This window comes from Enterobacter sp. R-25 (assembly GCF_049913205.1).
Taxonomy (GTDB): Bacteria; Pseudomonadota; Gammaproteobacteria; order Enterobacterales; family Enterobacteriaceae; genus Enterobacter; species Enterobacter ludwigii.
The window spans coordinates 2,695,191-2,752,861 of record NZ_CP183982.1 but is presented as its reverse complement, the minus strand read 5'-3'; the positions used below and the strand labels follow the sequence as shown (position 1 = coordinate 2,752,861).

At 48.4% G+C, this 57,671-nt stretch carries 53 protein-coding genes and 14 pseudogenes (2 of these 67 cut by a window edge); 63 read left to right on the top strand and 4 right to left on the bottom strand.

The window, feature by feature from the left end:
• From tssB to ACN9MQ_RS13080, 27 genes and pseudogenes are all read left to right on the top strand, one after another.
• Window positions 1–71: the end of a type VI secretion system contractile sheath small subunit gene (gene tssB / locus ACN9MQ_RS13210; RefSeq protein WP_008502644.1), read on the top strand. It extends 454 nt beyond the left edge of the window; the window shows 71 of its 525 coding nt (coding positions 455–525); the start codon falls outside the window, past its left edge; the stop codon is at window positions 69–71.
• A 3-nt stretch (window positions 72–74) separates the two neighbouring features.
• Entirely contained in the window at window positions 75–1,574 is a 1,500-nt protein-coding gene (gene tssC, locus ACN9MQ_RS13205) for a type VI secretion system contractile sheath large subunit (RefSeq protein ID WP_014170549.1), read from the top strand.
• 65 nt (window positions 1,575–1,639) lie between these two features.
• Window positions 1,640–2,146, top strand: a complete 507-nt coding sequence (locus ACN9MQ_RS13200) for a type VI secretion system amidase effector protein Tae4 (RefSeq protein ID WP_020883459.1) — start codon at window positions 1,640–1,642, stop codon at window positions 2,144–2,146.
• Window positions 2,143–2,568 (top strand): T6SS amidase immunity protein Tai4 family protein, encoded by a 426-nt coding sequence (locus ACN9MQ_RS13195; RefSeq protein WP_047955751.1) that lies wholly within the window; start codon window positions 2,143–2,145, stop codon window positions 2,566–2,568. Before ACN9MQ_RS13200 ends, ACN9MQ_RS13195 begins: the two co-directional genes overlap by 4 nt.
• Before the next feature lie 180 nt (window positions 2,569–2,748).
• Window positions 2,749–3,231, top strand: coding sequence for an Hcp family type VI secretion system effector (locus tag ACN9MQ_RS13190; protein WP_014884229.1), 483 nt, complete (start codon window positions 2,749–2,751; stop codon window positions 3,229–3,231).
• Between the two features lie 59 nt (window positions 3,232–3,290).
• Window positions 3,291–3,782 (top strand): type VI secretion system amidase effector protein Tae4, encoded by a 492-nt coding sequence (locus ACN9MQ_RS13185; protein WP_020883461.1) that lies wholly within the window; start codon window positions 3,291–3,293, stop codon window positions 3,780–3,782.
• Window positions 3,779–4,132, top strand: a complete 354-nt coding sequence (locus tag ACN9MQ_RS13180; RefSeq protein ID WP_151712400.1) for a T6SS amidase immunity protein Tai4 family protein — start codon at window positions 3,779–3,781, stop codon at window positions 4,130–4,132. Before ACN9MQ_RS13185 ends, ACN9MQ_RS13180 begins: the two co-directional genes overlap by 4 nt.
• A gap of 424 nt (window positions 4,133–4,556) precedes the next feature.
• Window positions 4,557–6,341 (top strand): type VI secretion system-associated FHA domain protein TagH, encoded by a 1,785-nt coding sequence (gene tagH, locus ACN9MQ_RS13175; protein ID WP_214579324.1) that lies wholly within the window; start codon window positions 4,557–4,559, stop codon window positions 6,339–6,341.
• Complete coding sequence (locus ACN9MQ_RS13170) at window positions 6,338–7,135, top strand: PP2C family protein-serine/threonine phosphatase (protein ID WP_014170545.1); 798 nt, start codon at window positions 6,338–6,340, stop codon at window positions 7,133–7,135. Before tagH ends, ACN9MQ_RS13170 begins: the two co-directional genes overlap by 4 nt.
• A 16-nt stretch (window positions 7,136–7,151) precedes the next feature.
• The gene (locus ACN9MQ_RS13165) at window positions 7,152–8,138 is read left to right on the top strand and encodes a hypothetical protein (protein ID WP_020883465.1); all 987 of its coding nucleotides are present in this window, start codon (window positions 7,152–7,154) and stop codon (window positions 8,136–8,138) included.
• A 9-nt stretch (window positions 8,139–8,147) separates the two neighbouring features.
• Entirely contained in the window at window positions 8,148–8,960 is an 813-nt protein-coding gene (locus ACN9MQ_RS13160) for a type VI secretion system accessory protein TagJ (RefSeq protein ID WP_032680804.1), read from the top strand.
• Window positions 8,953–9,516, top strand: coding sequence for a type VI secretion system baseplate subunit TssE (gene tssE / locus ACN9MQ_RS13155; RefSeq protein ID WP_010432861.1), 564 nt, complete (start codon window positions 8,953–8,955; stop codon window positions 9,514–9,516). Before ACN9MQ_RS13160 ends, tssE begins: the two co-directional genes overlap by 8 nt.
• Before the next feature lie 2 nt (window positions 9,517–9,518).
• Window positions 9,519–11,390, top strand: a complete 1,872-nt coding sequence (gene tssF, locus ACN9MQ_RS13150; RefSeq protein ID WP_426020983.1) for a type VI secretion system baseplate subunit TssF — start codon at window positions 9,519–9,521, stop codon at window positions 11,388–11,390.
• Window positions 11,387–12,430: a type VI secretion system baseplate subunit TssG gene (gene tssG / locus ACN9MQ_RS13145; RefSeq protein ID WP_020883468.1), complete on the top strand. Its 1,044-nt coding sequence runs from the start codon at window positions 11,387–11,389 to the stop codon at window positions 12,428–12,430. The genes tssF and tssG overlap by 4 nt, the downstream gene beginning before the upstream one ends.
• Before the next feature lie 34 nt (window positions 12,431–12,464).
• Entirely contained in the window at window positions 12,465–15,080 is a 2,616-nt protein-coding gene (tssH, locus tag ACN9MQ_RS13140) for a type VI secretion system ATPase TssH (protein WP_032678394.1), read from the top strand.
• Window positions 15,081–15,104: 24 nt separating this feature from the next.
• The gene (locus tag ACN9MQ_RS13135) at window positions 15,105–16,541 is read left to right on the top strand and encodes a serine/threonine protein kinase (protein WP_426020984.1); all 1,437 of its coding nucleotides are present in this window, start codon (window positions 15,105–15,107) and stop codon (window positions 16,539–16,541) included.
• A 36-nt stretch (window positions 16,542–16,577) separates the two neighbouring features.
• Entirely contained in the window at window positions 16,578–17,996 is a 1,419-nt protein-coding gene (locus ACN9MQ_RS13130; RefSeq protein WP_020883471.1) for a hypothetical protein, read from the top strand.
• Between the two features lie 35 nt (window positions 17,997–18,031).
• Entirely contained in the window at window positions 18,032–18,754 is a 723-nt protein-coding gene (locus ACN9MQ_RS13125) for an ankyrin repeat domain-containing protein (protein ID WP_198921950.1), read from the top strand.
• Window positions 18,730–19,215: a hypothetical protein gene (locus ACN9MQ_RS13120; RefSeq protein WP_426024721.1), complete on the top strand. Its 486-nt coding sequence runs from the start codon at window positions 18,730–18,732 to the stop codon at window positions 19,213–19,215. The genes ACN9MQ_RS13125 and ACN9MQ_RS13120 overlap by 25 nt, the downstream gene beginning before the upstream one ends.
• A gap of 82 nt (window positions 19,216–19,297) precedes the next feature.
• Window positions 19,298–21,226 (top strand): type VI secretion system Vgr family protein, encoded by a 1,929-nt coding sequence (locus ACN9MQ_RS13115; protein WP_426024720.1) that lies wholly within the window; start codon window positions 19,298–19,300, stop codon window positions 21,224–21,226.
• Between the two features lie 11 nt (window positions 21,227–21,237).
• On the top strand, window positions 21,238–21,708 hold the full coding sequence (locus ACN9MQ_RS13110) for a DcrB-related protein (protein WP_020883475.1): 471 nt from the start codon (window positions 21,238–21,240) through the stop codon (window positions 21,706–21,708).
• A 25-nt stretch (window positions 21,709–21,733) separates the two neighbouring features.
• The gene (gene tri1, locus ACN9MQ_RS13105) at window positions 21,734–22,804 is read left to right on the top strand and encodes an ADP-ribosylarginine hydrolase Tri1 (RefSeq protein WP_232946924.1); all 1,071 of its coding nucleotides are present in this window, start codon (window positions 21,734–21,736) and stop codon (window positions 22,802–22,804) included.
• 260 nt (window positions 22,805–23,064) lie between these two features.
• Window positions 23,065–23,412 carry an immunity protein Tsi6 family protein gene (locus ACN9MQ_RS13100; RefSeq protein WP_020883477.1) on the top strand — a complete coding sequence of 116 codons (348 nt, stop codon included), beginning with the start codon at window positions 23,065–23,067 and terminating at the stop codon, window positions 23,410–23,412.
• A 16-nt stretch (window positions 23,413–23,428) separates the two neighbouring features.
• A pseudogene (locus ACN9MQ_RS13095) lies at window positions 23,429–23,614 on the top strand (ADP-ribosylglycohydrolase family protein); the annotation flags it as partial.
• Between the two features lie 300 nt (window positions 23,615–23,914).
• A complete protein-coding gene (locus ACN9MQ_RS13090; protein WP_232946923.1) occupies window positions 23,915–24,295 on the top strand; it encodes an immunity protein Tsi6 family protein in 381 nt (126 codons plus the stop codon).
• Window positions 24,296–24,330: 35 nt separating this feature from the next.
• Window positions 24,331–25,431 (top strand): ADP-ribosylarginine hydrolase Tri1, encoded by a 1,101-nt coding sequence (gene tri1, locus ACN9MQ_RS13085; RefSeq protein ID WP_426021115.1) that lies wholly within the window; start codon window positions 24,331–24,333, stop codon window positions 25,429–25,431.
• A 120-nt stretch (window positions 25,432–25,551) separates the two neighbouring features.
• Window positions 25,552–26,001 (top strand): hypothetical protein, encoded by a 450-nt coding sequence (locus ACN9MQ_RS13080; RefSeq protein ID WP_050816912.1) that lies wholly within the window; start codon window positions 25,552–25,554, stop codon window positions 25,999–26,001.
• 229 nt (window positions 26,002–26,230) lie between these two features.
• On the opposite strand, the gene ACN9MQ_RS13075 is transcribed toward ACN9MQ_RS13080, so the two are convergent.
• Window positions 26,231–26,494 carry a hypothetical protein gene (locus tag ACN9MQ_RS13075; protein WP_426020987.1) on the bottom strand — a complete coding sequence of 88 codons (264 nt, stop codon included), beginning with the start codon at window positions 26,492–26,494 and terminating at the stop codon, window positions 26,231–26,233.
• Window positions 26,495–27,186: 692 nt separating this feature from the next.
• Between ACN9MQ_RS13075 and ACN9MQ_RS13070 the strand changes: the two genes are divergently transcribed.
• The 22 genes and pseudogenes from ACN9MQ_RS13070 (at window position 27,187) to ACN9MQ_RS12965 (ending at window position 49,027) form a co-directional block, all read left to right on the top strand.
• Window positions 27,187–29,109 (top strand): type VI secretion system Vgr family protein, encoded by a 1,923-nt coding sequence (locus ACN9MQ_RS13070; protein WP_180251538.1) that lies wholly within the window; start codon window positions 27,187–27,189, stop codon window positions 29,107–29,109.
• Window positions 29,102–29,596 (top strand): hypothetical protein, encoded by a 495-nt coding sequence (locus ACN9MQ_RS13065; protein ID WP_426020989.1) that lies wholly within the window; start codon window positions 29,102–29,104, stop codon window positions 29,594–29,596. Before ACN9MQ_RS13070 ends, ACN9MQ_RS13065 begins: the two co-directional genes overlap by 8 nt.
• Before the next feature lie 75 nt (window positions 29,597–29,671).
• Entirely contained in the window at window positions 29,672–30,226 is a 555-nt protein-coding gene (locus ACN9MQ_RS13060) for a hypothetical protein (RefSeq protein WP_229216804.1), read from the top strand.
• 3 nt (window positions 30,227–30,229) lie between these two features.
• Window positions 30,230–31,306: a hypothetical protein gene (locus tag ACN9MQ_RS13055; protein ID WP_426020990.1), complete on the top strand. Its 1,077-nt coding sequence runs from the start codon at window positions 30,230–30,232 to the stop codon at window positions 31,304–31,306.
• A gap of 76 nt (window positions 31,307–31,382) precedes the next feature.
• On the top strand, window positions 31,383–31,823 hold the full coding sequence (locus ACN9MQ_RS13050) for a DcrB-related protein (RefSeq protein WP_041162718.1): 441 nt from the start codon (window positions 31,383–31,385) through the stop codon (window positions 31,821–31,823).
• 3 nt (window positions 31,824–31,826) lie between these two features.
• The gene (locus ACN9MQ_RS13045; protein WP_426020991.1) at window positions 31,827–36,215 is read left to right on the top strand and encodes an RHS repeat-associated core domain-containing protein; all 4,389 of its coding nucleotides are present in this window, start codon (window positions 31,827–31,829) and stop codon (window positions 36,213–36,215) included.
• Window positions 36,215–37,213, top strand: a complete 999-nt coding sequence (locus ACN9MQ_RS13040) for a hypothetical protein (protein ID WP_426020992.1) — start codon at window positions 36,215–36,217, stop codon at window positions 37,211–37,213. The genes ACN9MQ_RS13045 and ACN9MQ_RS13040 overlap by 1 nt, the downstream gene beginning before the upstream one ends.
• Window positions 37,214–37,973: 760 nt before the next feature.
• A complete protein-coding gene (locus ACN9MQ_RS13035) occupies window positions 37,974–38,456 on the top strand; it encodes a hypothetical protein (protein ID WP_044867402.1) in 483 nt (160 codons plus the stop codon).
• A gap of 456 nt (window positions 38,457–38,912) precedes the next feature.
• Window positions 38,913–40,133 (top strand): annotated as a pseudogene (locus ACN9MQ_RS13030) (RHS repeat domain-containing protein); the annotation flags it as partial.
• A gap of 157 nt (window positions 40,134–40,290) precedes the next feature.
• The gene (locus tag ACN9MQ_RS13025; protein ID WP_073397441.1) at window positions 40,291–40,782 is read left to right on the top strand and encodes a hypothetical protein; all 492 of its coding nucleotides are present in this window, start codon (window positions 40,291–40,293) and stop codon (window positions 40,780–40,782) included.
• Window positions 40,783–41,006: 224 nt separating this feature from the next.
• Window positions 41,007–41,589 (top strand): annotated as a pseudogene (locus ACN9MQ_RS13020) (RHS repeat-associated core domain-containing protein); the annotation flags it as partial.
• Window positions 41,558–41,890, top strand: a complete 333-nt coding sequence (locus tag ACN9MQ_RS13015; RefSeq protein WP_049021902.1) for a hypothetical protein — start codon at window positions 41,558–41,560, stop codon at window positions 41,888–41,890. The pseudogene ACN9MQ_RS13020 and the gene ACN9MQ_RS13015, both read left to right, overlap by 32 nt.
• A 103-nt stretch (window positions 41,891–41,993) precedes the next feature.
• A complete protein-coding gene (locus ACN9MQ_RS13010) occupies window positions 41,994–42,653 on the top strand; it encodes an Imm43 family immunity protein (protein ID WP_073397437.1) in 660 nt (219 codons plus the stop codon).
• A 174-nt stretch (window positions 42,654–42,827) separates the two neighbouring features.
• Window positions 42,828–43,394, top strand: coding sequence for a hypothetical protein (locus tag ACN9MQ_RS13005; RefSeq protein ID WP_231106605.1), 567 nt, complete (start codon window positions 42,828–42,830; stop codon window positions 43,392–43,394).
• Between the two features lie 124 nt (window positions 43,395–43,518).
• Entirely contained in the window at window positions 43,519–43,944 is a 426-nt protein-coding gene (locus ACN9MQ_RS13000; protein ID WP_032669715.1) for a hypothetical protein, read from the top strand.
• Between the two features lie 88 nt (window positions 43,945–44,032).
• On the top strand, window positions 44,033–44,515 hold the full coding sequence (locus tag ACN9MQ_RS12995; RefSeq protein WP_138614188.1) for an SMI1/KNR4 family protein: 483 nt from the start codon (window positions 44,033–44,035) through the stop codon (window positions 44,513–44,515).
• An 844-nt stretch (window positions 44,516–45,359) separates the two neighbouring features.
• A complete protein-coding gene (locus ACN9MQ_RS12990; RefSeq protein ID WP_071820438.1) occupies window positions 45,360–45,725 on the top strand; it encodes a hypothetical protein in 366 nt (121 codons plus the stop codon).
• 259 nt (window positions 45,726–45,984) lie between these two features.
• Window positions 45,985–46,428, top strand: coding sequence for a DUF6386 family protein (locus ACN9MQ_RS12985; RefSeq protein ID WP_049021894.1), 444 nt, complete (start codon window positions 45,985–45,987; stop codon window positions 46,426–46,428).
• A 162-nt stretch (window positions 46,429–46,590) separates the two neighbouring features.
• A pseudogene (locus ACN9MQ_RS12980) lies at window positions 46,591–48,112 on the top strand (glycohydrolase toxin TNT-related protein); the annotation flags it as partial.
• Window positions 48,093–48,470 carry a hypothetical protein gene (locus ACN9MQ_RS12975; protein WP_073397423.1) on the top strand — a complete coding sequence of 126 codons (378 nt, stop codon included), beginning with the start codon at window positions 48,093–48,095 and terminating at the stop codon, window positions 48,468–48,470. The pseudogene ACN9MQ_RS12980 and the gene ACN9MQ_RS12975, both read left to right, overlap by 20 nt.
• Window positions 48,471–48,519: 49 nt before the next feature.
• Window positions 48,520–48,821: pseudogene (locus tag ACN9MQ_RS12970) on the top strand (HNH endonuclease).
• Between the two features lie 8 nt (window positions 48,822–48,829).
• Window positions 48,830–49,027 carry a bacteriocin immunity protein gene (locus ACN9MQ_RS12965; protein WP_063215743.1) on the top strand — a complete coding sequence of 66 codons (198 nt, stop codon included), beginning with the start codon at window positions 48,830–48,832 and terminating at the stop codon, window positions 49,025–49,027.
• 70 nt (window positions 49,028–49,097) lie between these two features.
• On the opposite strand, the pseudogene ACN9MQ_RS12960 reads toward ACN9MQ_RS12965, so the two are convergent.
• Window positions 49,098–49,218 (bottom strand): annotated as a pseudogene (locus ACN9MQ_RS12960) (DUF933 domain-containing protein); the annotation flags it as partial.
• 3 nt (window positions 49,219–49,221) lie between these two features.
• On the opposite strand from ACN9MQ_RS12960, the pseudogene ACN9MQ_RS12955 reads away from it, so the two are divergent.
• From ACN9MQ_RS12955 to ACN9MQ_RS12940, 4 genes and pseudogenes are all read left to right on the top strand, one after another.
• A pseudogene (locus tag ACN9MQ_RS12955) lies at window positions 49,222–50,001 on the top strand (RHS repeat domain-containing protein); the annotation flags it as partial.
• 139 nt (window positions 50,002–50,140) lie between these two features.
• Complete coding sequence (locus ACN9MQ_RS12950) at window positions 50,141–50,446, top strand: hypothetical protein (RefSeq protein WP_126488231.1); 306 nt, start codon at window positions 50,141–50,143, stop codon at window positions 50,444–50,446.
• Window positions 50,447–50,454: 8 nt separating this feature from the next.
• On the top strand, window positions 50,455–50,973 hold the full coding sequence (locus ACN9MQ_RS12945; RefSeq protein WP_073397415.1) for a hypothetical protein: 519 nt from the start codon (window positions 50,455–50,457) through the stop codon (window positions 50,971–50,973).
• 394 nt (window positions 50,974–51,367) lie between these two features.
• Window positions 51,368–51,659 (top strand): annotated as a pseudogene (locus ACN9MQ_RS12940) (YciI family protein).
• 13 nt (window positions 51,660–51,672) lie between these two features.
• Here the strand turns inward: ACN9MQ_RS12940 and ACN9MQ_RS12935 are convergent.
• Window positions 51,673–51,772, bottom strand: a pseudogene (locus ACN9MQ_RS12935) (DUF933 domain-containing protein); the annotation flags it as partial.
• Window positions 51,773–52,040: 268 nt separating this feature from the next.
• On the opposite strand from ACN9MQ_RS12935, the gene ACN9MQ_RS12930 reads away from it, so the two are divergent.
• From ACN9MQ_RS12930 to ACN9MQ_RS12890, 9 genes and pseudogenes are all read left to right on the top strand, one after another.
• Window positions 52,041–52,331: a hypothetical protein gene (locus ACN9MQ_RS12930; protein WP_073397411.1), complete on the top strand. Its 291-nt coding sequence runs from the start codon at window positions 52,041–52,043 to the stop codon at window positions 52,329–52,331.
• Window positions 52,332–52,404: 73 nt separating this feature from the next.
• Complete coding sequence (locus ACN9MQ_RS12925; protein ID WP_369827181.1) at window positions 52,405–52,527, top strand: RHS domain-containing protein; 123 nt, start codon at window positions 52,405–52,407, stop codon at window positions 52,525–52,527.
• Window positions 52,528–52,611, top strand: coding sequence for an RHS repeat-associated core domain-containing protein (locus ACN9MQ_RS12920; protein ID WP_376740034.1), 84 nt, complete (start codon window positions 52,528–52,530; stop codon window positions 52,609–52,611). It abuts the gene before it with no gap.
• 430 nt (window positions 52,612–53,041) lie between these two features.
• Window positions 53,042–53,788, top strand: a complete 747-nt coding sequence (locus tag ACN9MQ_RS12915) for a macro domain-containing protein (RefSeq protein WP_426020994.1) — start codon at window positions 53,042–53,044, stop codon at window positions 53,786–53,788.
• Between the two features lie 728 nt (window positions 53,789–54,516).
• Window positions 54,517–54,986: pseudogene (locus tag ACN9MQ_RS12910) on the top strand (RHS repeat-associated core domain-containing protein); the annotation flags it as partial.
• A 369-nt stretch (window positions 54,987–55,355) separates the two neighbouring features.
• On the top strand, window positions 55,356–55,826 hold the full coding sequence (locus ACN9MQ_RS12905) for an Imm26 family immunity protein (protein WP_049023181.1): 471 nt from the start codon (window positions 55,356–55,358) through the stop codon (window positions 55,824–55,826).
• A 205-nt stretch (window positions 55,827–56,031) separates the two neighbouring features.
• A pseudogene (locus tag ACN9MQ_RS12900) lies at window positions 56,032–56,409 on the top strand (DUF6386 family protein).
• A 276-nt stretch (window positions 56,410–56,685) separates the two neighbouring features.
• Window positions 56,686–57,051, top strand: coding sequence for a hypothetical protein (locus ACN9MQ_RS12895; protein WP_426020995.1), 366 nt, complete (start codon window positions 56,686–56,688; stop codon window positions 57,049–57,051).
• Window positions 57,052–57,264: 213 nt separating this feature from the next.
• Window positions 57,265–57,558 (top strand): annotated as a pseudogene (locus ACN9MQ_RS12890) (YciI family protein).
• Window positions 57,559–57,577: 19 nt separating this feature from the next.
• On the opposite strand, the pseudogene ACN9MQ_RS12885 reads toward ACN9MQ_RS12890, so the two are convergent.
• A pseudogene (locus ACN9MQ_RS12885) lies at window positions 57,578–57,661 on the bottom strand (DUF933 domain-containing protein); the annotation flags it as partial.
• On the opposite strand from ACN9MQ_RS12885, the pseudogene ACN9MQ_RS12880 reads away from it, so the two are divergent.
• Window positions 57,657–57,671, top strand: a pseudogene (locus ACN9MQ_RS12880) (RHS repeat-associated core domain-containing protein); its annotated part runs 513 nt beyond the window's last position; the annotation flags it as partial. The pseudogenes ACN9MQ_RS12885 and ACN9MQ_RS12880 overlap by 5 nt on opposite strands.

The following is a 57,671-nucleotide window of genomic DNA, read 5'->3' as shown; positions in this document are numbered from 1 at the left end:
ATCCGACGCTGCTCAAATCTCTGAGCCAGTTGCCGAAAAATGACGAAAGTGCGAAAGGTAGCGAGGAATAATCGATGAGCAACCAGACTCAACAACACGAGCAGCAGAGTGGTCAGGCGTTCAGCCAGGATGAATTCAGCGCGCTGCTGAACAAAGAGTTCCGCCCGAAAACCGATCAGGCGCGCTCCGCGGTGGAAAGTGCGGTAAAAACGCTGGCGCAGCAGGCGCTGGAAAATACCGTTACCTTCTCCAGTGACACCTACCGCACCATTCAGAACCTGATTGCCGGTATCGACGAGCAGCTGTCTCAGCAGGTGAACCAGATTATTCACCATGAAGAGTTCCAGAAGCTGGAGAGCGCCTGGCGCGGTCTGAGCTACCTGGTGAACAACACTGAAACCGACGAGATGCTGAAGATCCGCTTTATGAGCATCTCCAAGCAGGAGCTGGGTCGTACCCTGAAACGCTTTAAGGGCGTGGGCTGGGACCAGAGCCCAATCTTCAAGAAAATCTACGAGCAGGAGTACGGTCAGTTTGGTGGCGAACCGTTTGGCTGCATCGTCGGCGACTACTACTTCGACCACAGTCCGCAGGACGTTGAACTGCTGGGCGAGATGGCGCGTATCGGCTCGGCGGCCCACTGTCCGTTTATCACCGGTACCGCACCGGGCGTGATGCAGATGGAGTCCTGGCAGGAACTCGCGAACCCGCGCGACCTGACCAAAATCTTCCAGAACACCGAGTATGCCGCGTGGCGTTCACTGCGTGAATCCGAAGATGCACGCTACCTTGGCCTGGTGATGCCGCGCTTCCTGTCGCGCCTGCCGTACGGTATTCGCACTAACCCGGTCGACAGCTTCGATTTCGAAGAGCAGACCGATGGCGCGAACCACAACAGCTACTCCTGGGCGAACGCCGCGTATGCCATGGCTGCCAACATCAACCGCTCCTTTAAAGAGTACGGTTGGTGCACTTCAATCCGCGGCGTGGAGTCCGGCGGGGCGGTTGAAAACCTGCCATGTCACACCTTCCCGAGCGACGACGGCGGCGTGGACATGAAATGCCCGACCGAGATCGCCATCAGCGATCGTCGTGAAGCCGAGCTGGCGAAGAACGGCTTTATGCCGCTGGTTCACCGCAAAAACTCTGACTTTGCCGCTTTCATCGGCGCGCAGTCTCTGCAGAAACCGGCTGAGTACCACGACCCAGATGCGACCGCTAACGCGCGTCTGGCATCCCGTCTGCCGTACCTGTTCGCCTGCTGCCGCTTTGCCCACTACCTGAAGTGCATCGTGCGCGACAAAATTGGCTCCTTCCGTGAACGTGAAGAGATGGAACGCTGGCTGAACGACTGGGTGATGAACTATGTGGACGGCGACCCGGCTAACTCCTCACAGGAGACCAAGTCCCGTAAACCGCTGGCGGCTGCCGAAGTGCAGGTGCAGGAAATTGAAGATAACCCGGGCTACTACGCCGCGAAATTCTTCCTGCGTCCACACTACCAGCTGGAAGGTCTGACCGTTTCTCTGCGTCTGGTTTCTAAACTGCCGTCACTGAAGACGAAAGACGCGTGATGATGATTGCCGCCGGGAGGCCTTACCCGGCGCCTGCTTTATAGCATGGAAATGTGAGAGGAAATATGACCGCGAGACCTTCGTTTGTTGCTGCCTGGGCGGCGGCAACACGTATTTACGATGCAAATGATTCTATCGGCAAAGTTAAGCAAATTATCGGCGGCAAGGTTAAGCACAACTTCGAAATACCGCAAGATCAGGGTGGGTGGTCAAATAGTTGTGCCGTACGCATGAGTTATGTTCTGAACTATACCGGGCATCCCGTCCCGCGTATTGCAAATCTCACGGTATCCGGTGCTGATAATAAATGGTACTTCTATCGGGTAAAGGATGTTATTGCCTGGTTGACGCGTCAGTGGGGTAAACCTGACATGGTCGTGAGTTATCCTTCCTTACCCGTTCAACAATTAGCCAACAAAAAGGGCGTAATTCTGTTTGAGGTACAGGGCTGGAGTGACGCCGCAGGTCATGCCACATTCTGGAATGGTTTAACCTGTTCGGATCATTGTTATTTCAATGCACCGGAGACGAATTACACGACGACCAAAGCCAATTTTTGGGAGTTACCATGAAAAAAATAATTGCCAGTCTACTGTTGCTCACCAGTTCCGCCTCTGTTTATGCAACTGACGATCCGGTGATGTTTGTCAAAAAAATGCCTTATAAGCAAGTTGTTAAAGACGTTGTTTTTTCTCGCTGTCTGGCACAAGTTTCAGATGATAAAAGCCAGTTTTCTCTGGATGCAGCGCGTAGCAGTAGTGCATTACTGGAATGGGTGCCTTTCGATATTGAAAATGGCAATGACAAAATTAATGCCCTTATTGATAAATATAAAGGCGCAACCAATGCCTTTCATTCTGAGATAAAACCCGATGTCAAAGGCGTAACGTTAAACTGTCTACGTCTTTATCATAGTGACGAACTTAATAAACTTGTACCTCAATTAATTATCGGCAATCCTGACCGCACCTGGATTCAGGATAATCCGCAGTAGTAAAGACTTCACATTCTTTCCTTTCATTCAGGGGGAATGTCAAGACTGTCAAATGACACGGGTCATTTGATATGAGGCAGAGGTAAAATATGGACGGTTTTATTCAGCCCCATGCTTTCCTGTTTGCCATATAAGTGCTTTTTCGAAAGCAATATTGTTCATCCACGAAGAGTAGATATTATGGCTATTGATATGTTTCTGAAGGTCGAGGGTGTTACGGGCGAATCTAAAGATTCTAACCACACCGGCTGGACTGATATTACCTCCTTCTCCTGGGGCGCTTCCCAGCCAGGTAATATGAGTGTTGGTGGCGGCGGCGGTGCCGGTAAAGTTAACTTTAACGATCTGCACGTTAACGCTCTGATCGACAAATCCACTACAGCAATTCTCAAACACTGCGCAAGCGGTAAGCACCTGACTAAAGTTGAACTGTCCGTGTGCAAAGCGGGTGGTCAGCAAGTTGAATATACCCGCATCACGCTGGAAGATGTGCTGGTAACTTCTGTTCAGTACACCGGTGCGGACAACGGCGACACCGTTGGTGTGACCTATGCATTCCAGGCTGCGAAAGTGAAACAGCAGTATTGGGAGCAGACCACTGCTGGTGGTAAAGGTGCTGAAAGCAGCGCTGGCTGGAACATCAAAGAAAACAAAGAAGCGTAATGATAGTGGGCCCGAAAGGGCTCACTTTTACGTGACCTTCTTAGGATGGAGAAAGAAGAATGTCTGCTATGCGTCCTGCTTTTGGTGCTGCCTGGAACAGATTCAGAGAAGTTAACGTTAATGTGGAACAGGTTGGCAAATTATTGGGTGGAAAAGTTCAGCATAATATCGATGCTGGTATTTTTAAAAATGCCTGTCCCATTCGTATGAGCTATGTTTTGAATTATTGTGGTATACCTATTCCGTCTAATAGCAAATACGCGACAGTGACCGGAAATGACAAAAAACGCTATATGTTCCGCGTTAAAGATATGATTGCATTTCTTCCTACTGTTCTGGGTCATGCAGATATGTCAGTTGCCTCTCCTACACCAGCACAATTTTCAGGCAAGCAAGGCATTATTATCTTTACCGGCCATGGGTGGCGTGACGCAACCGGACATGTAACACTCTGGAATGGAAATATTTGCTCGGATGACTGCCATTTCCTTGGATCACCCGGTAATGGTTCGTTTATTCCTACGAATGCAACATTCTGGAGCCTGAAATGAAACGTTTATTACTGCTCGCATTAGCGTTAAATGCCACCGTTGTTTATGCCCAAACATTGCCTGATGTCAGTGCTTTTACTCAACAACAAATCTTTGAAAACTGGGTGCAAAATCGTTGCATCAGTAAGATTGTGGACAGTAAGAGTTTAAAAGATGATGCAGAGGCCAGCGCTGCCGCATGGCTCGAAGCAAGCAATCTACCTGCAGAGAATTTTGAAAAAGCGGATAACATTATTGTTTCCTTACTTAAAGAGAAGGTAGGCGGTAGCGAACCGGGCCATTATCAGGTATTGAAGTGCAGTTTAATCACCAACAGCGACGCAATTCGAACGCTAAACACCCAAAAATAGAGTCATTTGGTGGTCATGTAGAAGTTGGTGGGCAAATGAATAATTTAATATTACGTGGAGAAGAACGTGAGTTCGAATATGTTCTCCACTTTTGAAATTTTTCTTTTGTTCTGGTGATGACTTTTTATATTGATTGTCGAAACCATTACAGCGAGGTTTCGTAAGTCTATCAGCCATTAACGCAAGCTGGGTTGCTACGAAAAGTAATTTCCATAAGTGTAATGGCATTTCGTCTGATTCTGAAATGGTCTGGATCTCTTCATATAACAAAAAGATTATTTTTACGGTGGCTATTTTTAAATGCTTTTAATTCTGGCAAGTAACAATGGAATCTGAGTTCTAATTAACTTTACGCTCAAACGCCGCCGTTCTCGCCCCGAGAGCGGCAGCGTTTGAGCGCTAATCATACCAGCAGGAATACGCCATGCGATTCACGATTATTTCTACAAAACCCGGTCATCAGCCGCCGCAGAGCAGCTGTGATTTTTATGCCCCGGGCGGCACCATTGGGCGCGGTACGGATAACAATCTGGTATTGCCGGACAATGACCGCACCATCTCGCGTTTGCAGGCCATTGTTCACGTTGACGCCCAGGGCGAATGCCGCGTCACTAACCGTGGCAGCGTCACCCGCGTGGTATTAAATGACATTCCGCTTGAGCGCGGGCGCCAGGTTGAGCTGCAGGATGGGGACATTCTCGGTATTGATGATTACCGCATCGAAGTGACCGAACTGATTCATGATACGCAGCCAGTCAGCCGCATGGCGGCGACCATGCAGCAGCAGGCGCGTCCAGCCGCGGCCCCTGCGGCAGCCCCGCAGCCGAAGCCTGCGAGCGCCGCCCCGCGCGGGAAGGCGGAACCGACTGCTGTGCCGTCGGAAATCTGGGATAGCCTGATGCAGGAGTTCTCTATCTCCGACAGCATTTCCAGTTCTCGGGCGAAGCCGCAGCCGGCAGCGTCGCACGATCCGTTCTCCCAGCCTGTCGCACCTGAGCGTAACGCTGAAGATCCGCTGGCGATGTTCAATGACAGCGATCCAAAGCTTGAGCGTAAGAACGTGGATCCGGATACGCTGTTCAGTGACGAAGCATTGTTCAAAAAAGAGAGCATTTTTGACGACGTCACCCCGTCTACGCTGGTGCCGCCCAATGAAGCTAAACCTGCGCAGCCTCAAGAAGAGCAGACGGATGAACTCGATCCGCTGGCACTGTTTGGCGGTAGTGCCAGCGCACCTGCCGCACGAAATGATGACCCCCTCGGGTTGATGGGCGGGGCACCGTTAACCCATCCGGATGAGATTGTCGGCGATAAGCCAGAGGCCGTCGTTGAGCCAGAACTGACGCCAGAGCCGCAAGCAGAACAGGAAGAGGACGTCCTTGCCGCTTCTCCGCTGTTTGCTCCTGAGCCGCAGGTGCCGCCGCGCGTGGAAGAAGAAGAGCCGGCGCGACCGGATTATGCCGGCTTCACCATGCCAACCCCGCAGGCCGTGGCGCGCAGTAATGCCCAGGCACCTAAAGGGCGTTTGCGTATTGACCCGGTCAAAAACGCGGCGTCGCCAGCAGCCCATAATGGCGAAAAGGGTGAAGTATTGCAGGGCGAATTACTTGAGGCGCTGCTGGAAGGGATGGGGCTCAGCGAAATGCAGCCCGTCCCGCAGTTTGACCGTGAAAATATGCGTCAGCTGGGGCAAATTCTGGGCATGTTCTCTCAGGGCACCGTGGCGCTGCTTTCTTCGCGCTCCATTCTCAAGCGCGGCGTAAAAGCCGATATGACCATGGTACTTGATGATGCCAACAACCCGTTCAAACTGTTGCCGACCGGGAAAACCGTTCTGATCCAGATGTTCGGTACGCCAATGCCGGGCTTTATGCCGCCGACAAAATCCGTGCGTGACGCGCTGATCGATCTGCAGGCGCATCAGCTGGGTATGATCTCCGGTATCCGCGCCATCATTGCCGCCATGCTGCAATCCTTCAACCCGGAACAGCTGGAAGAGCAGGCGAAGCAGAACGGGATGACCTCCCGGCTGGCGCTGCCGGGCAGTCGCAAAGCCGCACTGTGGGACTACTTTGTCCGCAGCTATGGTGAAACGGCAGGCGAGATTGAGGATGACTTCCACACCCTGTTTGGCGAAGCCTTCCTCCATGCTTATGACATGGAGGTAAATCAGTACAAAGACTCACAGAGCGGATCGGAAGAAAAATGAATATCGCAACGGCTTCTCTCTCCCGCCAGGGGACGCGCGCCAGCAACCAGGATCAGACGGGAGAAACCATAGGGGAACGTTCAGCCTGCTTTGTCGTCTGTGATGGTATCGCTGGTCTGCCGGGCGGTGAGGTGGCCGCTGAACTGGCCCGCAACAGTATTATCTCCCGTTTTGATGGCGACAAGCACCTGAACGCGCAGCATATTCGCGACTATGTGCAAACGGCGAATCGCACCATTCTCAGCGAACAGCAGGCGGTTCAGGATTATCGTCGGATGGGCACCACGCTGGTCAGTCTGTTTATCGACAGAGATTACCGGCTGGCCTACTGGGCACATGCCGGGGACAGCCGCCTGTATCTGTTTCGCCGGGGATGGCTGTGGCATGTCACCACCGATCACAGCCTGGTTCAGCAGATGAAAGATGCAGGGCACGACACCGATAACCTCAACAGCAATCTGCTCTATCTGGCGCTGGGTATTGAAAACGGTGGGCCAGAAGCGAGCTACAGCGATGTGGTGCAGGTCGAAGACGGAGATGCATTTCTACTCTGTACAGACGGTTTCTGGCACGGCGTCAGCGAAGAACAGATGAAACAGTCGCTGCACATGGTTAACACGCCACAAGAGTGGCTGACCTTAATGAACCAAATCATCCAAAAGAATGGCGAACAGGAGGGGAATGCTCAGGATAACTATACCGCCCTGGCGGTATGGATGGGTAACCCTCAGGACACCACTTTGCTGCATACGCTTTCTGACGCAGCACAATTTCTTCCCTGCGGAACTGATTAGACACACAAGGAACGATATGAAACTTTGGCTATCGGGTTTAGCACTTCTGGCGGTGGCGTCCACCGCGCAGGCTGAGAATTTCCGCATCGTGCAGTCTCCTGCGCAGAAGCTGGATATCTGGATTGATAACATCAAAGACAACACCCCACAGAGCTGGTGTAAGTCAGAGATTGCGCTGCGTATCGTGGCGAACGGCAACAAAGACGTCTCGGTTCTGGAGAACTTTGTCCCGCGTCTGGGCTCGCTGCTGGAACACCAGTGCAGCAAAGTCAGTAAACTGAGCTGGACGCTGAACGATCCGTCCGGGACGACGCTGGCGCAGGGGACAGCAGGCAAAGCGCAGGACTGGGCGCTGGTGGTAAAACAGCAGCAGACTGCGCCAGTGAGTACTCCGGCCAGCGGTGCGTTGCTGCCGCCGGACCAGAACGCGGAAACCCACACGGTTGCTGCCGATCGCACGCCGTGGCAGGAATTTACCCTTCAGGACGGCTGCCATCTGCGTACCTTCTGGGAAGGGGGCTCATCTGCTCCGGCGCTCTTTATTCCGGATTCAGACACCACCCGCTGCGGAAACGGGAGCTGGCTGAGTGGTCACACGGTTATCTCCCAGTCCCGTAATGGTGGACAAAAAGAGATACCGGTGACCTACATTCACGGCTTCCCGGTCATGGGACTGAATCAAAGTGCCGACCCGGAAAACGCGCTGATCACCTCCGTCAACAAAGAGCGCATGGTTTTCAGCACCTCCAACAGCGACCAGAGCTGGATGATCCTGCCTTACGACAGCAGCCTCAACGGCTGGAAAAGCAACGGCACGGTGGCCGTGGAGATTTCACGTGAGACCGCCAGCGACGATGCAAAACTGCAGGCGCGTATCGCCGCGGTGAAAAAAATCTGGGGCGCCTGGGTTACCCCTGGCACAACGCTCAATATCGTTCTGATTGACACCCTGCGCCCTCAGCTGCGCGATCCGGCAGTCGGCGCCTGGCGCGCGGCAAACTAAGGAATGGCTATGAATACGCTCTATCAACACCTGGCGGGTGAATCGCTGAGTGACGCGCTGGTGCGTCTTGAAGCTGAGATCAAAGCCCGTCCGGCCGATGCCGATCTCCGTGCCGCGTTTGTGCAGTTTTTGACCCTCAGTGGTAACTGGACGCGTGCCCTGACTCAGCTGAAGAGCTGGCTGGCACTTAAGCCCCAGGCTAAACCAACCGTTACCCTGCTGGAGCAGTCCATCCAGGGCGAGCTGCAGCGCGCGCAGGTGATGGCGGGGCAGGCTCGTCCTGCCATGCCTGAAACGCAGTGGCCGTGGCTTACCACGCTTGCCGCCGCACTTAATGACGCGGGAGAGCGTGCTCAGGCGCTGCGTCTGGAAGCCCTTGAGCAGGCGCAGGCAACGGCGGGGCAAATCACGCTTGAGAATGACGAGACGCAGGCATTCGCATGGCTGATGGACGGCGATGCTCGTCTGGGGCCCGTGTGTGAAACCATCGTCAACGGCCGTTATTTCTGGCTGCCGTTTAACGCCATCGCCGAGATCCGTTTCCAGGCCCCTGCCAGCGTGACTGACCTGGTGTGGCGTCATGCGCTGGTGCGCCTGACGGACGGTACCGAACAGGTTTGCCAGATCCCGGCGCGCTATCCTTTCGCACCGGATGCGTCTGACGCGGTTAAGCTCGCGCGCACCACCGAGTGGCTGCCGCTCGACAATGACGGCACGCTGTATGAAGGCATGGGGCAGAAAGCCTGGCTTAGCGAGCAAAGCGAAAGCCCATTGCTGTCGTTGAACCTGGTGACGTTTGCTGCGGATGGAGCCCATGAGTAATCCCGCTGGCGAAGGCGATCTGCTGCGCAGCGGCTGGCAAGCCCGCAGCAAGCAGGAGAAGGTGGGGGCGCGCGATAAAATGCAGCCCTCGCTGCTGGATCGCCTCACCGATAACGATCCGGAAAAAAAACGCGAGTCCGCCAACAGTAATCTGATTACCCACGCCGCCCTGCGCCGTAACGTGCTGCGGGATCTGCAGTGGTTGTTTAACACCATCAACCATGACGCATCCGGTGACCTGAGCGCGTTGCCGCATGTGAACCGCTCGGTGGTTAATTTTGGCGTCGCGCCGCTGGCCGGGAAAAGAATGTCAGACATTGAATGGCACGACATTCAGCGCAAGCTTACCGAGGCCATCATTAACTTTGAACCGCGTATTTTGCCGCAGGGACTGCAGGTCCGCTGCGTGTCAGACACCTCGTCACTGGATCTGCACAACGTGTTGTCCATTGAGATAAAAGGGCGTCTGTGGTGTGTGCCGTACCCGCTGGAGTTTCTGTTTCGCACCGATGTCGATCTGGAAAACGGCCATTTTGAACTGAAAGATGCGGGGTGATCATGGAAAGTAAACTGCTCGAATATTACAACCGTGAACTGGCCTATCTGCGTGAAATGGGCGCTGAATTTGCCGAGCGCTATCCCAAAGTCGCGGGTCGACTGGGCATGCGCGGCATCGAAGTGGCGGACCCGTATACAGAACGCCTGATGGAGGGGTTCGCGTTCCTGACCTCCCGCGTGCAAATGAAAATGGAAGCGGAGTTCCCGCGCTTCTCCCAGCGTTTGCTGGAAATGATTGCGCCAAACTATCTCGCGCCAACTCCCTCAATGGCGATTGCTGAAATCCAGCCCGACAGCACGCGTGGCGATCTGAGCAACGGTTTTAAGGTGCCGCGCGGCACCATGATGGACAGCCTGGCGCTGAAAAAGACCGGGGTCACCTGCAGCTACACCACGGCGCATGAAGTTAATCTGCTGCCGCTGAAAATCGATAAGGTCGAGCTGGGCGGTGTGCCTGCCGATCTGCCGCTGGCGCAGCTGGGCCTGAGCCAGCGGGGGATCAACAGCGCGTTACGGGTCCGCATTGCCTGCGATGGCCCGCAGCATCTTGGGCATCTGGATTTTGACCGTCTGGAGTTTTTCCTTAGCGGCCCGGATATTGAGGCGCTCAAGCTGCTTGAGCTGGTCATGGAGCACCACGCCGGGATTGTCTGCCAGACCGTCAGCAAGCTCCCGCAGCGACAGCTGCTCTCTGCGGATGCCTTGCGACAGGAAGGGTTTGAGCCGGACCAGGCGCTGCTTCCGGACGACCTGCGCAACTTTGACGGCTATCGTCTGCTGCAGGAATACTTTGCGTTTCCGGCACGGTTCCGCTTTATCAGCCTCAGCGGTCTGGGCAAGCTTATCCAGCACTGTGAAAATGAAAAAGCGTTCGATATTTTCATCCTGCTGGATAAAAGCGATGAGCAGCTGGAGCGGGTGGTTGATGCCAGCCATCTGGCGATGCATTGCACGCCGGTGATCAACCTTTTCCCGAAAGTGGCGGCGCGGCAGAAGCTGAGCGAGAGCCAGCATGAATATCATCTGGTGGTGGATAACATCCGTCCCCTGGATTATGAAATTTATGCGGTAAACAAAATCTTCGGCAGTGCCGACGGCCAGCGTGATGACCAGACATTCCGTCCTTTCTGGAGCACCTGGAGCGGTGATGCGGGCAACTACGGCGCCTATTTTTCCCTGCGCCGCGAGCAGCGAGTGCTCTCTGAACATGCCCTGCGCTACGGTACCCGCACCGGTTATATCGGCTCCGAAGTCTTTGTTTCGCTGGTGGATGAACAGCATGCACCCTGGCAGGAAAATCTGCGCTATATCTCCGCGGAAGTATTGTGCACCAGCCGCGACCTGCCGCTGATGCTTCAGCAGGAGCTCGGACAGTTCATCATGGCCGATTCCATGCCGGTGAAATCCCTGACCCTGCGAAAAGGCCCAACGCCGCCGCGTCCGGCTCTGGCCGAAGGGTTTAGCACCTGGCGATTGATCAGCCAACTGCAGATGAACTATCTCAGCCTGATGGACAGCGAAAACGAAGAGGGTGCCGCCGCCCTGCGTCAGCTGTTAGGGCTGTATGCTAACCTGGCGGAGACGCCGGTTGCGCGTCAGGTTGAGGGCGTTCGCCACTGCGTGCTGGAGCCGGTTCACCGTCGCGTCCCGGAGCCGGGTCCGGTGGTCTTTGCGCGCGGGATCGGCATTACTCTGACGGTGGATGAGCGTGCGTTTTCCGGCGCCAGCCCCTGGCTTTTCGGCAGCGTGCTGGAACGCCTGTTTGCCCGCCTGGTGTCCATCAACAGCTTTACTGAATTCACGCTGAAGAGTCAGCAGCGCGGTGAGATTGGCTACTGGGCACCGCGTATGGGGAAAAGGGCACTACTATGAGCGAAGTCGCCTCCGCGCCGCTGCGTGTCCATCGCCTGACGCCGTTGCCGGACGCTTTCTGGCGCGGCGTACGTGAGACGCCGTGGCGCTACGATCTGTTCCAGCTATTAAGACGCATTGATGCCCAGGGCGGTGAACGTTATCCGCTGGGGCGCGCGCCGCTGCCGAAATTTGAGCCGTTACGTATCGGTCAGCAGCCATCGATGAGCTTTGCGCCGTCAACCCTCGCGCAGGTGCGCCAGCGTGAAGAGAACGGGCTGCACGAGGTGTCTATCCTCAGCTTCGGTCTGTTTGGTCCAAATGGCCCGCTGCCCGTCCATATGACAGAGTACGCCCGCGAGCGTATTCATCATCATCAGGACACCAGCCTGAGCGCGTTTGCCGATCTGTTCCATCATCGCCTGACGCTGTTGTTTTACCGCGCCTGGGCTGATGCGCAGCCCGCCGTCTCTCTTGACCGCGCGGACAACAAACGCTTTGAGGGGTACCTGGCATCCTTGATCGGCATGGGCCAGCCGGGGCAGATGACCAAAGGCAGCCTGAGCGCACATGCCCGTTTTACTCATGCCGGACACCTGACTCGTCACGCCCGGGATCCGGAAGGGCTGGAGAAGATCCTGCGCAACTATTTTAACGCCCCGGTAAAACTGGTCACGAACGTGGCGCAGTGGATGCCGCTTTCGCCGCGGGAACAGGCGCAGTTGGGTGAAGGGCGTCGACTGCCGCGGATGGGAGAATCCGCTTTTCTCGGCGTTGCGGTGCGCGACGTGCAGCACAAGTTTCGTATCGAAATCGGCCCACTGAGCGCGGAAGAGTACAACCGCTTTCTGCCAGGCGAAGCGTGGGTCACTGAACTGCGCGACTGGGTACGCCAGTACGCAGGGGTAGAATTTGAATGGGAAACTCGGGTTATTCTGCGCGCCGACGCGGTGCAGGGTGCCTCGCTCGGTAGCGCCGGGCGGTTAGGTTACAACACCTGGCTGGGCCTTCAGCCTCAGCCTGTCCCACGTGGCGATCTGGTGTATCGCGCAGAGCGATAATTTTTCTAACGCATTGTTATCAACGGAACCGAACATGTCAGAAATCAGCCGTGCCGTGCTTTTCGGCAAACTGGATACGCTGTTATTTACCTCACTGGAAAGCGCCACCGCGTTCTGCAAGCTGCGCGGCAACCCCTATGTTGAACTGGTGCACTGGCTGCATCAACTGATGCAGCAGCAGGATGGCGATCTGCAACAGGTGATTCGTCATTTTGCCCTCGATGAACAGCAGCTGACGCGCGATATCGTGGCCGCACTGGATGCGCTGCCACGTGGCGCGAGTTCTGTTTCCGATCTGTCAGAACATATCGACAGCGCCGTGGAGCGCGCGTGGGTGTTTGGCTCGCTGAAGTATGGCGTCAGCCGTATTCGCGGCGGGCATTTACTGATTGGCATCCTGAAAACCTGGAATCTGGCTAACGTGCTGAAAAGCATCTCGGCGCAGTTCACCCGCCTTAACGTCGACGTGCTGATCGAGCAGTTTGATGCGATTTGCGCTCAGAGCAAAGAGACGCAGCAGGCGGCCGCTGCCGCGGATACGCCAGCCGGTACGGTGCCTGCCGCACAGGGGACGTTAGCCCAGTATGGTCAGGACCTGACTGCGCGCGCCCGTGAAGGGAAGATTGACCCGGTTGTCGGGCGCGATGAAGAGATCCGCCAGATGGTCGATATTCTGATGCGCCGTCGCCAGAATAACCCGCTGCTGACCGGGGAAGCTGGCGTTGGCAAAACGGCGGTGGTGGAAGGGCTGGCGCTGCGTATCGCCGAAGGCGACGTGCCGGCACCGTTGCAGAATATTCAGCTTTGGCTGCTGGATATCGGCATGCTGCAGGCTGGCGCAGGCATGAAAGGCGAGTTCGAAGCGCGTCTACAGGCCCTGATTAATGAAGTGCAGTCCAGCTCTACGCCAGTCATTCTGTTTATCGATGAGATCCACACCCTGATTGGCGCAGGCGGCCAGCAGGGTACCGGTGATGCCGCTAACCTGTTAAAGCCGGCTCTGGCGCGCGGGCAACTGCGCACCATCGGGGCCACCACGTGGGCGGAATACAAAAAATACATCGAGAAAGACCCGGCGCTGACCCGTCGTTTCCAGACGGTACAGGTTCACGAGCCGGACGAAGCCAAAGCCATTCTGATGCTGCGCAGCACGGTGTCACCGCTGGAGACGCATCACCAGGTACTGCTTCTCGACGAAGCGGTCAGCGCGGCGGTCAAGCTTTCACATCGTTATATTCCGGCACGCCAGTTGCCGGATAAAGCCGTTGCGCTGCTTGATACTGCCTGTGCCCGCGTGGCGGTCAGCCAGAGCGCGCCACCGGCACAGCTGGAAGATTGCCTGCGCCATCTCGCGGCCCTGGATGTGGAGATCGAGATTGCCGGACGCGAAGCGCGCGTGGGTGCCGGCGATCCGGAGCGCGTCGCAGCCTTGACCGCCGAGCGCGATACATACGAAACAAAGCGCGAAGCCCTGACCCAGCGCTGGGAAGAGGAACGTGCTCTTGTGACTGAAATCATCCGCCTGCGTGCCGCGCTTTTTGCCGCGGGTGATGACGAGACCGGCGAACTGCGCAGCGCGCTTAACGCGCAGCAGCAGGCGCTCAACGCTTTACAGGGCGACGAGCCGCTGCTGTTTGCGGCGGTGGATGAAAACGTGGTGGCGGCGGTGGTCTCTGACTGGACCGGTATCCCGCTGGGCCGGATGGTGAAAAACGAGATTGATGCGGTGCTCAACCTGGCTGATACCCTCAACCAGCGCGTCATCGGCCAGCGTCACGGCCTGGATCTGATTGCCCGTCGCGTGAAAACCTCGCGGGCAAAACTCGATGATCCGAACAAACCTGTTGGCGTATTTATGCTCTGTGGCCCGTCCGGCGTGGGGAAAACGGAAACTGCACTGGCGCTGGCGGAGTCGCTTTATGGTGGTGAGCAGAACGTTATCACCATCAACATGAGTGAATTCCAGGAAGCCCACACCGTTTCCACCTTAAAAGGTGCGCCTCCGGGATACGTGGGTTATGGTGAAGGCGGGGTGTTAACCGAGGCCGTTCGCCGTCGACCGTACAGCGTGGTCTTGCTGGACGAAATTGAAAAAGCGCACCCGGATGTACATGAAATCTTCTTCCAGGTCTTCGATAAAGGCTGGATGGAAGATGGCGAGGGCCGCCATATTGATTTCCGTAACACCATCATTATTCTGACGTCCAACGTCGGCACCGATCTGATCAGCGCCATGTGTGCCGATCCGGAACTGATGCCTGAGCCTGAGGCGTTAAGCGGCGCGTTGCGTCAGCCGCTGCTGGAGGTCTTCCCGCCAGCGCTGCTGGGCCGTCTGCTGGTGGTGCCGTATTATCCACTGAGCGACGAGATGCTGGGGCAGATTGTCCGCCTGCAGCTCAAACGCATTCAGCGTCGTCTGCAAGAGAATCACAATATTATTTCCGAGTTTGATGACAGCGTGGTGGAACAAATTGTTCAGCGCTGTACCGAGGTGGAGTCTGGCGGCCGCATGGTGGACGCTATTCTGACAAACACCTTGCTGCCTCAGATGAGCCAGATATTACTTACCGCCAGCCGCAGCGATGAGCAGTACCGACGTCTGCACGTCACCTGTGAGCAGGGCGAGTTTCACTGTCAGTTTGCCGCGTAATAATCATCAAGAGAACTGTAAAAGATGACGGATAATGATAACAATCGGACTGTCCCAAACGCGCTCCCGGTCGGGTATCGCTTCAACGAGTTTGAAATTAAAGAGGTGATCGGCGGCGGCGGGTTCGGCATCGTCTATCGCGCGTGGGATCATCAGCTCGAACGCACTATCGCTATCAAAGAATTCATGCCTGCCTCGCTCGCCGTGCGCGGCGACGATATGACGCTGGTACTGCGCAGCGAACGTTTTGGCAAAGCGTTTTCCGCCGGCCTGAACAGCTTCATTCAGGAAGCCCGCCTGCTGGCGCGCTTCAACCACCCGAACCTGCTTCACGTGCTGCGTTTCTGGGTGCAAAACGATACGGCCTATATGGGAACGCTGTTCTATAGCGGTACCACGCTTTCCCGCCTGCGCGAACAAAAACCGGAGCTGATTAACGAAGCCTGGATCCGTCGTATGCTGCCCATGCTGTTCGGTGCCATTAAGACAATTCATGACGAAGGCTATCTGCACCGCGACATCTCTCTGGATAACATCCAGATTCAGGACAACGGCCTGCCGGTTCTGCTCGATTTCGGCTCAGCGCGCCGCACCATTGGTAATCTCTCTGACGAGACGGAAACCATGCTGCGCCCGGGCTTTGCGCCAATCGAGCAGTACACTGACGACAACGAAAGCGAGCAGGGCCCGTGGACGGATATTTATGCTCTCGGTGCCGTGCTGCGTACCCTGATTGTCGGCTCACCGCCGCCGGTCAGCGTGGTGCGCTCAATTCAGGACACCTGCAAACCGCTGGTGGAACTGCAGCCGCAGGGCTATTCCCTCTCGCTGCTGCAGGCCATCGACCGGGCGCTGGCGTTGCATATGGAAGACCGACCGCAGTCCATCGATGAATTCGCGGCGTTTATTGAGATGCCAGTAGCGGGTATCGACGATGTACTGAGCGCGAAAAAACCGGGCACGATGCTGGTACCGGTAGAGGAAGAGGCACCGGCTTCTGCACTGGACTGGCACCGGTACAAAATCCCGGCAATGGTTGCTGCGGGCGTGCTGGTTGGCGTCGTCGCCGGAGCGATGCTGTTTAGCGGTGGCGACCATGATGCGCCAGAGCAGGCGGCGCAGGCCCCCGCTGAGACGCGCCCCGTTGAAACCGCATCGAACGCGCCGGAAGTGAAACCGGAAACGGCGAAAGCCAGTGAACAGACTGCACCGACTGCGACAGCGCAACCGGCCACCCCACCGGTGGATGCCAGCCCGGTGGCACTGGTCTATATCCGTATTCTTGACGGTGAGACCCTGAAAGTGAACGGTGAGCCAAAAACACTGCGTCCGGCAAATAACGGTTATGCATCGCTCAAGCTACCTGCGGGCGAGGCCAGAATTGAACTGCAGGGCAACGGGAAAACGCGTACCCAGACGCTGGATATCGCGAAGCCTGGCACCTGGCTGGTGAATCCGTAAGTAAGGTAAGCAGGGACTGGTAACAGGACGGAGCGAATGTATAACCTCAAGTTTGTCTATCTTTTCAGCGAGAATGTCTCGCCAGCGCTTTTCGCGAAAATTATCCGCCCGTCCGTAGCCGGGCAGTGGATAATGTCAGTTCCCGACAATTCGCTGCGCTCGCTGTTTACGCGTTACGATTTGCTGCATTCCATCACCGGGGCGAATCCCTATCAGTCAGGACGCGATACCCGTAAGCTGATCGTGCAGGATCTCGATATCGGCAGGATCGTTGCCATCGACGAGAGTTTCCGTAACTGGTCATCGGTAACGGAGATATTTTATATCAATGCCGATGGCCGACTGCAGGCGGCCTCGCTTACCGGTCTGGGCTGGTATCCGGTAAGCACAATCGTCGATCGCTACGAAACCATGGTGCGAACTTACGGTGCCCGTCCTGCGCCGACGGTACTGCCGAAGCAGGTGGTGAAATCCAAAGCGGCACAGGTGCCGGATGAGGCCACGCCGGGTAAAGACGGTAAAACCTATGCTTCGCAGCTACAGCAGATGACCAAGGCGGAACGCTGGCAGGCGCGTAAGGATCTGATCGCGAAGGGCAGCAACAGCCTTTACCCGGATGCGCAGATCGCCGCTAAACGACTGGCGGCGAATAATATTGCGGTGGAGAAAGCGAAGCTTGCTGAGAATGTTTATAAGACAGTGAATCCGCTGGAGACAACGCCGGGGGTGCCAGAGGGCTGGAAGGATATAAGCAACGATGCATCGGTGCTAAAGAAGTTAGGTCTTAAAAGTAAAACACTTTATGACAAGAGTGAGGATCCTGATTTTCTGGCACGCGTCTATCAGCCTGACCCTGACGTTTTTGGTGGCGATATGAACCCTACGCTGGTGTTCAGAGGGTCGAGGCAACCAGAGTTTTTCCCCATGAAGAACATGACTGACTGGAAAAATAACGGTGCGCAGGGGCTTGGGTTGGAGTCGGATTATTACCGAAGAGCCGTAAGTATGGGCGAGCAGCTCGCCAAATCAGGTCAAAAAATAGACATTGCGGGGCACTCTCTTGGGGGAGGTTTAGCATCAGCCACCTCTATGGCAAGTGGTATGGCGGGATGGACGTTTAATGCTTCTGGCCTAAATTCCGGTACCGTCGAGAAATATGGCGGAAGCATATTGGGCAGCACGGATAACATTCAGGCTTACCGCGTCGAGGGTGAACTGCTGACCAGGACTCAGGAAGTAAATGTTTGGGAAGATTTTAAAATGGTAAAAGGGCACGTGCCAGCACTTATAGCGAAAGAAGAGATTTCTGCCATTATGCCCAATGCTGCCGGAATAGCTCACGACCTTCCTGGTGGAATGGGGAGTGCATTTGACCGACATGGAATAGATCAAGCGATAAACTGTATTGAACAACAGAAGGATGAGGATATCTCTATTATCAGGAGCCGCGCGTGAAATCACTAATTTTTGGCTGGGTAGCGCTTTGTTTAATGTTTATGGTTCAGGGGTGCAAGCAAAATATGGATTTACAACCAGATAATTACTTTAATGGTGACCAGCTCACATTAGCGCGCGCAATTGAGAATGGTGACGGCGATGAGGTGAAAAAGTTAGCTTCGAAAACTGATTTAAACAAACCTGGTAAAGAGGACATGACCCTGTTGTTTTGGGCGGTGATGAATTCACTTAACGATAAAAAAACGCCTGAACATTTAAAAATTATCACTACTCTGATTAAGGCTGGCGCAGATCCGCTGCAGCCAAGGCCGCAGGGAAAAAGTTCGCCTGCAGAATTAGTATTAAAAGCGGACAGCGACGTGTGGATAAAGGCGATGCTGGACGGCGGATTATCTCCAGATGCAAAAGACAAAACGTTTGGTGAGCCTATAATATTCGAAAGTATCGAAGCGAAAAATACCGAGACACTCAAGGCGATGCTTGACGGCGGAGCGGATATTAATATTACCGACTCACTGGGTAGTACATTGTTAGTAGCCGCGCTGGATTACCACGCTTACGATCACGTGCTCCTTTTGCTGAAACGCGGTACTGACCCTGAAATTAGGACTATCAATGGCTGGACGATGGGTAATCAACTTCAACGTTATCTGAACAGAACAGAAGAAGGCAGTGAAGAATATAAAAAACTAACTGAAATCAAAGAGACGCTTATTCAACATGGTGGTAAATGGCCGCCAGCACCAGTCAAGTAAAGGTTAGGGCGAACATGACCGCGAAAAATAAAATTTTCTATTTCTGGGGTGTTATGGATGTCATCGGGATTGTGTTTTATTCGATTGGTCCATACCATTTACTTGAGTCATGGTGGGTTTCCACCGGAGGAAATCCGGGTGTAATTATCTTTATGCTGATAGCAGGTGGCGTAAACGGAATAGTGACAGGTGCTTTTTACCTTGTTTATCTCCTCATGCCAGTTTCCTTGCTTTTTTCTGCCTGGTTTTTTTTCACAAAACATCGATATGCGGTCGGTTTTGCTCTTATACAAGAAGTGCTGCGCGTTATCATCTTCAGTTGCTCAGTGACACTTTTCCCTATGGCGATCGCTGGTTTAAGATTGAGCGTTATTTCCATTAATATTGCTTTATTTATATTATCGGAAATATTAAAGATTGGCTCTCTCATATATATAATCAAAACAGTTCGCGCTAAATAACCAATCTGACACTGCATAGTATTACCATGACACATTTAGTGCCGTGAGTCTTTGCATCGCATAAGCCATATGGAATAAAGTTATGCTCAACCGAATTACCGTTCAGCTCCCGGTGGAGGGGCTTCTGTTCTGGAAACTGACGGGTCGCGAGGCGATGTCCGAGTCGTTCGCCCAGACGCTGACCCTGCTTGGCACGGATGCGCGCATTGACCGCAGCAAACTGCTGGGTCAGCCGGTCACGGTGACCATCCCGACGCAGAGCCTGCTGACGCCCCGCTATATCAATGGAAAAATCACCCGCGTGGCGGTGAGTGCCGTCGAGCTGACGGGCACCCGCTATGCGGTGTACCAGCTGACGGTGGAGCCGGACCTGTGGCCGATGAAGCGCGACCGTAACCTGCGTATCTTCCAGGGCCAGACGGTACCGCAGATTGTGAAAACCCTGCTGGGTGAACATCAGGTTAACGTGGAGGATAAGCTCACCGGGAGCTACCGGGTGTGGGACTACTGCGTGCAGTATCAGGAGTCGAGCCTGGACTTTATCAGCCGTCTGATGGAGCTGGAGGGGATTGCATACCACTTCAGCCACGACGCCGACAAGCACACCCTGGTGCTCACCGACGCCGCCACGCAGCATCAGCCGTTCAGCGGCTACGAAGTCATTCCTTACCACCAGACGCCGTCAGGCGGCAGTACGGATGAAGAGGGTATCAGCCAGTGGGCGCTGGAGGACAGCGTCACCCCGGGGATTTACAGCCTCGATGACTACGACTTCCGCAAGCCGAACGCGTGGCTGTTCCAGGCGCAGCAGAACCCGGCGTCACCGAAACCGGGCAGTATCGACGTGTACGACTGGCCGGGACGGTTTGTTGAGACCGGGCATGCGGAGTTCTACGCCCGTATCCGTCAGGAGCGCTGGCAGGTGGAGCACCAGCAGATTCAGGCGACGGCCACGGCCGCGGGTATTGCACCGGGACACACCTTCACCCTGACTAACGCCCCGTTCTTCAGTGATAACGGTGACTATCTGGTCACGGCGGCGGGTTACCATTTCGAGGAGAACCGCTACGCGAGCGGCGAGGGGGAAACCCTTCACCGCACTGATTTCGCGGTCATCCCGGCGTCGGTGTCATACCGTCCGGCGCAGAGCACGGCGTGGCCGCGCACCTACGGCCCGCAGACGGCAAAAGTTGTGGGGCCAAATGGGGAGAGTATCTGGACGGACAAATATGGCCGCGTGAAGGTGAAATTCCACTGGGACCGTCTGGCGAAGGGGGATGACACCAGCTCCTGCTGGGTGCGTGTGTCGAGCGCCTGGGCGGGTCAGGGGTACGGCGGGGTGCAAATTCCGCGGGTCGGCGATGAGGTGGTGGTGGACTTTATCAACGGTGACCCGGACCGTCCGATTATCACCGGGCGGGTGTATAACGAAGCAAGCATGCCGCCGTGGGCGCTGCCGGCTGCAGCCACGCAGATGGGCTTTATGAGCCGCACGAAGGATGGCTCCGTGGATAATGCCAATGCCCTGCGCTTTGAGGACAAGGCGGGCGCAGAGCAGGTGTGGATCCAGGCTGAGCGGAATCTGGATATTAACGTCAAAAATGACGAGTCTCACTCTACCGAAAAAAATCGTACCCAGTTTGTTGGTGAAGATGAAACCTTACGGGTAGCGAAAAACCAGAAATCAGGGATTAAAGGCGATGTGGTATGCCTGACGGGGAACAGTCGAAACGATAAGGTCGTTAATAATTTTATACTTTCCGCAGGTAATACGCTGAGACTGGAATGTGGTGAAAGCGCCATCGAGCTATCAAAAGACGGTAGCGTTCATATCATTGGTAATAACTTTAACTTTACTGCAAAACAGAATGCTCAAATTAATACGCTTTCCGGGGAATTGCACTTAAACCCTGATGACGGACGTAATGTCATCGACCCACCAGGTGCATCCCATCAGGGTGAAATCCAGCAGGAAGTGGATGGTTTTTTTGTTTTTAATGCCAATAAATAAGAATAACCAGAATGGCCGAATATATCCTTCAGGAAGCAACACTCGCCTTGCCCGATGTATTTAAAGACAGAACCATGAATTTATTCACCATGAGTGATAACGGAGCTAGCGAGTTTACTTTTGTTGTTTCTTGTGCGACGGCAAAAAACGAAGATAAAGTCCATGATGCGGCTACCCGACTGACGCGTGAACTGGAAATTACGGTGCCCGACTTTCGTCTTGAATCCTCTCAGATGACTTCTGTTAATGGTCATCCGGCGGTAGAGCTTTTTTATCAGTTTAAAAATGATAACTCGGTCATTTTTCAGAAGCAGACGGTGATTTTACTCGCTGACCATCCTGGCGGGCAAAAGATGGTGTTGATGTTTTTTCCGGCCGGAAAATTGACTTCCTTTCAGAATTCAATGCAACAGAGACTGAAGTGCTATTTAAGCCTAATACATCGTTTGAGGTTATCAGCAGGTCAGATGAACTTGGGATAACAAATATAGAATTAAGGGTAATACCATGATCGACCTTCATACTGAAGACTCTGTAATCAATCATTATGCCGATCGCTATCGTACATACATGCCAATTAATGTCCGTAAGGCAATAAAAAATAACGGTATTGATGGTTTGAGTTCTTCACAAGCCTGGGATGAAACATTACCTTTAATTACGACTGAAGATATTTCACGTGATAAAGCACTTGGGGCGCTGGTCGGTTTGGCTGTTGGGGACGCAGTCGGCACTACTCTTGAGTTTAAGAAAAGAGACAGTGAACATGTAGCGGATATGATTGGTGGCGGACCTTTTCATTTAAAACCCGGTGAATGGACGGATGATACGTCCATGGCATTATGTCTGGCGGAAACTTATCTTTCAGAAAACAGAATGCATACCGATATACTTAGAAAATATCTCGTTAAATGGTATCTTAACGGTGATAATAGCAGTAATGGTCGGTGTTTCGATATTGGCAATACGACGCGATTTGCGCTTGAACAGTATTTGCGTATCGGGCCTTCATGGTATGGTAATACCGAGAAACACACTGCTGGTAATGCTGCGGTTATTCGTCAAGCTCCGGTGTCTATCTTTCGTCGAAAATCGCTGCGCGCGATTTACTTCGAATCCCAGGCTCAGAGTCGCGCAACTCATGGCGCGGTAGAGTCAATTAATGCATGCCAATTTCTCGGATTGGTATTACACTATTTAATTAACGGTTATAAAAAAGAAGAAGCTTTTTCCCCTCATGTTTTCCCACTATGCGCGCGTGTAATGATCATAAATGCGGGTGAGTATAAGCAAAAAACTCGCGATCAGATTCGTTCAAGTGGTTATGTAATAGATACGCTTGAGGCCGCGATGTGGTCCGTATGGAATACTGACAATTTCAGAGATGCTATTCTGTTGGCCGCCAATCTTGCCGATGATGCTGACAGCGTTGCGGCGACGGCAGGACAAATAGCGGGAGCATTATATGGTTATTCTGGTATTCCGTCGGAGTGGAAAAACAAACTTGTACAACACGAGCGTATCGCCAAAATGGCAGGTGAACTGTTCGATAGAGCTCCTGAGGATAATTTTTTATAATTGAATAATTCATATGGCACGGCTATTGTAGCGTGCCATTGAGTTGAAGGGAAAATGTTGGGTTAATGTGAAGTAACATGTGAGGAAAACAACTCACTTTGCCAGCATAGAAAATATACTGAATTATGCAAAAAAAGTAGAGTAGTTCGGTAATATTGCTTCCTGTACCTGGTATTTGGCTAGTTAAAAAAATATCTCTACCAGCCAAAAGGTAGGGGGGTACAGAATTTATTCAGATAAAAATATGTCTAAGAGTGTTCATGAATAAAGAAAATTATAACGAGCTGAATTATATCAATGATGCCATTGATATAATCAATAAACGATTGGAAACAAAACCTGATTTTTCACTGTATGTTATGGTGAAGTGCCAGTTGGATTATATTAAATCTGTTTTGGTTGGCGCTGAAAAAGATAAAAGTAAATTACATTCATTGAATCTTGGAGTACTTGCATCTAAAGAATTTGATACAACAGATGCCGAACTTGCTGAGCATTTATCTAATGCTAATTATATAGCTTCGCAGATGGGGAAAGGATTGAAGATCATTCTTCCTCATGAACAAGATGTGGAATATTTGAAAAGACAAAAAAGATATCGTAAGTGATAGGCAGTTTTTTTGAATTCTGCTGGCCGCCAACCTTGCCTATGACGCTGACATCGTTGCGGCGACGGTGGGGCAAATAGCTGGAGCATTATATGGTGATTCCGGTATTCCCCAGGATTGGAAAAATAAACTCGAACAACACGAACGTATCGCCACAATGGCAGGTGAACTATTCGATAGAGCACTTGAGGATAATTTCTAGTAATTGTATAAATCATATGGCGCGGCTATTATAGCGTGCCATTAAGTTGAATAGAAAATGTTGTGTTGATGCGAAGTTGGATGTGAGACGAAACAACTTACTTTTCCAGTATTGAAATATGTCGAAATATCAAGTGGACCATATTTGATGATAGTCACTCATTAATAAAGAAAGTGATTTTTTAATTTCCCCTCTTAATTCTATTATCTTCCTTTAATAAAATGTGGTGACTGATTTTATCAGGCAGAAGTGGTCGGGAATAATAGGCGCGCTCTCACTCTAATAATTTGACTCAATATAATGAATGAAATAACAGCCTTGGATTATGTTGAAAAAGCATTAAATTTATCTCAAAAGAGATATGCTGAAGTTAGAAAAAGTAATCCCCAATCCCCGCTTTTGCAAATGTGCGACTCTACAGTACAACAATTATTATTTCTGCGGGACCTCATCGAAGGCAAGGAAAAGGATAAGGCTAAATTATGGAAGATGACGTTCGGTATGTATGCAGCGAAGGAGTTTGATAATTCGGATGAGTTGTTTTTTGAAAGGTTGTCGGATGCCTGGTTTATTGTTGATCAAATCCGCCGAGGATTAAAGGTTAGGCTCCCGCATGAGGTTGATGCCAATTATAGAATAAAACAACAAAATCTTAAAATGAAATATCCTGATGAATTCTAGGTTTGATATTAAATATATTTTATTATGGGTGGATGGTGATTGATTTACATGCTAATTTGAATGTATTGTTAAAATATGTAGATAGATATCGTAAGTACTTACCTGTTAGTAGTCTTTCAGTCCAGCAGAAAATGCAGTATAAATATAATGATAAACTATTAGAATCATCTTTTGATTGCGATGCACAAAAACGATGGGATTTAACACCATCGTGTAGTCTCTCCCTAGCGGAATCAAGGGATCGCGCGATTGGTGCCCTTATTGGCCTCGCTGTTGGAGATGCCGTAGGCACTACGCTCGAATTTTTACCGCGTGACAGAGCATACGTCAAAGATATGACAGGAGGTGGGCCATTTCGACTTCGCGCAGGCGAATGGACGGATGACACATCCATGGCATTATGTCTTGCGGAAACGCTTCTTGAGAAAGGTGATGCTGATACTATATGCTTCAGGAATAAGCTTCTGGAATGGTATCAGCATGGTTATAACAGTTCAAATGGCATCTGTTTTGATATAGGTAATACAACTCGCTTTGCTTTAGAACAATATTTAACTGTTGGTCCTGGGTGGAGCGGTAATACTTCGCCAGAAACTGCAGGTAATGCTTCTATTATCAGACAAGCCCCTGTCTCAATTTTTTTTAGAAAGTCATTAAGCAAAGCGTTTTATGAAGCTAAAAAACAGAGCATCGCCACGCACGGTGCCGCGGAAGCAATAAATAGCACACAGTATTTAAGTTATTTACTTGTACATATGATTAATGGCAGCAATAAAGATTTTGTTTTTGCTCCACACGTCATGCCGCTTCAGCCACGTGTAATGATTATCAACGCGGGTGAATATAAGCAAAAAACTCGCGATCAGATTCGTTCAAGTGGTTATGTCATCGATACGCTTGAGGCCGCGATGTGGTCCGTATGGAATACGGATAATTTCAGAGATGCTATTCTGTTGGCCGCCAATCTTGCCGATGATGCTGACAGCGTTGCGGCGACGGCGGGGCAAATCGCGGGTGCGCTGTATGGTTATTCCGGTATCCCACAGGAGTGGAAAGACAAATTGGTACAACACGAACGTATCGCCAGAATTGCAGGTGAATTATTCGACAGGGCTCCTGAAGATACTTTCTTGTAATTGTTTTCATATTTGGATAGTGAGGGTTTGAGCTGGCCGTAATTTCCGCTCAGGCAGATGGCGGGATTAATGGTTATTGCTGAGTGTGTTGCCCTTTTGACAAAAGATTAAAGAGGATAAATGGGAAATATTGTAATGCATTGGTTTTTCTTTATTTTCTTTATGATTTGGACACTAGCGCTTATCTGGAATGGAAAAGATTTTTTTAACAAGAAAAAGTGGCTCCTGGCGGGGATGATGTTGGTTCTGGTGTTAGTAGCCACAGTTGTCATTGGCTTTACGTTTAAATGGCTTTCTCAGTCGATGTCATTGTTTTCCATCGCAACGGCCAAACAATATTCGATCATTTTTTCTATGTCTTTTCTGTGCGTATGGGGTTTAAAGGTCACAGTTGTGCTGCTCTGTACTGTTTTCTCGGGGATTCTGAGGGGGCACAAAAGCTACAATGTGGAAAATTATGAAAAAATATCGTCTATATCACGCATCGTCGCGCCTGGCTTACTTATCGTTGCTAAAAGCTTAATTTCCCTCGGAAGCGTCCTTATGTTTTCGGGTCTTTGGCTAAAGTAAGCACAATGATTAAGGTTGCATAACGGATACCTTTGTTTCTACTGTTACCGCAACCACGTCTCCGCTTTGCGTCATGCCCTTGACCCGACCCGGAGGCGTGCATCGACCGCAGCAGGCAGCTCGGTCAACTGGTTGCGGTGATCATCCTCACGCAACCCGCCATGCGCCAATTGTTAATACTGGGGGGTGTGACTGTCATAGTCGGGCGAGCGAATAAGGAGCAGCGGATTCAATGAAGTTTCTCGGGTTTATTATTTTTTCTTTGGTCGCTTTTGCCTATATCTGGAATGGCAAAGATAATTTTAACAAAAAAGAATGGGTGGTTTTTTTTCGTAAAATTATCTTTTATATTAGTCGGCACTTTTATTCTGGTTTTCGTGTTGATCGGATTGCGGGAAATTTTCCCCTCGATGACAAAAGAAGATGGTGAGTTGGTACTAATCGTTATTCCGCCTTCGTTTGTTACACTGTTATTGGCTAAATTTTTCGTCATTATGCTTTGCACAATATTTGAAACTATAATGCGTTTTCATCAGCGATATAACACGGTGAAAAATTATTCGATTTTGTCATCGCTGGCAAATAGATATGGCCCCAGGTTGCTTTTGCTGGCGAAATGCCTGGCATCATTTGGATGCATTCTTATATTCTATGGTATCTGGCTAGCCTCCGCGGCCTAAGTGAAGAGACATTATAAACACTTAGAACAACTATCCGTTTCCCATAGCCTCCGCTACCAGTAACGAAGACCTTGAGGCGAACGATTGGAAATGGCTGTACACCTCAACTGACAAGTAAATACTTCATTACCAGGTGATATTGCCCATGCGTGTTAAGCCAGCAGGTTTGACTCCACCACACATTACTGAAGTCGGCTTGACGAATGAGAGGGGGTATCCATCTCCGGGAGTAACACTGTGGACGTGCTGGGGAAATTTCATCGCTGCGGAAGAAATGTGTGCTTTATACCAATGCTTTGTTTTTAGCATGGGGAAAGTATGGTGCCATGCGTAGGGTGTATTTTTAATTAGTTAATTAAGTGTTCCATATTAAATGATAGATTCCTCGTTGATTTCCCTCAGATGATTTTTCATCTGCCTGGTTACATGTAATAGTAAATGACTTTTTTCATTTATCCGTTTTTTATTATCTTCTCCAGCATAAAACCATTACGGAATAAAGATTATGCTCAACCGAATTACCGTTCAGCTCCCGGTGGAGGGGCTTCTGTTCTGGAAACTCACAGGTCGCGAGGCGATGTCCGAGTCGTTCGCCCTGACGCTGACCTTGCTTGGCACGGATGCGCGCATTGACCGCAGCAAACTGCTGGGTCAGCCGGTCACGGTGACCATCCCGACGCAGAGCCTGCTGACGCCCCGCTATATCAATGGAAAAATCACCCGCGTGGCGGTGAGTGCCGTCGAGCTGACGGGCACCCGCTATGCGGTGTACCAGCTGACGGTGGAGCCGGACCTGTGGCCGATGAAGCGCGACCGTAACCTGCGTATCTTCCAGGGCCAGACGGTACCGCAGATTGTGAAAACCCTGCTGGGTGAACATCAGGTTAACGTGGAGGATAAGCTCACCGGGAGCTACCGGGTGTGGGACTACTGCGTGCAGTATCAGGAGTCGAGCCTGGACTTTATCAGCCGTCTGATGGAGCTGGAGGGGATTGCATACCACTTCAGCCACGACGCCGACAAGCACACCCTGGTGCTCACCGACGCCGCCACGCAGCATCAGCCGTTCAGCGGCTATGAGGTCATTCCTTACCACCAGACGCCGTCAGGCGGCAGTACGGATGAAGAAGGCATCAGCCAGTGGGCGCTGGAGGACAGCGTCACCCCGGGGATTTACAGCCTCGATGACTACGACTTCCGCAAGCCGAACGCGTGGCTGTTCCAGGCGCAGCAGAACCCGGCGTCACCGAAACCGGGCAGTATCGACGTGTACGACTGGCCGGGACGGTTTGTTGAGACCGGGCATGCGGAGTTCTACGCCCGTATCCGTCAGGAGCGCTGGCAGGTGGAGCACCAGCAGATTCAGGCGACGGCCACGGCCGCGGGTATTGCACCGGGACACACCTTCACCCTGACTAACGCCCCGTTCTTCAGTGATAACGGTGACTATCTGGTCACGGCGGCGGGTTACCATTTCGAGGAGAACCGCTACGCGAGCGGCGAGGGGGAAACCCTTCACCGCACTGATTTCGCGGTCATCCCGGCGTCGGTGTCATACCGTCCGGCGCAGAGCACGGCGTGGCCGCGCACCTACGGCCCGCAGACGGCAAAAGTTGTGGGGCCAAATGGGGAGAGTATCTGGACGGACAAATATGGCCGCGTGAAGGTGAAATTCCACTGGGACCGTCTGGCGAAGGGGGATGACACCAGCTCCTGCTGGGTGCGTGTGTCGAGCGCCTGGGCGGGTCAGGGGTACGGCGGGGTGCAAATTCCGCGCGTCGGCGATGAGGTGGTGGTGGACTTTATCAACGGCGACCCGGACCGTCCGATTATCACCGGGCGGGTGTATAACGAAGCAAGCATGCCGCCGTGGGCGCTGCCGGCGGCGGCCACGCAGATGGGTTTTATGAGCCGCACGAAGGATGGCTCCGTGGATAATGCCAATGCCCTGCGCTTTGAGGACAAGGCGGGTGCAGAGCAGGTGTGGATCCAGGCTGAGCGCAACATGGACACCAGCATTAAGAACGATGAAACGCACAGCGTCGGTGGCGAGCGCAGCCATTATGTGAAGAAAAATGAACTGCATCGGGTGGAAGCGAATCAGATCCAGGCGGTGAAAGGCGGAACAGAGATCCTGACGGGCAAAGGCAAGCTGGATGCGGCGGTGGAGCAATATGTCATTGCTTCTGGTACGAAGCTACGGCTGGTCTCTGGTGAAAGCGCAATTGAGCTGAACGCTAACGGCAAGATTAACCTCATCGGCAAAGAGTTTAATTTCTTCGTTGAAGGAGATGGTCATATCACCACCGGCGGTAAGCTGCACCTGAATACGTCTGGCACACAACCGGGCACCACGGCGCCGGGTTCCGGGCATAAAGGGGATATTGATGCGGCGGTGCAGGAGAAATTTACGACTAAAGGTGAGTAAGGTCGTAGCAGTGCTTATTGCATTATTAACAACGGGAATGGCTGAGGGAGATTCAGAGAAAAAGGATCTCTGGGCGTTCATTTCACAAATGAGCGCCTCACTCAAAACGTTATCCGTTACGAGTCTAAATGACATGTCGTTGCATTTTAACTACATGAAAAATAATGCATATATGAACTTCTACCATGCTGATGATTTCAAGCTTTTGGAGGGTACGAGCATTACTACCATTGATTTACGAGTAAGCAAAGAAAATGATGGCATGGCTCCCTTACTGAATTTTTCACCATCAGGCCAGTGCATCACACTTCAAACCGTTAAAAAGCATTACCCACAACTGACGTTAACTGATTATCCCCGAGGCCGCTCGGAGAATGAAGTGACCAGTTATACAGCACTAAAAGATATGAATGGACAAAAAGTGAGTTTCAGTTTCACCGTAAAAAAACCTGACTGTCTGAGCTCTGTTGTTATTAGCGCTGACTAAGAAAACAGCTTCCATGACTCGCGGTTTCCCACATCGGTGAGAAGCGTAATTTAGATTGAGAAAATGACGATTAACGTGAAAAAACAGACTCCGACATATCTTTTTTTTGTTCTGATGCTTACCTGTCTGTGCAGCAGTGCGGTATTGGCTCAAGTTATACCGCCCGTTCTGACAAATCACGATTTTTCTGTGCAGATAAAAAGCCAGCCTGTCGAATTGGGTGAAAGATGGACTCCTGACGTTGCGCGCAGAATTGACGTGCCAGTGGAAGGCAGTTTTACCGGTGAGGTTCCTTTTGACGGAGCTAACTATAAATTCTTCCAGCATCAAAAGTCTGGGTTAGACATTTTCAGTTCCAATCTCTGGTGGGATAAAGCGGAACGAAGCGTTGATGATTATATCGTGTCGCAGATCACGCTGACTGCTACAGATGCCGCAACGCCGCGTGGTGTCCATGTTGGTTCAACGAGAACGGACTTGAACACAGCATACGGTGACGGTCAGGTCGCAAAGGATGCCGGAGAACAATGGATTACCTATGAGTTGGGTAAAAAGGTCCTCTCTTTTGAGATCAAAGACAGTAAAATTGTGAAGATAACAATGAATTACGACAATGGAAATCCAGAGTAATTTATGAAAAGGAAATATCTGGCAGCCGTATTGCTCACCGCTTTCTTGGCAGATGCAACTGAAACTGCAACTGCGCTAGAGTTATCACAATACAATAAGCTCAATACGGTCAGTCGCATCGTTAACGATAGCGAAGTGACTGACCTCCTCAGAAAGGCCCTGGGAAGCGATTACCAGACGTTTATCAACAATTTTGATGTATTTGGTGAACCGCATTCCACGGCTGACGGAGGATTGTTGATTGAAGGCTGGCTAAAAGATCTTTATCTGGAAAACGCCTCTGCTTTGGTTATCGAACCAGATGGCAAAATCTACGCTGCCTGGGTCGTACCCGAATCTGACGTTATTCATTATCAGTTTTCTGAACATCGCCAGGATATTAACGGCGATATTAAAAAATGGGCTGCAAGATTTGGCACACTGCATTTTGAAACGATAAGCCAATCTGGTCCCGCATTTGGCGGAGTATGGTCAGGCGAGTACGCGAACGACTCGACGTTAACTCTGCGGTTAGCTGAATCAGGTGGCCGTATCTCCGGATCTTATTGCTATATTTCTCAAAGAGGAAACCGCATTGATTGCCCGGAAGATGATGAGCGTAATCTTAGCGGTACGATCGCGGGCAATCGTGCCAATGTTGAGTTCAACTCTTCGTTTGGCGGTATAGGCGGACGGGCTGTTCTGGAAATTAAGGGGAGTGAAATGGAATGGCGTTTAGTTACTCCTCCTCAAAAAGGAAATTATTATGCTCCGCAGCGTTATACGTTACATAAAGCTGCTTCGGCTCAGACAGTTGAAACCCGAAAACTCGATACTGAAAAGTTCGCTATTTCTCTGGTCAATAAATGCGGGCGTTTTACTAGTGAATGTGACCAGATGTATTATCTCGGCGTGCGCAAAAGTGATAATAGTACGATCTCCCTTAAGGGGAAAACGTTGCACGATCCTGCAGGTAAAATAATTGGTTCTACCTATAAGAATGGCGAGATCGCTTACACCGTGACTTACTCACCCGTGAAATTGGTCGTGAGCAAAGGCAGCCATGTGTTAGTTGAACAGTCAGGTCAGTGGCTTAAATAATGCATTCGCCAGCCCAAAGGCCAGCATGGATTGGCCCCTTTTATTTCTCACACTATTAATCATCCCGAGTTCACTTATGAAATATACCCTCCAGGAAGGTTCCTTCTCCCTTTTTCCTGCCGCGTGGCAGGATAACAGTATGAACATTATTCGCGACGACGAAAGCGGGTTGTCCGTGGTGGTCAGTCGCGGCGTTATTCCGGATGGCAGCGACTATGAGAAAGAGTTTCACCGCCAGTGGGAACTACTACGTCCGCAGATGGGCGAGATTGCCCAAAGTGCATTCCAGAGCGTAAAGGTCGGGCCTGACGGAAAAATTAACGCGCTGGAAGTCGAGACGACCTTTGACAGTAACGGACAGCGCATTTGGCAAAAACAGCTGGCCGTACAAACGCCGGGCAAGCCGGTGTTGATGATTTTTACCCTCTCGGCGCTCAGAGCATTCACCGCAGAGGATGAGGTGCGCTGGAGCGCGCTTAAGCAGAGTTTGACGCTAAACGACAACCGGAATGTGTAAGGCATGAGCGATAACAACGCGGCCCGTCAGGGCGACGAGATCATTCACTCCAGCATTTTTGCGGATATCACCAGTATTGTGGCGGAAGGTGCGGCCTATGCCGTTATCGGCGCTGCCGTAGGCGCGGCGGCAACCGTTGCTGCTCCGCTGCTGGGGGCGGGTGCCGCCGCCGCGGGCGTGGCGGCGATTGGATCCAGCTGTCTGTTAAGTGGGATCATTGGCGGCGTACTGGCAAACGTGGCAGGTATAACTGACGATATCAGCAACGCCGCCGAAGGCTTAGGCAACGCGCTGTTCCCGCCATCACCAGCGGGCAAAATTACCACCGGGTCTGATAACGTTCTGACGAACGCGATTCCCGCGGCACGAGCGGCCGGGACGCTGACGCCCGCCGACACACCGTCACCTGAACCACAGTCTCCGGGCAGCTTTGCCGATTACGCCGGCATGCTGCTTTCCGCCGCTGGACAGTTTGGCAGCGAGATGTGGCAGCCGAGCGTGGCTTCTGCCGCCGCGGGAACCTCGCCGCTGGAAGAAGACAAGGTGGCGTGCGAAAAGCACTCCGGGCCGCAATACCTCGCGGAGGGCTCTAAGAGCGTCTTCATTAACGGGCAGCCCGCGGTACGTGCAAAAGATCGCACCACCTGTGAAGGCACTGTCTCTGATGATGTGTCCCCGAATGTGATCATCGGCGGGGACACGCTCACGGTCCGCGATATCAAAAGCGGTAAAACGCCGGGTCTGGCGCTGGGGATGATTGCGCTCTCCCTGCTGCGCGGACGTCCGGGTAAAATCCTGAAAAATATGCCCTGTGCACTGGCGGCAGCCGGCGGTGGCATGCTGGCCGATATGGCCGTTAATGCTGTGTTTGGCTCCTCGCACCCGGTACATGCTGCAACCGGCGTGAAGGTGCTGAATGATGACGATGAACTCGATTTCTCGCTGCCGGGGCGCTTCCCGCTGCGCTGGCAGCGCAGCTACAACAGCCTGACCACCCGTGAAGGGCTGTTTGGTCTGGGTTGGGCGACAACCTTTGACAGCTATCTGATGCTCGAAGAGAACAACGCGACCTGGTTCGACGAAACCGGCCGTGAGCTGACCTTTGAGCTGCCGCCCGTCGATCGCGCGTTTTACAGCATCAGCGAAGGCATCATCATCCGCCGCAATGAGAGCGGCGACGTGGCGATTGCCGACGATGACGGTGCGGTATGGCGTCTGTATAAACCGACCCGGGCGAATCCCACCCTCCTGCGTCTGGCCTCCCTCAGCGACGAATACGGTAACGCGCTGCTGACGGAGTGGGATGAACACGGCAGGCTGGTCAATCTTCACGATGAGCCACGGGCGATTGATGTCACCCTGCGTTATGAAGATGAGCGTTTCCCACTGCGCGCCACCTCTGCCAGCCATTTTGACGGCAACCGTACCTGGCCGCTGATGCAGTGGGGTTACGATGCGCGTGGCCAGCTGGCGAGTGTGACGGATGCCTCTGGCGTAGTAACGCGTGAATACCGCTATAACGACCACGGCCTGATGGTCTGGCATCGCCTGCCGGGCGGGCTGGAGAGCGAATACCGCTGGCAAAAATTTGACCACTGGCGCGTTGTGGAAAACCGCACCAGCACCGGCGACGGCTGCCGCTTCACCTACGATTTAGCCGCCGGGCTGACGACCGTCGAACACTACGATGGTCAGACGCGCCGCCACTACTGGAATGCCCAGAATCTGATTGTCCGCTACGTTGACGAGCGCGGTGAAAACTGGCGCTATGAGTGGGATGACAACGAACTTCTGACCCGTCGCATCGATCCGCTCGGTAACGCCGTCACCTTTGTCTACGACGAAATGGGCAACCGGGTGCAGGAAATCGACGCCGACGGCAATACCCGCACCACCACCTGGCTGGAGCACCGCGCGCTGCCGTCAGCCATCATTGAAGCCGACGGCAGTGCGACCCGTTTCTGGTACGACGAACATCACGGGCTGAAGCGTGTGGTAGACCCGATGGGGCAGACAACATTGCTGCGCCGGGACGAGTTTGGTCAGGTCGTTGAAGAAGTTGATGCCGCGGGAAACCGTCGCTACCAGGAGTACAACGAGGCCGGGCAGGTCATTCGTGCCACAGACTGTTCAGGACGAATAACCCGCTATACCTATCATCCGCTGGGCTGGTTAACGACTGAGATCGGCGCTGACGGCGAAGAGACGCGCTATCGCTACGATGCCGCAGGGCGTCCGGTGCAACTCGATCGACCGGAAGGCTGGACAGAGTCACTTGCATGGAACGAACGCGGCCTGCCGGTGACGCATGCGGGCGCTGATGGCAAAGAAAGTGAGTTTAAATACGACGAGGCAGGACGATTAACCGCTACGCGTAACACTCAGGGTGAAGAGGTCCGTCGCCGCTGGGACAGCCGCGGGCGACTGATTGCCCTGGAAAATGAAAACGGCGAAGCGTACCAGTTCCGCTGGGGCGCGGACTCGCTGCTGCTGGAAGAGGTGGGGCTCGATGGCGTAACCTCGCAGTATCGCTATGACGCATGCGGGCGAACGATAACGCGCACGTTTGCCGCCGGTCATCCGGAAGCCATCACCCATGCCTTCGCCTGGAGCGCGAGTGGCCAGCTGGTTGCCCGCACCACGCCGGAAGGGCAGACCCGTTATCACTACACACCGTCAGGTTTGCTGAGTCGCATTGGACTTCATCCGGCACTTTCCGTTGACGCCTGGAGTGCAGAGGCAGAACAGGAACTCGCCTTTGAGTACGACGCCCTGGGGCGTGTCACGCGTGAAGTGGGCGAGCACGGTGAGCTGGCATGGGAGTATGATGCTCTCGGCAACCGCACCTCCGTTACGCTGCCCGATGGCCGCGAGCTGAAACAGTTCTACTACGGCAGCGGGCATCTGCTCAGCATTGCCCTCGATAAGCTGTCGGTCTCCGATTTTACCCGCGACGAACTCCACCGGGAGACCAGCCGCACCCAGGGGCTGCTGACCACCCGTAGCGAATACGATCGTCTTGGGCGACTGCATCGCCGGGACGTCTTTACCGGCAATGCCCAGCGCCCGTCGCCTCGCCGCTGGTCCCGCCGCTGGGATTACGACTACCGCAATAACCTGGTGCGGGAAGAGCGGGACGATAACCCGTTCAGCTGGTACCGCTGGCAGTACGACAGCGCCGGGCGTCTGCTGATTCAGGACGGCACGCTGCCCGGCCAGGAACAGTGGCGCTGGGATGCTGCCGGTAACCCGCTCGAAGGTACTGCTGAGAAGGTCACACACAACCGCCTGGCGCAGCTGAACGGCATTCGCTGGCGTTATGATATCCACGGCCGCACCGTGGAGAAGGATAACGGCCAGATCCGCTGGCATTACCGCTACGACGGTGAGCACCGTCTGACGGAAGTCATCAGCCAGCCGCGGGACCGCAACAAACCGCAGACGCAGGTCAGCTTCCGCTACGATCCGCTTGGGCGACGCATCAGCAAAACGCGTCGCCAGATGCTGGGCGGGCAGCCAACCGGCAAGCCGGTCAGCACCCGGTTTGTCTGGGAAGGTTTCCGCCTGCTGCAGGAAGTGCACGGGGACGTGCCGCTGACCTACGTCTACAGCGATCAGGACAGCTACGACCCGCTGGCGCGAATTGACGGCGTAGATGCCCCGGAAATCTTCTGGTTCCACTGTCAGCCCAACGGCACGCCGGAGCGGATGACGGATATCGAGGGGCAGGTGCGCTGGGAAGGGGTGAACAGCGCCTGGGGCAAGCTGCTGCGGGAAAGCGAGACGCTGATATCAGGATATTCTCAGAACCTGCGGATGCAGGGGCAATACCTGGACCGTGAGACGGGGCTGCACTACAATCTGTTCCGGTATTACGACCCGGACTGCGGACGGTTTACGCAGCAGGACCCGATAGGGCTGGCGGGGGGGATAAACCTTTACCAGTATGGTGCAAATAGTTTAACCCGAATAGACCCTCTGGGATTAAAACAAGAGGAAGTTATACGCTATATGAGTAAAGATGAAGCGATTGCATCAGCTTCTGAACGCGATGGTAAAGGCGGATTGGTTCCTAATAATCGTGGTGAAAAAGCCATATGGGTTAATCATGATAGCCGACCAGGGTTTAACCCTGGAAATGAAAAGTATCGTGCCGTTATGACCGTAAATGACTCTGGGGTTGAGCTTCTTAATCAACATAGTGATATATCAAAAGTTGATTACAAAGAAACCGGGCTGAAAGATGGAGTTCTATCAAAGAGAAATGAACCTGGAGCAAGGGGCATCGGTAAAAATATCCTTTCTCGTTTTAATGATAAAATCACTTCATTCCAGATTGAAAAGAAAGATGCTAAAGGTAATTGGAAGAAATGTGGTAAGAGGATTACTTAATGATTTTTGAAATGTATCTACATAAAATTGAACACTTCACTAATGCGAGAGCAGAGATTGAAAGTTTTGGAAATTATGTCTATGTTCAAGATGAACCAGACCTTTTTCCCGTTTATTTTAAAAAAGAAAATGGGAAGTATGCAGAGTTGAGTCGTTGGCAAACTTGCTTTCCTAAGGTTATGTTACAGCGTGCATTAAAGAAGCTAGGCCTAAGTGAAGAAGGGAAATATGCATTTGAAGTTTTTCTTTCTCGATTAGGTTATCTGTTTCAAATAGATAATCGACAGCGTATAGATAAAGATATCGTTATATTATTTTATATACATCAACTTCTTTCCTTAAAAAACAGTAAAGAAGATTACGCAATAAAAGCAAAAGACTTTTTTTTAAGGTTTTTGTGTTTTGAAATGGGCATGGATGATGACTCTTATAATTTACTATGCATTACTAATGATGGGCTCTGTATAAATACTGTTCAGCATGGCAATGTAACTGTATTATCATTGCTTGAGCAATTTTATGCACAATTTGAAAAAAAGAAAAACTTTGGAGATATTAAGGCTATAAAATACTATCAATCATCGGTATTGAATTTTTTGTTTGTTGCGAATAACGAAGTTAATCACCTGTTGTTTAATGATAAAAATTGCTATCTTATCGATCCTGGCAATTTTATTAATGCATATAAAAAATCTAAAAAAATAATATATAAAGCTTTGGAGCAGTGTTTTGATAAGTATCAATCTACAAAAAATTTATTAATATCCAACTTCATTCTAATGAATTACGCTTATTATATTCTTAGAGATAATTTAGCAGATCTTAAAACATTGAGAAGACACGTTTCTTCAGATATATTTGGAAGGGTAATTTCCGCTATAGTATACAGAGGTTTCTTTGTAGATGAAGAAAAAATACTGAGGTTAGTTGGTGATGAATATGAATTCGGACCTGAAGGTGAAGATCGGAAATTATTTAATTTAATATATTCGATTTAAAATGTTAATGTTCGACCACAATCGAGGGTGTTAGGATTTGAATAATGAATCCGCTGTGGAACCCTCGATTCTAAAAAACCAGGTTATGGACTGTTAATAACTTTACGGTACGCATGTTGTCAATAGAACAATATGTATACCTCTTACAGTGCATTAGTGTACGCTGCTATAAAGATTACAGATTATTTTCTTAACAAAAAGTATCATATAAATTTTATTGATGTTCGGTATTTAAGGTTATGCTAACAAACCACAGACGACTTTGTGGCATTCGCTGGCGCTATGACTCCATAAACTTACCGAATGTGTTGAAAGATAACGTCCAGATTTCCTCTCAACCTCATATTCATGGTAATGAATACTGGAATGTTTATCGCGAAGTTGATGGTGCTAATGTGGTAAGTGGCAAGGACCTCATAATAAAGATTATAAAGGTATTGATAGTTACTCGAACAGAACGCTTAAAAAAGAACGATCCTCTATGCATTGCATTCAAATGGTGATCAGTTACCTGCATACACCATAACTCATACTACAGTTAGGCAATCTAAAGGTGATTCATTAGGATATCATGAGGTGTCACAAGTGACACTTAACTCAGATTTCCCTATAGGAACCAAAGTTAGGGAATATTATGTATTAAGGATATATTTGTTTCTAGGGGTTGTGCAACGGCGAATCCTCAATCCGGAAAGGGGGGGCAGTTTTACATACCTGAAGAAGCAAGAGGTAAATTAATTCCTGGTAAGATTATAGATATATGAAGAAGATGACATTTAATGTTAAAAATGGGAATGTTAAAATTGATGGTTATCCTATTGAACTTAGCTCTTTTGAAACATTCACTTCATCTGAATTTTACAAAACCCATCCGCAATTCACTAAGATAGGTAAATTTTATTTTTCGAAAAATGATATTGAATGGGAAGGGCAGAACTTTATCGTAGAGTTCAGACCAGCAATTTTCTCATTTAACCCATCTCTTTTTCTTACAAGTAAAGACGGAGATTTTTATCAATCACTCAAAGATTGGGATAAGAGGGCATCGTTAAAAAATCTAGAAGAGGAAGAAAGACGATTGACAGAATGGGTTCAAAATAAATTTTCCAGAAACAATATGGGAAAGATAAATAAGCCTCCATATGGAACAAAATGGACTTATGAATGGGGAGAGATAACAGTGCAATCAAATGAAAGATCCTTTGATTGTGGGATATATATTGGATGGGATCTTAATCTCTGATGGTAATAAATCGTACATTACATATATGAGTTATCCATTCATGTAACGGAAGTCATATTGTCCAATAGTGATATTTAAATTTATTATAGATGACTGCCTTATTTGGTATACGAGATAAAAACTCGGATTAATCCCTTTTTTCTAAATGAAATAATAATCTTCTTTGTACATCTTTTAAAAATGAGTCTAAAAAAGAGAAATGTATAATGAAATGCATAAAGAATAGTTAGATAATAATTTTGTAAAAATTGGATTTATGGCGAGATGAATTACTCACTTTCAGGATTCACTATATACACCTTAGTTGATCTTTCAATAAAAAATCAAGATATGGCGTTGGTTATTTGTAAATGCCATAAGGTAAAGAGAGTCTCAAGACACAACTGAAACTATTTAAACTTTACTCAGGAAGTTTAGTATATCGCCATCTTTAACAGTGCAATTTTTCCATTCTGCACGCAGGGGGCGCTGACCACCCGCAACGAGTACGACTATTTTGGTCGACTGCATCGCCGGGACGTCTTTACCGGCAATGCCCAGCGTCCGACACCACGATGCGAGTCCCGCCACTGGGATTACGACTACCGCAATAACCTGGTACGGGAAGATCGGGATGATAACCCGTTCAGCTGGTACCGCTGGCAATACGAAAGGGTCGGGCGTTTGCTTGTTCAGGACGGCACGCTACCCGGGCAGGAGCAGTGGCGCTGGGATGCTGCCGGTAAACCGCTTGAAGGTTCTGCTGAGAAGGTTACGCACAACCGCCTGACGCAGCTGAATGGTATTCGCTGGCATAATAATATCCATGCTCGCACCGTAGAGAAGGATAACGGCCAAACCCGAGGAACCGCAACAAACCGCAGACGCAGGTAAGTTTCCGCTACGATCTGCTCGGTCGCCGCATCAGCAAAATGCGACACCAGATGCTGGGCGGGCAGCCAACCGGTAAGCTTGTCACCACCCGGTTTGTCTGGGAAGGGTTCCGCCTGCTGCAGGAAGTGCACGGGGACGTGCCGCTGACCTGTGTCTACTGCGACCAGGACAGCTACGATCCGCTGGCGCGTATTGATGGCGTGGATGCACCGGAGATCTTCTGGTTCCACTGCCAGCCCAACGGTACGCCGGAGCGGATGACGGATAGCGAAGGGCAGGTGCGCTGGGGAGGGGTGAACAGCGCCTGGGGCAAGCTGTTGCGGGAAAGCGAGACGCAGTTATCAGGATATTCTCAGAACCTGCGTATGCGGGGCAATACCCGGATCGTGAGACAGGTCTGCACTACATTCTATTCCGGTATTACGACCCGGACTATGGGCGGTTTACGCATCAGGACCCGATAGGGCTGGCGGGGGGATAAACCTTTACCAGTATGCGCCGAATGCGCTGGGATGGGGGGATCCGTGGGGGTTGAAACCAAGATGTGCACCGACGAAAGCAAATGACCATAATCAGGCTGCTTTCGGCAGGCAGTGGCAAGGTCATGGGGAGTACAAAGGACGCGACTTATGGTCTAACACAATGTTAAAAGAAGGTGATGTCATCTACGGTGGTGCTCCTGGACAATCTGGTTTTTATTTTGATAAGGCAACTCTCGATGCCGCTGGCGGTAGTAGACAAAAACTATGGGAGAGTTTGCAGGTACAGCCACATAGAATATTTGGATTCCGTAGCAAAATTTAGGCGTACCGTGTAAAACGAGATGCAGTTGCTGGAACGGGACAAGCATTATCATAAGATCCTGTTGTTTTTGGTCAGGGAGGAGGAACATAATTTTCCTTTCAAATTATAAAATTGTGCTTGAGCCTATTAGCAAGCCTTTTGATATCGGAATATGACTATGAATCTTGCTATAGATACAGGCGCTTTTTTCTTCAATAAAATGCTGATGCTGACACCACTTATAACCAAAAAAGAAATAATGAATAATAATAATTTAAATTGGGAGCCTTGGCCAGATAAGGGATGTGATACAGTCTCTTATAGAGCTATTTTTAACATAAAAGGAAACACGCATGGTGATATTTATTTGATAGTTAACTTTATTCAACCTAATGATGAAAATGCTATTATAGGTAGTTGGAGTTTCGCACCTTATAAATTAATTGATGGGGAGCAAAAAAATCCAGAGGGGAAAGTCATAAAAAAATTAAGGGATTGGTTCAAAGAAAAAACTAATGTTGACCTCCCAATTCATGGTGCATGGGGCCATATTAATGCGGCATATGACCATTGGAATTGTTCAGGTGCAATTTATTGTAATTATCGTTCTGGTTTCAGAGATGAAAAATCCTGGAGGGATTATTGCAAATGGAATAATATAAAATCATGAATTGAATGCGCATTGGTGTTAAAAACCTCGCAATTATTTAATGATGGTGTGTCGAAAATAAAGCTTGCGACTGTTGAAAGCATACCTTTTGAGGCCAGTGTGAAGACAGAACTCCTGGAAAAATGTGTTTTAACCCCGTAAGAAAATCAAACGTTAAACAAGAGTTCATCACATCGCCATCTTTAACGATGTAATCTTTTCCTTACGCACGCATCTTGCCTGCTTCTTCGTCCCTTGTTCACCCTGCTCTCAATAAGCTGTCGGTCTCAGATTTTAGCCGCGACGAACTTCACCGTGAGACCAGCCGCCCCCAGGGGCTGCTGACCACCCGCAGCGAATATGACCGCCTTGATCGACTGCATTGCCGGAACGTCTTTACCGACAATGCCAACGTCCGGCACCGCGATGCGAGTCCCGCCGCTGGGATTACGACTACCGCAATAACCTGGTGCGGGAAGAGCGTGACGACAACCCGTTCAGCTGGTACCGCTGGCAGTATGACAGCGCCGGGCGTTTGCTTGTTCAGGACGACACGCTGCCTGGCCAGGAGCAGATGCGCTGGGAAGGGGCGAATAGTGCCTGGAAAAAATGCTGCAGGGAAGCGGGACGCAGCTATCAGGATATTCTCAGAACCTACGTATGCAGGGGCAATACCTGGACCGTGAGATAGGACTGACAACAATCTGTTTCGGTATTATGACCCGGACTGTGGGCGGTTTACGCATCAGGACCCGATAGGGCTGGCGGGGGATAAACCTTTACCAGTATGCGCCGAATGCGCTGGGATGGGTGGATCCGTGGGGGGTTATTTAATAGCGGTATATTAGTTAAAGATAAGTCTGGCAAAGTTGGAGATCGACTCTCTGCTTACCATGTTATACCCGCTGAGGTGTGGAAAGAGAACCGATCATTCTTCAATAATATTGGCATCGGTAAAGACATGGACTCTGCATTTAATGGTATTTATTTGCCAGGCAGCGCAACAGCAATGAAACAAGATGCAGGAAAGGAATGGATGTTTTCCATAGCAGTAATCATCATAACTATAGTGGTATTGTCCGCCAGCGAATTGCTCGTGTTGAGCAACGATATAATTCTGGGATATTAGATGATAAAGGGACGAGGATAGCTATAAGGCGGACCCAGATTGATATGAAGAATTAAATTTGGATGGGTCATATTCCCACAACAAAATGCAGGGGAATGAATTAATGTCCTATTATGTGATCATGAATGACTTTGAATCATCACTCATGCCAAGAAATTTACAGGGCACGGTTGATGAAAGATTACAGATCGATGAAAACTGCGAAATAGAAGGCTCTGCATTTTCCTTCCCTTATCGAATAACAGACGATGCATGTCCAGAACGTATTTATTTGTTGTGCAATAAAAATGTTGGGGCTTTGAAATTTGACTATTATAAAAAAGACTTTGGGCACTTGATGGACAAGTCTTTATTTTCAATTTTAGAAAATTATAAGCACAATGTTATTTTTGACCGAGATATAACACCAGTTTCGATTGGGAATGGACAAGTTCTTCGAGATGATTTTAAATATGTATATTTTCCCGGCGTGGATGTTATAGATGAAGAAAAATCTATTCTTGAAGATGATAAATTCGGAGATATCATACCTATTAAAATTGAATTAAAGAATGATGCGATTGAATATGATATTTTTTCGTTTAGCGGCACATTATTAGGAGGGTTTATCATTATTAAAAAAGAGGTTAAGGAAGTTATTGAAAGTAAAGGCTTCCGGGGTTTGAAGCTTGTTCAACTGGAAAATGCTTTAGACGTTTTCTGTGAAGATTATTTCTACGAAATAGACTCAAATCGTAAGAGAAAGGGCAATAAACTACCTTAATATTGAATGGTGTCGTGCCATCACTGATTAATATTGAATGGTGTCGTGCCATCACTGATTCTTTATTTTTCTTTTTTAATGGCGCGAAAAACTTCTTTGGATGATGAGTCCATTTTTCAACTATAGATCATAGTAGTTTTACGGGTAATCAATAATGTTAACTCTTAAAGAGGAATGATGTATATAAAAAATACTATTCAAGACTTTGTTATCAAATTCAAAACGAATGATTTAAATATGGGAGAGATAGACTTTACAGCAGAAGAAAATGAAAGTTCTCTCCCTGTGAATTTAAATGGCGAAATTCGATTTTTTTATAGCCATTTGATTTTAAATGACCATCCAACATTTTATGGTACTTTCTTTATACAAATTGTTGAGTTTCAAGATCTCAATGAAATATTATCAGGTTGGCGAGTTCAAAATGATACGGCCTGGCACGATGAGTATATAATCTTTGCTGAAAGAAATGGAGACGTTCTTTTTTGTGACACCCGAAATATAACATCTCCTGTTTATGGTAGTATTCAAAAACGAAACTTTATCATTTCCGGTTCCTTAGCTGACTTTTTGGATGTTTTTTGTTCTGCCATTGAGATAGAGCAAAGTAAATATGATGGTGATGGTACAGATGATGATTTTAATTTCAGAGAGGATTTTCTGGAAGATATCGATTTTATGCTTAAAGGCAAACTAAAGGATGTTGAGGCAAAAGGGTTTAAGCAATTCTTTTTTGGTTAACTTTTATTTTTTAATATTAAAAATAACATTTTTTAGAGAACTTCTTTATTCAAAAGTATTTATGGCTCATGTCAGCTTTTATATTGGTTACGAGGTTTCTTTGCGATTCACCATCAATAAACACATGAAAATCGGTTACGATAAATTTGATGAAAAAAGAGTTACATCTTTTATAGAAAAAGGAAATGAGTTTCATGATGATAAAAAATATACTGAGGCGTTAGAGCAATACCACAAAGCCTGGCAAGCTCTTCCTGAGCCGAAGCTCGAATGGGAAATTGCCAACTGGATCTGTGCATGCATATACAGCGCATATTTTGATCTGGCGGATTATGCTGAGGCAAAGAAATGGGGAGAGACGACATTACGGACATGTGGATCGGATATAGACACTGCACCCTTAATCGATCTCGGCATGGTCTGTTATGAGTTGAATCAATTTGAGGAAGCGTATAAATATTTTAACGATGCTTATAACTACGGCAAAGAGCGTGCATTTCAGGATAGACCTAGAAAATACCTTGAATTTTTTTTGCGCAAAAGAACATGAATACATCGTTATTTACCTTTTAAAGGTGGCTTGAATAAATATGTTCCATATAATTGCTTACGTAGTGTAATTACTACGTCATAATCTGATGAATAACTTCAAAAAATGTGAAAAAAAGATTGGTCGTGCAGATATTTATAAAACGGAAAGTAAATTATCTATTACCCTTCCGGATGATTTCGTATCACATTATCTGCAATTTAATGGTGGCATTCCTGAGAAAAGTTGGTGGGACGGTGATGAAGGTTTTGAGCCAGTAGAGGTAGCAGGATTTAAACCGTTTGTTTATAATACTCAGACAAATGATGATCCTAGGTCTTTAATTGACGGTTGCTATATTAGCATGTTGGATAGGGAAGTGATTCCTAGGAACCTACTTCCTTTCGCAAATGATTGGGGAGGGAATTTCTTTTGTCTGAATTTAGATAATTATTCAATTGTATATTTTGCTACAGATTCTTTTGATGAAGATTTGACTATGCAAGAGAATCATATAAAAATTCAAAGATATCTGACAAATTCATTTTCCAACTTTGTTGATGGATTGGTAACAGAAGAGAGTCTTCCTTAAAGAATAATTAATAAGTTTGCGACTTATTTAATTCTGCTGCTGTGAAGTCTATTTTTTATGAAACTCTGTAGCAAGCCATAAATTTCTAGTTAAAAACTAAAAATGCAACGTATTTTTCCCTTTAATTAACAATTACCATCTTTGGTCATGAATTTGTTATTTCTCAGAAATAGTAACTACCCTTTAGGACCAATTACTGTTCAAACGAAAAATAGGTTGAGAATGAAATAACCTCAAACCCTAAGCTTGAAATTAACAATCCTCAATATGGAATTCAATGGGATCATGAATGGGGAAGAATTGTTGTACAGTCTAATGAAAAAAAACTTCGACTGTGGAATTTATATCGAATGGAATGTTTGACTAAATGAAATTATCAATTAATAAAATCCCCCCATTTGCTTATCACCTAACCTGTCTATTAATGGAGTTAAAGGTTTAGATAAAGTGAAAATAACAAATCGACTGAAAAAGAAGTTATTAGTCCTGGATGGCAATGACAATGATTTCATAGAGTATGGAAAGGAACTAGCATGCCCTGAATGCGAAGGTGTAATAATATATTCCATAGTAAATTCATATGGTTTTGACTCGCTCACCGAAGAGGTAAAATGCTTTCTTGTTAAGAAAATGAGAGGTGTGAAGTATCTTAGTGAAGATAATAAATATAGCTATGATGAAAGCCAATTGTATGTTTCGAAAAACACATGTCAAAACTGTTTAAAAGACTTTTCAACTGTCTTTACGTATAAAGAAGTTCAGCCAGCCCGGTACCGTGTATATCTTGTGGGGTTTTTTGAAGGTGACTTGAAACAGATCAAATATTGTAATTTTAGATTTACCTATGATTGAAAATCTCAATTGTATTAAAGAAAATGATCTGCTTGAATGGACGCATGGTGAAAGTAACGTACTGATTACTATGCCATTTTTAGACTGTGCAATGATAGATTCAACACGCCAATTAGTCTTTGCGTTAAGCGAACCAAAGCCATTACCAACCGTTTTGACAATTTTCAATGCTCGGGGCGAAACACTGTTGTCGTCTGCACCTCCTGAAGGCGCTATTTTCTATTACTTAACATTCAATCTATCAAAGGAAGTGGTTGTCGTCTGTAGTTATGCAGTACAAGAGAATGGCTGGTATGATTGGTTTTATTCCTTTGATATGAAGCGTAATGCGTTAACTCGAACTGGCTCAGCGTATTAAGATCAAATGCCCTTATAAATGATAAGGCAAGCTGTTTCTGTGTGCTTTGAAAAGATGTTCGGCTCAGCTCCTGATCTAAGTAAGTAAAATGCTGATCATCTGTTCATTTAATTGTTGAAGATTTGCCTGTACAAAGAGTATAAATGCTGAATGAAACAATTAATAAAAGTGTCGGTAGTTCATGGAAAATACAGGTAGAAAGGCGGGATTTCCGCTGGGGATGTCATCAGGGAAATAATATTTCAATAGGGGGGGTAAAATGAATAAATCCATTTATGTCCAGACGGATACTGCCACATTAGTTATTTATGATTTGATGTCATTAAAACATAGAATTGATAATGATGCAGATTGGTGGAGTCTTCCAGAAGATGAAATTGAAGAAATAAATAAAGGGAATGTATTATTTCTCAATCTTGGAGAGGATGGTGCCTATAAAATTCATATAAAAAATAATGTTGACGAATATGTTGGGGCACTATTTTTAAACGTACCTTCTGGAAAGGTTTTCATTGGAGCGGGAGAGGATGTCACGGGCGGAGATCTTGAGCCTGATGACTCAGATGCTATTTCTGGTGAGTTTATTATTTTAGAACCTGGTAGTTACAAAGTTAAATTTAAAAAGCAAGGTTCAGATGTTCTAATTTCCTTTACAAAAGCAACGTTTATTGAAAACTCATTAGAAGAGGGAGTTTATCTCTGAATGAAAATCCACGCTTTGGTGTGGATTTTTTGATTCAAAAAAACAAATGTTAAACAATTAGTTCATCACGTAGCCATTTTTGACAATATCATTTTTTTCCTTTTGCATGTATCTTGCTTGTTTTTTGCGCCTCGCTTACCCTTTCCCTCAATAAATTGTCAGTATACCCGCGACGAACGACTCCACCTTGAGAATCGCCGCCCCCGGGTACTGCTTACAACCCGCAGCGAGTACGACCGTCTTGGTCGACTGCATCGCCGGGATGTATTCACTGGCAATGCGCAGCGTCCGTCGCCGCGCCGCTGGGATTATGACTACCGTAATAACCTGGTACGGGAAGAGCGGGACGATAACCCGTTCAGCTGGTACCGCTGGCAGTACGACAGCGCCCGGCGTTTGCTTGTTCAGGACGGCCCGCTGCCCGGCCAGGAGCAGTGGCGCTGGGTTGCTGCCGGTAACCCGCTGGAAGGCTCTGCTGAGAAGGTTACGCACAACCGCCTGACGCAGCTGAACGGCATTCGCTGGCGCTATGACGTTCACGGCCGCACCATAGAGAAAGATAACGGCCAGACCCGCTGGCACTACCGCTACGACGGTGAGCACCGTCTGACGGAAGTCATCAGCCAGCCGCGGGACCGCAACAAACCTCAGACGCAGGTCAGCTTCCGCTACGATCCGCTCGGACGACGCATCAGCAAAACGCGACGCCAGATGCTGGGCGGACAGCCAACCGGCAAGCCGGTCAGCATCCGGTTTGTCTGGGAAGGGTTCCGCCTGCTGCAGGAAGTGCACGGGGACGTGCCGCTGACCTGTGTCTATAGCGGTCAGGACTGCTACGATCCGCTGGCGCGTATTGATGGCGTGGAAGCACCGGAGATCTTCTGGTTTCACTGTCAGCCGAACGGCACGCCGGAGCGGATGACGGATAGCGTAGGGCAGGTGCGCTGGGAAGGGGTGAACAGCGCCTGGGGCAAGCTGCTGCGGGAAAGCGAGATGCAGGTATCAGGATATTCTCAGAACCTGCGGATGCAGGGGCAATACCTGGACCGTGAGACAGGGCTGCACTACATCTGTTCCGGTATTACGACGCGGACTGCGGGCGGTTTACGCAGCAGGACCCGATAGGGCTGGCGGGGGGATAAACCTTTACCAGTATGCGCCGAATGCGCTGGGGTGGATCCGTGGGGGGTGAGTCGGTGTCAAAATGAATGGAATGGTTTCCAATCCAAATCAAAAGGTGTTTTTCAAAACACGGACAGATGCTTCAAAAGCATATAAATTATGGAAAAACCAAGACTGGCAAAGCTTAGAATCCTTTATGGGACCTGGAGCATGGCCTCCAAATAGAGGGCTTACCAAAGCTACGCCGATAACATTGAAACCGGGAACTAAAATTGACAGATATGGTGGTCGTATCAACGATGGGACTTTCAGTGATACAGGAACTTTCGTATCTCCTGCTGGAGCATCTTTCGAAAGCCGAGCCTTGCCTTTGGATACGCTAGATAAAACATATAAAACCTACGAAGCGGTTGCTCCGGTACATGCATATGCAGGACCCGCGATACCTTGGTTTGAACAACCAGGAGGGGGAACTCAATATGCACTATCTAAATCAATAAAACAACTATTGGCTGATAAAAAATTAGAGAGAAATAAATTTCATGAGTCTGGGAAGTTATAATTTTAAACCCAAGAGAACAATATATGATGGAAAGGATGATGATTTTTATGATTATTCAGAAAAAATATCCATACCAAAGTTAGATTGCGAGATTGTTTTCAAAAATGAAGATGCCAAACCTCTTTGGGGTATACATGATGATTTAAAAAAACAAATCTTGAAAAATATCTCTGGGATAAAGGTTAAAACATATAGCGATGATCTAAGCCCCTCCTATAAATATAACGATTTAGATATTTATGTTTATTCCAGTTTGTTTGCAGGCAATGTTTTGCATATAGTTTTAGCTGAGGGTGAAAGTCAGGCTGTCAGATATAAAATCATATTATTAGGGTTTGTATTAACTGACTGCAATTAACGCTATTTCAGCGAAATAGCATGGTGATGCAAGTTTATTCCCATCTTCTATTGTCGATAAATTACGAGGCCGGGAAGTAAAATCCTTTGATGATTTTAGCGAGAACTTCTGTATAGGGGGATATTTCGATTCGCATCTTTCAAAGCAATGTTGTTCATCAAATGTTACCAGAATGCGGGGCGGAAAGCTCCAATAGCGCATGCTATGCAATGGAACGTGAAAAATAGATATTTTGTACTACACCATAGAACCCCTGCCCAACCTGGAGGCGGTGTATATGATGTTGATAATCTGGTAATTATTACGCCAAGATATCACCTTGACACACTAGACCGTGCTTATCCTTTTTAAGGAGTAATATGCAAAGACAAGAGCTTATTGAACTGATAAAAAAAATCCAACGTAGTGAAGGTACAGAAGAGGAAGCTGATAACAACATTGACCTACTTTGTAGAAGTGTCGCAGACCCTCAGGCAGCCAATTACATTTATTATGAAGAACTTAGCGCAGAAGAAATTGCTGATAAAATTATAAACTACAAACCAATCCAACTATAAATATTATTCTGGTGGCGCAATGAGTCCCCCATATGAAAAAAATCCATGCCAAAGCGTGGAATTTTTCCATTCAAAACAGATCAAACGTTAACAAGATGTTCACCACGTCGCCATCTTTAACGATGTAATCTTTACCTTCAACAGGCATTCGGGCTTCCTCCTTACGCACCTTGCTGACCCTTACCCTCAATATTTTGCTTGTACAGGACAGCACGTTGCCTGGCCAGGAGCAGTGCCGCTGGGATGCTGCCGGTAACCCGCTGGAAGGTTCTGCTGAGAAGGTCACGGACAACCGCCTGACGCAGCTGAACGGCATTCGCTGGCGCTATGATATCCACGGCCGCACTGTGGAGAAGGATAACGGCCAGACCCGCTGGCACTACCGCTACGACGGTGAAGATCGCCTGACGGAAGTGATTAGCCAGCCGCGGGACCGCAACAAACCGCAGACGCAGGTCAGCTTCCGCTACGATCCGCTCGGTCGCCGCATCAGCAAAACGCGACGCCAGATGATGGGCGGACAGCCAACCGTCAAGCCGGTCACTACCCGGTTTGTCTGGGAAGGGGTCCGCCTGCTGCAGGAGGTGCACGGGGTCGTGCCGCTGACCTGTGTCTAAAGCGATCAGGACAGCTACGACCCGCTGGCGCGCATTGATGGCGTGGATGCCCCGGAGATCTTCTGGTTCCACTATCAGCCGAACGGCACGCCGGAGCGGATGACGGATATTGAAGGGCAGGTGCTCTGGGAAGGGATGAACAGCGCCTGGGGCAAGCTGCTGCGGGAAAGTGAAACGCAGGTATCAGGATATTCCCAGAACCTGCGGATGCAGGGGCAATACCTGGATCGTGAGACAGGGCTGCACTACAAACTGTTCCGGTATTACGGCCCGGGCTGCGGACGGTTTACGCAGCAGGATCTGATAGGGCTATATGGCGGGTTAAATCTTTACAGCTATGCTCCTAATCCATTAGGTTGAATAGCTCCGCTGGGTCTATGCAAGAGAGGGGATCCCAATGCAACTGAGTCTATATTTAGGGTTCAAGCGGGAATTCCACCAAATGCAAGTCGGGTCAGAATCAAATTAGATTCTGCTAATAACCCCAAAATTCAGCGTGGACCACTTAAATAGTGGAACCTTAAATATCAGTATTGGAGATAGCTCGCATGCTCAGCATTTCCTTGATATTAGAGGTGGTAATGCAGAAATTGTCTCCTTTCAACTTCCTAAGTGGATGGCGGATTTCATAGAAGAAAGTGCAATACCTCAGGCCGTTTATCGTACTAATCCGTTAAATCAAGGTTGGTTAGCTCCTAAGCGTGTCGATCCGACAACGCCAGGTAGATCGTATGAATTACCATCAATGTGGGCAGAATGGCTTGAAGAAGTAGCGATTCCAGGCTCGGGGAATGTAAAATAGGTTACTATATGAATGTTAATAAAGATGATGAACTCCTTGTAATAGTGAAGAACGAAGGAAGATTTTACTGGTTCGTTGCCTTTAAAGAAATGTGGGTTTTGGACAGAGTTAAATGGGTAGACGATTTTGTGAAAAACGGGGTGGAAATTAACTTACAGGATATCCATAAAGAAAGATATGACATACCAGTAGTAAATGAAGAAAACGTACAAATATTCATTGATAACTTAATTAAAGAGGGTTATTTATACAATAAGGATGATATGTCTGTGGCGTTTTACAATAGGCTTTCAGAAAAAACAACCTGGTGGGATATATATGATCTAATGCCGGATTTATTTATAGACTTTGATAGTAAGCGACTATATTCTGAATATGTTGAGAATACGCATTATCACAAATATGTTCCTGATGGATGGTTAGGTGAACTTGTTGATTTCTGCAGTGATGGAACGTTACCTCAAGATGAAATATTCTGGATAAAAAATGAAACAGATTATAGAAGCATTGTGATCGTTAAACGGTAAAAATATACTTTCGGCATATCATTATTAGACTATGCAATGTTAGATTCAACACGTTAATTAGTCTTTGTATTAAATGAACAAAAGCCGTTACCAGCCGTTTTGACAAACTTCAATGCACTGTGTGACAAAGTATATTTGTCTGCACCTCCCCAAGGGACTTTTTTATTGCTTAACATTCACTCTTCCAAGGGAAGTCATCATTGTCTGTAGTTATGCGGTAAAAAAACGGCTGGCATGATTGGTTTTTCATATGATGCATAACGTATTTTCCCAATCCGGACCCGCGTATTAAGATTAAAATACACATAAACGTTATAACAATACCGGGTGGCAAAAGAGGAGCTGCATAAACAGTTCCAACAATCGGCGTAAAAACCTAACTGAGAGGCAAAGGATGAGCACGGTTTACATAGTTATTTTAACCTATATAAAACCACTCGAAGAGATTGACGCAGCGATACCTGCTCATGTTGAGTGGCTTAAAAAAGGATACGTAGAGGGGGGGCCTGACGTCCGGTAGACGGATCCCAAGAAACGGTGGTGTCATTCTCCCTAAGTGTGAGAGTCTTGCCTCTCATGAAGAGCGCTTATGCGAGGATCCTTTTCAGAGGTTAAAACTTGCGACTGCCGAAATCATTCCTTTTGAACCCAGTATGAAGACAGAACTCCTGGAAAATGTGTTTTGACCCCGTAAGGAAATCAAACGTTAAACAAGAGTTCATCACATCGCCATCTTTAACGATGTAATCTTTGCCTTCCGCACGCATCTTGCCTGCTTCTTCGCCCCTTGTTCACCCTGCTCTCAATAAGCTGTCGGTCTCAGATTTTAGCCGCGACGAACTTCACCGTGAAACCAGCCGCACCCAGGGCTGCTGACCACCCGCAGTGAGTACGACCGTCTTGGTCGACTGCATCGCCGGGACGTCTTTACTGGCAATGCCCAACGTCCGGCACCGCGATGCGGGTATCGCCGCTGGAATTATGACTACCGTAATAACCTGATACGGGAATAGCGGGACGATAACCCGTTTAGCTGGTACCGCTGGCAGTACGACAGCGCCGGGCGTTTGCTTGTTCAGGACGGCACGCTGCCCGGCAAGGAGCAGTGGCGCTGGGATGCTGCCGGTAACACGCTGGAAGATTCTGTTGAGAAGGTCACGCACAACCGCCTGACGCAGGTCAGCTTCCGCTACGATCCACTCGGTCGCCGCATCAGCAAAACGCGACGCCAGATGCTGGGCGGACAGCCAACCGGCAAGCCGGTCACCACCCGGTTTGTCTGGGAAGGGTTCCGTCTGCTGCAGGAAGTGCACGGGGATGTGCCGCTGAACTGTGTCTACAGCGATCAGGACAGCTAGGACCCGCTGGCGCGCATTGACGGCGTGGAAGCACCGGAGATTTTCTGTTTCTACTGTCAGCCGAACGGCGCGGATGACGGATAGCGAAGGGCAGGTGCGCTGGGAAGCGGTGAACAGCGCCTGGGGCAAGCTGCTGCGAGAAAGTGAGACGATGGTATCTGGATATTCTCTGAGCCAGCGTATGCCGGCGCAATAGATGAACCATAAGACAGGACTGCACTACAATCTGTTCCGGTATTACGACCCCGACTGCGGGCGGTTTACGCAGCAGGACACATAGGGCTAGTGGGAGGATAAACCTTTACCCGTAGGCGCCGAATGCGATTGGGTGGGGTTGACTTCTTACACATTGATTCATGATACAGCCGAAGAAGAGATGAAAGATATCACGAAGAGTGGTGTAATAAGACCTTCAACAGGAGATATACTTGTCCGCTTCGAGGATGGACAATACTTCATTAATATCATACCTGAAATGATTGGCGGACTAACACTTCAAAGATATTGATGCAATTGTGAAAATGTTACTAGGCCAATTAGAAGTTGATAGATATGGTAATGCAAGAAAATTAAAAGGAATAAGCCATTTTGCCGAAATAGCTGCTATTGGCTTAGATGGTAATTGAATCACGAGAAAATACACTTTTGATCTTGTATATAAAAGATTTTGATGATTCTAAAAGAATTGTTAAAAGAGGGAGGGATTGTAGTTGGAGAAAAAATATTTTAAAGGAAACGTTGATTTTATCTCTGGGCAAGGGTGCATTCTTAGTGAATTTATAGGAGATGTCGCGATACGTCAAATAAATATTGTTGATGGTGAGTATTATGCTTCTTCCTCTTTGTTAGATAAAAACGAACAAGTAGGTTTCCTGCTTTATGATGGTAAGAAAAGCGACTTAGACTTAAGTGACTCTGAAGAGATTTCAAATGAAGAATTTGAAAGTGTCTGGATGGATTCACTCGATTCATTTAAAGAAAAAAACCGAATAAAGTATTTATCCGGAGATGCTGTAAAGTGTTTGAACAAATCCACAATCATTGCTCACATTGTAAATAACAAAGGCAAATGGGGAAAGGGATTTGTTTTGTCTCTTTCGAAAAAATATCCTGCTTCGAAGGAAAACTATCACAACAATTTTAAAGATAACGGCGTTCCAGAATTAGGTACGGTAGATTTTGTTATGGTTGATGATCAAAAAAGGATATTTGTTGCTAATATGTTTGCACAGGATGGGATCAAGAAAAATAACAATGATGATAATCAATATGTATGCTATGAATTCTTAGATGTTTGTCTCGCAAAATTGTCTGACTTTGCGTTGGTGAATCGTCTTTCAGTACAAATGCCAAGAATAGGAGCTGGCCTTGGTGGTGGTGATTGGAGTATTATAGAGTCATTAATATTAAAAAATATTTGTTATAAGATGATTGATTGTACTGTATTGACTTTATAATTTTAAGTTAAATTTAGATACGGTTTTTTTAGTAAGGCTTATTTGCCGCTCTAAAATAAATGCATTATTGACATAGGCAAGGACTTTAGTATGCAAATATCTATAATAAATACTATTGAAAAGGAAACGAGTTACACGATAACAAGAACTACATCGAGGCTTTGAGCAATAACAACAAGTCCAGAAAGCGCTATCTTAGCTGAAGGGTGCATTGGAACTTGCCAACTGGATATTTGTATGCTTGTACAGCCCTTACTTCGATCTCGCGGAGTATGATAAGGCGAAGAAATGGGGAGAGACCACATTACGCACACGTCGAACGAATATAGGCACTGCGCCATTGATCGACCTCGGTACGGTCCGTTACGAGTGGAATTATTCGAGGAAGCGAATAAATATTTTAACGATGCTTATGTTTATGGAAAACAGCGTGCTTTTCAGGATCGGCCTAAAAATACCTTAAGTTCTCTATGCGCAAGAGGGCATAAGATAGTTAACTTGTTAAATTTACAATTTAAACAATAGGTTAACACGATGCCATCTTTAAAAATATAGTCTTTCCCTTCCGCACGAACCTCGTCTGCTTCTTTTGCACCTTGCTCTCGATTAGCGGTTAGTATACTCGCGACGTACTCCACCGTGAGACCAGCCTTACGCAGGGCTGCTGACCATCCGTAGCGAGTAAGATTGGCTGACACAGCTGAATGGTATTCGCTGGCGTAAAGCTAACCGGTAAGCCCATCACCACCCGGTTTGCTTGAGAGGGGGTCCGCCTGCTGCAGGAAGTGCGGGGAATGTGCCGTTGACCTATGTCTACAGCGATCAGGAGAGCTACGATCCGCTGGCGCGTATTGATGGCGTTGCTGACCTGAGATTTCCTGGTTCTACTGCCATCCTAACGGCATGCCGGAGCGAATGATGGATAGTGAAGGGCAGGTGCGCTGGAGAGGGGTAGACAACGCCTGGTGCAAGTTGCTGCGAAAAGGCGAGACGCAGATATCATGTTATTCCCAGGATCTGCGTATGCAGGGGCAATACCTGGACTGTGAGACCGGGCTGCATACAATCTGTTCCGGTATTACGATCCGGACAGCGGGCGGTTTACGCAGCAGGGGCCGATAGGGCTGGTGGGGCGATAAACCTTTACCCGTATGCGCCGAATGCGCTGGGGTGGGTGGATCCTGTTGGTTTAACCGTTTGCAAAAACTGATGCCCTAAACGATCAATGAGAAACATGTCTTTTGCTGAGTGGATTAAAAGAAAAAAGTAGAAATAATACCCATGTGTATTTAAGATATAAAGATGTCAGACCTATCTATGTAGGGATCACTAAGGATGTAGATATCCGTGCTGTACAGCTTGGTGACTTGGTGAAATGTTCGACAAAATAGTTAGAATTACTGAAGAACTGTTAAATTGCGGTCATGCGTGGATCAGAGAACCAGAAATTATTCACAATAATCCCCACTTTTAAAATTCTATCAATAGCATAAGTCCGACAAGAAAGTTATACTCGGATGCTATTATGTGTGGCGGAAATTGGCTTAAATAATAGGGGTAATGGAAAATGGCCGATAGACTTACTATAGTGCCAGCAAAAGAAAATCAAAAAAAATGGCCTAAAGAAGGCGATGTTTTTTACTTTCAGTTAAATGATGGTCGGTTAGGCTATGGCATGGTCTCTTTGGGTAAAATAGATGTCGGCCCGTTCAAGAATGCCATAGTTATATATATATATAACTATTTTACATCTTCGCTTCAAGAAGATGCTGTATTGGCAAAAGATAATTTGCTGCTGTCGCCAATTATTACTGATAATTCATGTTGGAAAAACGGTTATTTCGTAACGTTTAAAACTATCGACATGCGCGAAGTGGATGTCTTACCTCAACATTATTTTAAAAACCCTGTTAGAAATAAAATATATGATCATCATGGCGTGGCAGTAAACTCGCCGATTGAGAATATACTAATCGGTGAAGAGTCGATTCAATTCTATAAAAGCGTTGTAAAATCTATAGAAAGTATAATTAACTAATATGCAGGTCGGTGAGTAGTTTGTGTTTTTCGGTCTTTTATTTTTACCGCAGCATGTTATGATGATTAGCTTATAAAAAAACATATTGTAAGATTTTTGAGTGCCAGGTGGGCTTATACCTATTTTTAACCTAATCCCTTCATTTATTACTTGATAATTTATAACTATAGAAACCGATACTGCCGTATTAGTTATTTATGATTTGATGCTATTAAAGCATAGAATTAATGAGGATGAAGATTGGTGCAGTCAACCAAAAGATGAAGAAATAAAAATGCAATATGTGATCTCCAATCTTGGTGGTGACGGAACCTATAATGTCAATATTAGATACGATGTTGGTAAGTATACAGTTGCATAATTCTTAAGCGTATCTTCTGGGAAAGTTTTCATCGGGGCGGGGGAGAATGTTACGGGCGGCGCCCTTGATCCTGATGACTCCGAAGCTATGTCAGATGAGTTTATTACTTTAGAACCTGGTAATTATGAAGTTAAATATACAAAACAAGGTGCGGATGTTCTCTTTTCCTTTACAAAAGCAGCGTTTACTGAAAATGCATTAGAAGAGGGTATTTATCTCTAAATACTGATAAATCACCGGCTATTAAATGGGCAGAATTGAGAACTGAATAAACTAAATATAAAAGTATTTGAGTCTGCTGATAATGAATGGGCTAAATTTGTAACTCAGGGTAGAGCCAATACACTTGCACATAGTTATGATGCCAATGTTAGCAAACCCTGGTGCTGTAAAAAAAGGAGGAAAGGCTAAGCCCATAGGTTCACAGCTTGCTATTTTCTTAAATAAAGCTGCAACCGTGTTTGATCGTTACAAAGTAAAACAAAGGTGTAAAGGGCAATGAATATTATCAATGGTATCCAATTTAATGATTCAAATGAAAGTGTTGTTTTTAATTACTATAGTTGGGTTGAGTTAATTAAAGCGATCATTCTTAAATATGCGAATAAAACAGAGAGTGAGGCTGAACGAATAGTATTAGCCTCTCCACTTGTTCGTTTTACGGAAAATGATTACATGTCTATTGCTTTGCGCAGTCATGAAAATGAATATCATTGGGCAATGTTAATTGCTTATGGTGATCAATATTGGACAACAGGAGTTTCTCCAAATGAACCTGACGGATACTTCGAGTGGGAAAAGGAATACAAGGAAAAAAATAAACTGGCAGAAGAAAACTTTATTTTTAGTGATCAAGTGAAATAAAAAGCTTAAAAATAAAGAGCTTACCAGTTTGTATCGTATGTTATGGAATTATTATGGTGAAGCGTAAAATAATATCTCATAGTGATCCCTTTTAAGATTAAAGTTTCCGCTAAAAATTATAACGTGATCTTATGGCATAAGAGGAACTGTTTCTGTAGGTCCAACGAACGACTTAATTATTACTTAGAGAAAAACCTAACGGAAAGGCAAAGGATGAGCACGGTTTACATAGTTATTTTGACCTTTATAAAACCACTCGAAGAGATTGACGCAGCGATACCTGCTCATGTTGAGTAGCTTAAAAAGGGATACGCAGAAGGAATTTTCCTGACGTCCGGTAGACGGATCCCAAGAAACGATGGTGTCATTCTCGCTAAGTGTGAGAGTCTTGCCTCTCTTGAAGAGCGCTTGCGCGAAGATCCTTTTCAGAGGTTAAAGCTTGCGACTGCTGATCCCATTCCTTTTGAACCCAGCATGAAAACAGAACTCCTGGAAAATGTATTTTGACCCTGCAATAAAAAATAAATCAAACGTTAAACAAGAAGTTCATCACATCGCCATCTTTAACAATGTAATCTTTCCCTTCCGCACGCATCTTGCCTGCTTCTTCGCGCCTTGTT

Excerpts from the sequence above, each read along its gene's own strand:
- ACN9MQ_RS13190 (WP_014884229.1), top strand. The coding sequence starts at position 2,749 with ATGGCTATTGATATGTTTCTGAAGGTCGAGGGTGTTACGGGCGAATCT.
- ACN9MQ_RS13005 (WP_231106605.1), top strand. The coding sequence starts at position 42,828 with ATGATGTATATAAAAAATACTATTCAAGACTTTGTTATCAAATTCAAA.
- tssC (WP_014170549.1), top strand. The coding sequence starts at position 75 with ATGAGCAACCAGACTCAACAACACGAGCAGCAGAGTGGTCAGGCGTTC.
- tri1 (WP_232946924.1), top strand. The coding sequence starts at position 21,734 with ATGATCGACCTTCATACTGAAGACTCTGTAATCAATCATTATGCCGAT.
- ACN9MQ_RS12945 (WP_073397415.1), top strand. The coding sequence starts at position 50,455 with ATGAATGTTAATAAAGATGATGAACTCCTTGTAATAGTGAAGAACGAA.
- ACN9MQ_RS13160 (WP_032680804.1), top strand. The coding sequence starts at position 8,148 with ATGAATACGCTCTATCAACACCTGGCGGGTGAATCGCTGAGTGACGCG.
- tssH (WP_032678394.1), top strand. The coding sequence starts at position 12,465 with ATGTCAGAAATCAGCCGTGCCGTGCTTTTCGGCAAACTGGATACGCTG.
- ACN9MQ_RS13015 (WP_049021902.1), top strand. The coding sequence starts at position 41,558 with ATGCGCTGGGATGGGTGGATCCGTGGGGGGTTATTTAATAGCGGTATA.
- ACN9MQ_RS13055 (WP_426020990.1), top strand. The coding sequence starts at position 30,230 with ATGAAAAGGAAATATCTGGCAGCCGTATTGCTCACCGCTTTCTTGGCA.
- tssE (WP_010432861.1), top strand. The coding sequence starts at position 8,953 with ATGAGTAATCCCGCTGGCGAAGGCGATCTGCTGCGCAGCGGCTGGCAA.
- ACN9MQ_RS13165 (WP_020883465.1), top strand. The coding sequence starts at position 7,152 with ATGAAACTTTGGCTATCGGGTTTAGCACTTCTGGCGGTGGCGTCCACC.
- ACN9MQ_RS13100 (WP_020883477.1), top strand. The coding sequence starts at position 23,065 with ATGAATAAAGAAAATTATAACGAGCTGAATTATATCAATGATGCCATT.
- ACN9MQ_RS13080 (WP_050816912.1), top strand. The coding sequence starts at position 25,552 with ATGGGAAATATTGTAATGCATTGGTTTTTCTTTATTTTCTTTATGATT.
- ACN9MQ_RS13075 (WP_426020987.1), bottom strand. The coding sequence starts at position 26,494 with ATGACGAAAAATTTAGCCAATAACAGTGTAACAAACGAAGGCGGAATA.
- ACN9MQ_RS13070 (WP_180251538.1), top strand. The coding sequence starts at position 27,187 with ATGCTCAACCGAATTACCGTTCAGCTCCCGGTGGAGGGGCTTCTGTTC.
- ACN9MQ_RS12925 (WP_369827181.1), top strand. The coding sequence starts at position 52,405 with ATGACGGATAGCGAAGGGCAGGTGCGCTGGGAAGCGGTGAACAGCGCC.
- tssF (WP_426020983.1), top strand. The coding sequence starts at position 9,519 with ATGGAAAGTAAACTGCTCGAATATTACAACCGTGAACTGGCCTATCTG.
- ACN9MQ_RS13170 (WP_014170545.1), top strand. The coding sequence starts at position 6,338 with ATGAATATCGCAACGGCTTCTCTCTCCCGCCAGGGGACGCGCGCCAGC.
- ACN9MQ_RS12905 (WP_049023181.1), top strand. The coding sequence starts at position 55,356 with ATGGCCGATAGACTTACTATAGTGCCAGCAAAAGAAAATCAAAAAAAA.
- ACN9MQ_RS13200 (WP_020883459.1), top strand. The coding sequence starts at position 1,640 with ATGACCGCGAGACCTTCGTTTGTTGCTGCCTGGGCGGCGGCAACACGT.
- ACN9MQ_RS13025 (WP_073397441.1), top strand. The coding sequence starts at position 40,291 with ATGAATCTTGCTATAGATACAGGCGCTTTTTTCTTCAATAAAATGCTG.
- ACN9MQ_RS13195 (WP_047955751.1), top strand. The coding sequence starts at position 2,143 with ATGAAAAAAATAATTGCCAGTCTACTGTTGCTCACCAGTTCCGCCTCT.
- ACN9MQ_RS13125 (WP_198921950.1), top strand. The coding sequence starts at position 18,032 with ATGTTTATGGTTCAGGGGTGCAAGCAAAATATGGATTTACAACCAGAT.
- ACN9MQ_RS12995 (WP_138614188.1), top strand. The coding sequence starts at position 44,033 with ATGAATAACTTCAAAAAATGTGAAAAAAAGATTGGTCGTGCAGATATT.
- ACN9MQ_RS13000 (WP_032669715.1), top strand. The coding sequence starts at position 43,519 with ATGAAAATCGGTTACGATAAATTTGATGAAAAAAGAGTTACATCTTTT.
- ACN9MQ_RS13120 (WP_426024721.1), top strand. The coding sequence starts at position 18,730 with ATGGCCGCCAGCACCAGTCAAGTAAAGGTTAGGGCGAACATGACCGCG.
- ACN9MQ_RS13135 (WP_426020984.1), top strand. The coding sequence starts at position 15,105 with ATGACGGATAATGATAACAATCGGACTGTCCCAAACGCGCTCCCGGTC.
- ACN9MQ_RS13115 (WP_426024720.1), top strand. The coding sequence starts at position 19,298 with ATGCTCAACCGAATTACCGTTCAGCTCCCGGTGGAGGGGCTTCTGTTC.
- ACN9MQ_RS13185 (WP_020883461.1), top strand. The coding sequence starts at position 3,291 with ATGTCTGCTATGCGTCCTGCTTTTGGTGCTGCCTGGAACAGATTCAGA.
- ACN9MQ_RS13040 (WP_426020992.1), top strand. The coding sequence starts at position 36,215 with ATGATTTTTGAAATGTATCTACATAAAATTGAACACTTCACTAATGCG.
- ACN9MQ_RS13045 (WP_426020991.1), top strand. The coding sequence starts at position 31,827 with ATGAGCGATAACAACGCGGCCCGTCAGGGCGACGAGATCATTCACTCC.
- ACN9MQ_RS12975 (WP_073397423.1), top strand. The coding sequence starts at position 48,093 with ATGAGTCTGGGAAGTTATAATTTTAAACCCAAGAGAACAATATATGAT.
- ACN9MQ_RS13090 (WP_232946923.1), top strand. The coding sequence starts at position 23,915 with ATGAATGAAATAACAGCCTTGGATTATGTTGAAAAAGCATTAAATTTA.
- ACN9MQ_RS13130 (WP_020883471.1), top strand. The coding sequence starts at position 16,578 with ATGTATAACCTCAAGTTTGTCTATCTTTTCAGCGAGAATGTCTCGCCA.
- ACN9MQ_RS13050 (WP_041162718.1), top strand. The coding sequence starts at position 31,383 with ATGAAATATACCCTCCAGGAAGGTTCCTTCTCCCTTTTTCCTGCCGCG.
- ACN9MQ_RS12895 (WP_426020995.1), top strand. The coding sequence starts at position 56,686 with ATGAATATTATCAATGGTATCCAATTTAATGATTCAAATGAAAGTGTT.
- ACN9MQ_RS12985 (WP_049021894.1), top strand. The coding sequence starts at position 45,985 with ATGAATAAATCCATTTATGTCCAGACGGATACTGCCACATTAGTTATT.
- ACN9MQ_RS13035 (WP_044867402.1), top strand. The coding sequence starts at position 37,974 with ATGAAGAAGATGACATTTAATGTTAAAAATGGGAATGTTAAAATTGAT.
- tssG (WP_020883468.1), top strand. The coding sequence starts at position 11,387 with ATGAGCGAAGTCGCCTCCGCGCCGCTGCGTGTCCATCGCCTGACGCCG.
- ACN9MQ_RS13010 (WP_073397437.1), top strand. The coding sequence starts at position 41,994 with ATGTCCTATTATGTGATCATGAATGACTTTGAATCATCACTCATGCCA.
- ACN9MQ_RS12990 (WP_071820438.1), top strand. The coding sequence starts at position 45,360 with ATGATTGAAAATCTCAATTGTATTAAAGAAAATGATCTGCTTGAATGG.
- ACN9MQ_RS13110 (WP_020883475.1), top strand. The coding sequence starts at position 21,238 with ATGGCCGAATATATCCTTCAGGAAGCAACACTCGCCTTGCCCGATGTA.
- ACN9MQ_RS12920 (WP_376740034.1), top strand. The coding sequence starts at position 52,528 with ATGAACCATAAGACAGGACTGCACTACAATCTGTTCCGGTATTACGAC.
- tagH (WP_214579324.1), top strand. The coding sequence starts at position 4,557 with ATGCGATTCACGATTATTTCTACAAAACCCGGTCATCAGCCGCCGCAG.
- ACN9MQ_RS12965 (WP_063215743.1), top strand. The coding sequence starts at position 48,830 with ATGCAAAGACAAGAGCTTATTGAACTGATAAAAAAAATCCAACGTAGT.
- ACN9MQ_RS13180 (WP_151712400.1), top strand. The coding sequence starts at position 3,779 with ATGAAACGTTTATTACTGCTCGCATTAGCGTTAAATGCCACCGTTGTT.